Below are 55503 nucleotides of genomic sequence, written 5' to 3'. Positions count from 1 at the left end.
CTTTTCCGGATTCTTGGGAATCGATGGCCTCGCGCGGACCAGGCGCAGTGGCGCCGGTCTCTCTCGCATGGCGAGTCGGGGCGCAGGCATCCAGCACTGCCTGCCTCAGGGCCCCGGGTGAGGCATCCGCGGCGACCGTCACGCGCTCGAACCCATGAGCGTGTGCCAGTGTAGCCAAACGGTTGCTCGACACGATTAGCGGTTGGTTCAAGGTCCGCGTCGTTGCCGAGGTCACTACCGCCTCAAGCAGCGTATTGCTGGTCACCACCATTGCATCATACGCGCCCGCCGCCAGACGGCCAGCCTGTTGAGAGGACAAAGCCAACGGAAGGCGTCGATAAAGCGCCAGACGCGTCACCCGGGCACCGCGTGCCACCAGGGTGTCCTCCAGCAAGGCGCGCCCGCCTTCTCCGGCCGCCAGCAGCCAGCGCTGCCCCTGAAGCTGCTGCAGGGACGGCAGCGAGAGCAGGGCCTCGCTGGTCGTGCCGACCGGGGCATCCACCTCGACATGTGCGCCACGCGTGGCGTGTGGCGGCACTCTCACCCGAACGCCGAGGCGTGAGTGGAGTACCTCTGCCGTCGCGGAGCCCACCGCGTAGAAGGCAAGCCCCTCGGGCAATTGCGGCCACCAGTCTTCCAGCCAGTCCGCCAGGTAGCCGGCGGCCTGAGGCGAGATGACTACCACCCCTCGATAGAGGTCGATGTCGAGAATCGCCTGACGCCCGGCGGGCTCCAGCGGCAGCGGCTCGAGCGCCATCAGCTTCAGGCACTCCACGGCGCAGCCAACGTCTCTCAGCATCGCATCAAGCACGGCACCGCGCGAGCCCGGACGCGTCGTCAGCACTTCAAGAGACGACCGCGCACTCGATGCCGCGCGAGGCATCGCCCGGTCATCCACCTCCGCATGGCGGGCGCCATCAGTCACGCGCATCGCCATAGACCGCCGCCAGAATCTCGCCGGCCCCCTGCTGCAACAGATCTTCCGCCACGGCGATGCCCAGCGCTTCGGGCGTATCGGCCGGACCACGCGCCTCGGCACGCAGGATGACGCTGCCATCGGGATTGCCGACCAGTGCCCGCAACCACAGCTGCCTGCCACCCTCTTCCAGCACGGCATAGCCACCGATCGGTACCTGGCAGCCACCTTCCAGATGCGTATTCATGGCGCGCTCGGCCAGCACGCAACGACTGGAGTCTTCATGAGCCAGCGGCGCCAGCAGGGCGAGAATCTCCTCGTCCTGCAGGTTGCATTCGATGCCCAGCGCGCCTTGTCCACAGGCCGGCAGACAGGTCTCGGCGTCCATCTCGGCGGTGATGCGTGCATCCAGTTCGAGGCGCTGCAGGCCGGAGGTGGCGAGGATGATGGCGTCGAACTCACCGGCATCCAGCTTGCCGAGACGCGTCTGGACATTGCCGCGCAGGCTGAGCACCTCGAGATCCGGACGGGCGGCCTTGGCCTGCAGGCCACGACGCAGGCTGGAGGTGCCCAGGCGAGCCCCCTGGGGGAGCGCGTCAAAGTTGGCGTGGTCGTTGGAGACGAACGCATCGGTGGGCGCATGGCGCTCGAGAATCACGGCCAACCCCAGCGATTCCGGGAAATGCATCGGCACGTCCTTCATGGAGTGCACGGCGATGTCGGCGCGGCCATCCAGCATGGCTTCTTCCAGTTCCTTCACGAACAGGCCCTTGCCACCGATCTTGGCCAACGGCGTGTCGAGAATCTTGTCGCCCCGCGTGGACATCGGCACCAGCTCGACCGTCAAGCCGGGATGCAGGGCTTCCAGACGTGCCTTGACGTGTTCAGCCTGCCACAGGGCAAGCAGGCTCTTGCGGGTCGCGATACGCAGGGTCTCACGGCGGGACACGGCATTCTCCTTGGGACGCGCGACGCTGGCGCGACAGTCGAAACGTTCGTGACGGCCAACATTGGCCGCCACCGGATACCGTCATCATAAAGCCACTGATGGCCAAGGGGAAAATCCCCGGAAGCGTCACGATGACACGCCTCCCTGGCCGCAACGCATCTTGGTGCCCCCCCCCTCGCCCATCCGACGGAGTCTGGTACACTCCAAGGTCAACGATACCGGCTGCGCGACCGTGCACCGGACGCCGAACTCTGGACATGTCACCACAATTCGAGATCCCGATGAGCGAATCTACCAATCAGTCCTGGGGCGGCCGCTTCAGCGAGCCGACCGATGCCTTCGTGGCCCGCTTCACCGCGTCCGTCGATTTTGATCAGCGCATGGCGCAGCACGACATTCGTGGCTCCATCGCCCACGCCACCATGCTGGCCGGCGTCGGCGTGCTGAGCGAGGAAGAGCGCGACACCATCATCGAAGGACTGAAGGAGATCAGCGAAGAGATCGCTCGCGGCGAATTCGAGTGGTCCGTCGCGCTGGAAGATGTGCACATGAACATCGAGGCACGTCTGACCGCCAAGATCGGCAACACCGGCAAGAAGCTGCACACCGGTCGCTCACGCAATGATCAGGTGGCCACCGACATCCGCCTTTACCTGCGCGACGAGATCGACGTCATCGACGCCGAGCTGACGCGTCTGCGGGAAGGCATGCTGGGCCTGGCCGAGCAGGAAGCCGACACCATCATGCCGGGCTTCACTCACCTGCAGAGCGCTCAGCCGGTCACCTTCGGCCACCATCTGCTGGCGTGGCAGGAAATGGTCGCCCGTGACCAGGACCGCCTGCGTGACTGCCGTGCCCGCATGAACGTGCTGCCGCTGGGCGCCGCGGCGCTGGCCGGTACCACCTTCCCCATCGACCGCCACGTCACCACCGAGCTGCTCGGCTTCGATCGTCCGACCGAGAACAGCCTCGACTCCGTCAGCGACCGTGACTTCGCCATCGAATTCACCAGCTTCGCCAGCCTGCTGATGATGCACCTGTCACGCATGAGCGAAGAGCTGGTGCTGTGGACCAGCGCCCAGTTCGACTTCATCGATCTGCCGGATCGCTTCTGCACCGGTTCCTCCATCATGCCGCAGAAGAAGAACCCGGACGTGCCGGAACTGGTGCGTGGCAAGACCGGCCGTGTCTATGGCCACCTGATGAGCCTGCTGACCCTGATGAAGTCCCAGCCGCTGGCCTACAACAAGGACAATCAGGAAGACAAGGAGCCGCTGTTCGATACCATCGATACCGTACGCGGCAGCCTGCGCGCCTTCGCCGACATGATTCCGGCGATCCGCGCCAAGTCCGACAACATGTACGCCTCGGCCAGCAAGGGCTTCGCCACCGCGACTGATCTGGCGGATTACCTGGTGCGCAAGGGTGTCGCCTTCCGGGATGCCCACGAGATCGTCGGCAAGTCCGTCGCCTTCGGCATCGAGCAGAAGCGTGACCTGTCCGAGATGACGCTGGATGAACTCAAGCAGTTCTCCGACACCATCGAACAGGACGTCTTCGACGTGCTCACGCTGGAAGGTTCCGTCGCGGCGCGCAATCACATCGGGGGCACCGCGCCGAATCAGGTGCGTGCTGCCGTGCAGCGTGCACGTGAGGCGCTGACCAGCCGCGCCTGAAACCGTCAAGTCGGGGCCTGACCGTGTACTGCACCGTCAGGCCCTCACCGCTTCATCGTCAGCTGCCAGGAGGCCGCCCGATGCGTCATCTGATGAGCCAGTCCGCCCGTCACGCCCTTCGTACCCTTGCGGGCCTGCTGCTGGGTGCAGGCCTTCTGACCGGCTGCGGTCAGAAGGGCCCGCTGTATCTGCCGGCGGACGCCGATGCCGGCGGTCAACGTGCCGAGGCACCCGCCCCTGCACCGGCTGCCGCCGAGACAGAGCGCACCGCCGCTACCGAGACTTCCGGCAGCGACGCCTGAGCCCCCCTTACATCTCCGGCGGGTGATACCCGCCGGCGCGACATCTTGCAGGCCGGATCATGGATCACTTCGTATATCAGGATGGCGTGCTGCACGCCGAAGACGCCTCTCTCGCCACGCTGGCCGAGCAGTTCGGCACGCCTTGCTACGTCTACAGCCGTGCCACGCTGGAGCGCCACTTCAAGGCCTATCAGGATGCGCTGGGCGACCATCCGCATCTGATCTGTTACGCCGTGAAGGCCAACTCCAACCTGGCGGTGCTCAACGTGCTGGCACGTCTGGGTGCCGGCTTCGACATCGTCTCCGCCGGTGAGCTGGAGCGCGTCCTCAAGGCCGGCGGAGACCCCGCCAAGGTCGTGTTCTCCGGCGTCGCCAAGCAGGCCGCCGAGATGCAGCGCGCGCTGGAGCTGGGCATCAAGTGCTTCAACGTCGAATCGCTGCCCGAGCTTGAGCGCCTCAATGCCGTCGCCGGTCGCCTCGGGCGTATCGCACCGGTGTCGCTGCGCATCAACCCGGACGTCGATGCCGGCACCCACCCGTACATCTCCACCGGCCTCAAGGCCAACAAGTTCGGCATTCCGGTCGAGCAGGCGCTGGAGGTCTACGAGACCGCCGCCGCCATGGAGCACGTCAAGGTGGTAGGCGTCGATTGTCATATCGGCTCCCAGCTGACCGAGCTGGCGCCGTTCCTCGACTCCCTCGAGCGCCTGCTGGTGCTGCTGGACCGCCTGCGCGAGCGCGGCATCATCATCGAGCATCTGGATCTCGGCGGCGGCCTCGGCGTGCCCTACCAGAACGAGACGCCGCCGGAGCCCTTCGCCTACGCAAGCGCCCTGCTGGAACGCCTGGCGCGCTACGAGCATGGCAACGAGATGACACTGCTGTTCGAGCCGGGTCGCTCCATCGCCGCCAACGCCGGCGTCCTGCTGACGCGTGTCGAGTACCTCAAGCCCGGCGAAGAGAAGAACTTCGCCATCATCGATGCCGGCATGAATGACCTGATCCGTCCGTCGCTGTATCAGGCGTGGCAGAACATCGTACCCGTCGACACGCGCGAGTCACGTGCAAGCGCCAGCTACGACGTGGTCGGCCCGGTCTGCGAGACGGGCGACTTCCTGGGCAAGGACCGCGAACTGGCCATCGCCCCGGGCGACCTGCTTGCCGTTCGCTCCTCCGGCGCCTATGGCTTCGTGATGGCCTCCAGCTACAACAGCCGCTGTCGTCCCGCCGAAGTGATGGTGGATGGCGGCCAGATGCACCTGGTGCGTCGCCGCGAACATCTGGAAGAACTGTGGACCGGTGAGCAACTGCTGCCGGAAGGTGATGACTGATGCTGGTGCACTTCACCAAGATGCACGGTCTGGGCAATGACTTCATGGTCATTGACCTGATCTCCCAGCGTGGCCGCCTGCGCGATGCCGATATCCGACGGCTTTCGCATCGCAATTTCGGTATCGGCTTCGACCAGCTGCTGGTGGTCGAGCCACCCCGTGACCCGGACATGGACTTCCGCTATCGCATCTACAATGCCGATGGCAGCGAAGTCGAGAACTGCGGCAACGGGGCCCGCTGCTTTGCGCGCTTCGTGCTCAATCAGCGCCTGACCACCAAGCGCGAGATCCGCGTCGAGACCGCCGGTGGCCCGCTGACACTGGTAGTGGCCGATGACGGGCGAGTCCGCGTCGACATGGGCGCTCCGCGCTTCGCCCCCGCCGCGCTGCCCTTCGAGGCCGAGACGGATCTGCCGGTGCATGCGCTGGAGGTCGGCGGCGAGTCCCTGGAGATCGGTGTCGTCTCGATGGGCAACCCCCATGCGGTGCTGCTGGTCGACAGCGTCGACGAGGCACCGGTACGAGAGGTCGGTCCGCTGATCGAAGCGCATCCGCGCTTCCCCAGGCGCGTCAATGCCGGCTTCCTGGAAGTCGTCTCGCCCCACGAAGCGCGCCTGCGCGTCTTCGAGCGTGGCGTCGGCGAGACGCTGGCCTGTGGCACTGGTGCCTGTGCAGCCGTCGCTTCCGGCATTCGTCGTGGCCTGCTCGCCAGTCCTGTCGATGTCACGCTGCCTGGCGGCACCCTGAGCATCGAATGGGGCGGCGAAGGTCACCCTGTCTTCATGACCGGCCCCGCCGAGACCGTCTTCGAAGGCCGCATCATCCTGTAAGCCGCCGCTGACAGGGGACGCCTGCGCGAAGCGCCGGCGTCCCGTCGCCAACCCTCGCAAGGAGAGCCATATGGCCGAGCCATCCGCCTCACGTCGCCCGCGCACGCTGGACCCGGACCGGGTCGCCGAGTGGCTGGCCACGCATCCGGATTTCTTCGAGGGTCGGGAAGGGTTGCTCCAGCAGCTGCGCGTGCCACACCCCGAAGCACGCGGTGGCAGCGTCTCGCTGCTGGAGCGGCTGGTGCATGACCTGCGCGGACGTACCGAGCAGGCCGAGGCGCGTCTCGAGGAGCTGCTCAATACCGCCCGCGACAATGAAAGCCGCTATCAGCGACTGCGTCAGATCGTGCTGGATCTGATGGATGCCGAATCGGATGATGCCCTCGCGGAGACTCTGGCAACCCGTCTCAGCGAGCTGTTCGACATCGCCGCCGTCTGCCTGTGGCAGCGCGGCGCCGACCCCGCGACCCAGCCACCGCGTCAGGTGCTCGATGATGCGCGTGCCGAGCAATTCGAGCGCCTGCTCGAAGGCCGCGCCAGCCGTTGTCTGGCGATGCCACGCACGCGCTGGGAAGCCCTGCTGCCGGACCATGACTGGCCGCTGGGGGCGGAGTGCCACGATCTGGTCGAGGCCAGCCAGGCGGATGCCACGCGCGGCTCCGCCGTCATCGTGCGTCTGACCCGTGGCGAATGTCTGGGCTATCTGGTGGTCGCCAGTGCCGAGGCCGAGCAGTTCCGTGCCGGACTCGACACTCTCTTCCCCGAATATCTCGGCGATGTGCTGGCGCGCTGCCTCGGGCGTCATGCGACGAGTCACACCTCAGACTCCGCTGCCTCGCGTGATGATCAGGCCGCGCGATGAGCGCCTCTGACCTCCCGGATGACTCCCTCGACACTGCGAGGCGCCAGGCGCTGACCCGCCCTTGCCAGCAGTTTCTCGCCCATCTTGCCCAGGACAGCAGCGCGGCGACCGTGAGCGCCTATCAGCGCGATCTCGAGGCACTGATCCACTTCATGTTGCGCCCCTCACCGGCCGAGACCACGGTGGATGCCGACACCAGCGCCGCCGCTCGGCCTCCTGCAGAGTGGCAGGCCCTAGATGTGCCGACGCTACGCCGCTTTCTGGGCGCTGAGCGCAGTCGTGGGCTCGCCCCCCGTTCACTGGCCCGACGTCGCGCGGCGATCAGTCGTTTCTGTGGCTGGCTGGTCGATCACGGCATTCTGGCGCACAACCCGGCGGGCCTGGTACAGACACCGCGCCTGCCGGACCACCTCCCTCGCCCGGTGGACATCGACAGCCTGTCACGCTTTCTCGACTGCCCGCACGACGGCACGCCGCTGGCGATCCGCGATCAGGCCATGCTGGAGCTGCTCTACGGCTCGGGGCTGCGACTCTCGGAACTGGTCAGTCTCGACCTCGACATGCTGGAGACACGCCGCCTGCGCGTGCGCGGCAAGGGCAACAAGCCTCGCCAGCTGCCCATCGGCTCGCGAGCGCGTCAGGCGCTGGATGCCTGGCTGAAGGTGCGTGGCCAACTCGCGCCTGCTGACGAGACTGCCCTGTTCGTCGGCCAGCGAGGCCAGCGGCTGGGACAACGCGGCGTGCAGCTTCGTCTGGTGACGCAAGCGAAGACACGCGGCCTGCCGGAGCACCTGCACCCCCACCGACTCCGCCATTCCTTCGCCAGCCATCTGCTGGAATCCAGTGGCGATCTGCGCGCCGTGCAGGAGTTGCTGGGCCATGCCCATCTCTCCACGACCCAGGTGTATACCCGACTCGACTGGCAACAGCTGGCCAGCGCCTACGACCAGGCTCACCCGCGTGCACGTCGCCAGCGTGGGCCAGAAGAGGCAACGCCGGCTGACATTGACGCCGCCTCCCCTGCTGATGTTCTGCTCAAGGATGATCCCCTGTGATGCCCGCAACGACGCCTTCGCTGACCGCATTGACCTTCGATCTCGATGACACCCTGTGGGCCAATCGCCCGATCATGGAGCGCGCCGAGACGGAACACTACGCCTGGCTGGACGGTGAGATCGGTCATGCCACTGATTTTCCCCTCGAGGAATATACCCGTCGCCGCATGGCACTCGGGCTGGAACACCCCTTGCGGCGTGGTGACTTCACCTGGCTGCGCCGTGAAGCCATGCGCATCATGCTGCGCGATGCCGGCCATGGCGAAAAGGAGGCCCATCACTGGTCGCATGCGGCCGTCGAACGCTTCCTGGCATTGCGCCACGAATTGCAGCCCTTTCCGGAAGCCAGCGAGCTGCTCGACTCACTGGCCCGGCATTATCGCCTCGGCGCCATCACCAATGGCAATGTCGACCTGACACGCCTGGCGCTGGACCATCATTTCGAGTTCAGCATCGCCGCCGGCGAATGGCTGGCGCCCAAGCCGGATGCACGCCCCTTCCTCGCCGCCATGGCACGTCTGGGCAGCCGCCCCTCCACCACGCTGCATGTCGGCGACTCATGGAAGGAAGATGCCCTGCCGGCAGTACGTCTCGGCATGCAGGCGGCATGGATCGACGTGAAGGGGCGTGGCGCGCCGGAGCCGGTTCCCGCCGGAGTCCATGTCATCTCGCATGTCCGGGAGCTTCCGGAACTGTTGCGGCACCTGAATGCATCACGATGAAACGACAGCGCTTCTGACCTTCCAGACCTGACCGTCGGTTACCTGCTGTCACCTGGACTGACGTTCCAGAAAAGCGATACACAAATTAAAACTTGTACAACTTTATGGCGGAGACCATATTTGTTGTACAAGTTTCTCGTGCCTGACGACCCAGCCTTCCACGGGCCTGCCAGGGGCATCCGAGAACTCACGTTCGATGTCGTCGCGACTGGAGAGGACAGCATGAGCACTCAATCATCATCTCGGCGTGTCATCTGCCAGAGTTGGCAATATTCCCGCGCCATCAGTGACGACGCCGAGTCCCGCGACGCCACCGACATCATCGAGAGATTCCAGCAGGATCCCGGTCCGCTGGCCCTGCCGCATGCCAGTGCCTGGCAGGGAGTGTTGATCGGCACAGGACAGGTCGTGCTCTGCGCCATGCTGATCGTACTGGCGGTCTACAGTGCGCGAACCAGCATGGAAAACGCCACGCGAGGCGTGACCTCGGTACCGGCAGCGATCATCGACATGTCGGGCGGTGATCCACGGGCACGCAGCCTGAATGCCCCTGCCGACAGCTCCCAGGGTGGCCACCTGACACGTTTCGAGGTGCGGGCGAGCCAGGCTGCGATGCCGCAGGTCCCTCAGCGACTGCTGTCAGAAAACACCGCTCCCAGCCTGTTCATGTGAGCAGTGATGAACGGTGACAGGCGGTCGGCCACAGGTGACCGACCCCGCCAGGGCAGAGGTCTGGACGCCCCATAACTGGATGCCCCATAACTGGACGCCCCACAAAAGAGACGCCCCACAAAAGAGACGCCGGTCACCCAAGGGTGACCGGCGTCTCTTTTTGTGCAGCAGCACATGTCATGACACGGACGACTCAGTCGTCGAACGGGTCCTGGGGGGCTTCATCGGCCTCACCCTCCGTGACACCTTCCATCACCGCCGGGTCCGCCAGCCACTCATCGAGCTTGGCGTGCACCTGCTCGACTCCCGAATACTTGAGCGACGAGAACAGCTGCACGGTGACGAGGTCTTCCCACTCCTTGAGGGCGTGCCGTACCTTCTGGAGGCTCGCCGCCGCCGGTCCACGCTTCAGCTTGTCCGCCTTGGTCAGCAGGATATGCACCGGCATCTGTGCCTCATCGGCCCAGCCCAGCATCATCTGGTCGAATTCTGACAGCGGGTGACGCACATCCATCAGCAGCACCAGGCCGCGCAGCGACTGGCGGTTGCGCAAGTAGTTGGACAGATGGGACTGCCACTCACGCTTCACCTTGTCCGGCACCTTGGCATAGCCATAGCCGGGCAGGTCGACCAGATGGCGGCCCGTTTCACCGATGGTGAAATAGTTGATCAGCTGAGTGCGGCCAGGCGTCTTGGAGGTACGCGCCAACGCCTTCTGGGACGTCAGGGCATTGATGGCGCTCGACTTTCCGGCATTGGAGCGACCGGCAAAGGCCACCTCGGCACCGACATCCGTCGGGCACTGGGCCAGGGTGGCGGCGCTGATCAAGAAGCGTGCCTGACGATAGTGAAGCTTGGGGGACGGAGTGGCTGACTCGGCCATGAGAATCTGAATACCTGTTGATGGCGGACGTCTCGCCCGCGCGACATCACGTGAGAGCAGAAGAAACGGCCGGTGAAACGGAATAGAGCACCACTGGCGCTGTCAGCTCGACAGGCAGGCGGCAGGCACATTAACGCGCCCTGAAGGGGATTCGCTATACTGCCGAAATGACAAGCATCACGCTCATGATGCGCTAGTGTACCACCCAGCTCTCACGGGCTGCGAGGCGTCTGACGTACTTCTCCTCGGGTGATGCTTGCCACCAGCGCCGGGATGACTCCACTGCGGGATTTGCGCAAACAGGGACCAGTGACATGAACAAGCTGATGAGATCACCGCAGCACCGTGAAGGGCCGCAGAGCTCGAGCTGGGGCGTACTTGCCACGACGATTTTCGCCACCTTGAGCGCCCTGCTGGCGCTCAGCCTCTCGCCCCGCGCTGGCGCAGACGAGATCACCGCGGATGCCAGCGCCGGCCAGGCCAAGGCAGCCGTCTGTGCTGCCTGCCATGGCGCGCAGGGCGTGTCCCCAGCCTCCGCCTTCCCGCACCTCGCCGGACAGCAGGCCCATTATCTGCGCAAGCAGATCACGGATATCCGCGAGGGTCGTCGCGCGGTTCCCCAGATGGCAGGCCTCACCGACACCCTGAGCGATCAGGACATTGCCGATATCGCGGCTTATTATGCCGAGCAACCCGCCAATCGCGGCCAGGCAGAGCCCGACGCCGCGAAAGCAGGTGAGGTGCTGTACCGGGCCGGCTCGCTTGAGCGAGGTATCGCGGCCTGTACCGCCTGCCACGGCCCTCGCGGCGAGGGGATTGATTCAGCAGGCTATCCCGCGCTGGCTGGGCAATTCCCCGCCTACACCATCACCTCGCTGACGGCCTTTCGTGACGGCACGCGTGACAACGACCCCAATGACATCATGAGCAGCATCGCCGCACGCATGAGTGACAGCGACATGCAGCAGATCGCCGAGTATCTTCACGGCCTGCGCTGAGGCATCCAGTCAGGCAGATGTCACGTATGACATCTGCGATGGCGACCGGCTCCGGCACGGCGTGGCGTGCTCTGCACGGCAACGTGGTCGAACGGCGTTCATCCAGCGGTCAACCTTGTCACGCTAGGCTGGCCAGACAGTGATCCGCCGTGTCCCGCCCGGCAGTCTCGACAGCGGTGGTGGCTGACACGCATACTCGATGCATCACTAATGTTGCCGGGTCTCATGCCCGGGCATGCCTCAACCCGATGGAGATGTTCCATGAAGTGGAAACCCCTACTGACTCTGGTGGCGGGCCTTGGCCTGTCAGCAAGCGTGTTCGCCGCTGAAGCTGGCAAGGACTATCAGGTACTCGACGAACCGGTGAAGACCGATGCACCGGCCGGCAACGTCGAAGTGGTCGAGGCATTCTGGTATGGCTGCCCGCACTGCTACGCACTGGAATCCAGCCTCGAGCCGTGGGTCGATGAGCTGCCCGGTGACGTGACCTTCCATCGTCTGCCGGCCACCATGGGGCAGGACTGGGTCAAGCACGCCTATGCCTTCTATGCCGCCAAGGATCTGGGCATTCTCGATCAGACCCACAAGGCCTTCTTCGATGCCATCCACAAGGACCACCAGCGTCTCACCGACCCGGAAGACATCGCCGCCTTCTACAGCGACTACGGTGTCAGCGAAGAAGACGCCGAGAAGTCCCTGACCTCCTTCGGCGTGAAGAGCCAGGTCAATCAGGCACACGCACAGATGCGCGCCTACAAGATCATGGGTGTCCCCGCACTGATCGTCGACGGTCGCTATGTCGTCTCTCCGAGCACGGCTGGCTCGCTCAAGAACATGCTCAAGATCACCGATGAGCTGGTCGAGCAGGTGCGTGAAGAGAAGGCTGGCGACAAGGACGCCGCCTGATGGCAGAGGCCGCTGACGACTCCCCAGTGGCCGCCGACGCAGCGGATGATACCGGGCATGGATTGTCGGGTTCGCCGCTGCGTCTGCTGACCTTCAACATGCAGGTCGGTATCCATACCGCGGCGTGGCATCACTATGTCACCCGCGGTTGGCAACATTTGCTGCCACATCCCAAGCGCCACCGCCGCCTGGAACTGATAGCCGGGGCCATCACGCCTTACGACATCGTCGGGCTGCAGGAAGTCGACGGCGGCAGCTTCCGCTCCGGCAACGTCAATCAGGTGGACGCGCTGGCCGAGACGGCTCACTTCCCGCATCGCTATCAGCAGCTCAATCGCAACCTCGGCCGGCTGGCACAGCACAGCAACGGCCTGTTGTCGCGCCTGCCGATCAGCCATCTCGAAGAGCACAGCCTGCCCGGCACCCTGCCGGGGCGCGGCGCCATCCATGCTCGCTTCGGCGAGGGGGAGCATGCGCTGCATGTCTTCGTCACGCATCTGGCACTTGGCGCGCGAATCCAGCGCAAGCAGCTCGATTATCTCGGAGAGCTGATCGCACCGCTCAAGCACGTCATCGTGATGGGCGACCTGAACTGCACCCTGGCACAACTGCGCCAGCACAAGGGATTCTGCGAGGCGCTCGACTCGCGGCCCAGCAAGGCGATCAACAGCTATCCTGCCTGGCAGCCACGGCGGGGTCTGGACCATATTCTGGCCTCCTCCACCCTGCACATCGAGCACCCCAGCACCCTGTCCCACCTCTTCTCCGACCATCTGCCTCTTGCGGTGGAAGTGCACCTCCCCGTGGCCTGTCAGAAGGCGCTTGGTCTGGCCTGACACGCCCTCACCTCAATTCTCAGTCCTCTCACGGGTGCCTGGATATCACCCTCGATATCCGCCGGGACCCGCCTGTCCGTCACCTTGATTGCCACCTTCCCGTTCCCGTCCTGTATGGATTTTTCAATCCAAGTGACTGAATCGAAAGATATATCTCGCCTGTCAGACCAATGATCCATTTGTCACTGGCCAGCCACTCGCTACTCTTGGCCTGTCCGAGGGCGTGGATTAATCGTGAAAGCAACGCTGATGACTGCCGAGAGCCTGCATGGCCTCACTGGCATCTGCCATCCACCAGCGTGGAATAGCGTTGTCTGAAACGACGATTGCCGGATTGCCGACGTCTCATCAAAGCTACAACATGAGCAAAGCCTGAACTGATGTGACGATCGTCAGCGTGCACACGAGATCGCCCCGACTACGATGACGGCACACGCAACGCCAGACTCGGCAACAACAACGCCAACAAATATCACCTGCTACCCGCAGGCCAAGGGGATTCCATGTCTGCCACTGCCTCTACCCCCGGCTGGCTCACAGGGCTCGACCGCATGACCGAAGGGCTGGGACGCTGCGTGTCCTGGCTGGTCGTCATCATGATGCTGGTCGAATTCGCCATCGTGATGCTGCGCTACGCCTTCAACATCAACAGCATTCCGATGCAGGAATCCGTGATGTACATGCACGCGACCGTCTTCCTGCTCGCCGCCAGCTACACGCTCAAGCATGACAACCATGTCCGCGTGGATATCTTCTACCAGCGCATGTCCCATCGCGGGAAGTCGTGGATCGACCTCGGCGGCACCCTGTTCCTGCTGTTCCCGGTGATGATCTTCATCCTGCTCTCGAGCCTGGGTTATGTCGGCGACTCGTGGAGCATCAAGGAAGCCTCCCCCGAATCCGGTGGCCTGCCTGGCGTCTATCTGCTCAAGAGCCTGATCCCCGCGGTCGCCATCCTGATGATGCTGCAAGGTGTCGCTGAAGCAGGTCGCCACCTACTGTTCCTGTGCGGGCGGCTGCCGTCGCCGCATGCGAGCGATGACACCCCTGATCACGATGAGGAGCTGGTGTAATGCTCGAGATCATGCCGCTGCTGCTGTTCGTGTGTATCTGTGTCGTTCTCATGCTGGGCTATCCGGTGGCGCTGTCGCTTGCCGGTACCGCGCTGGCCTTCGCCGGGCTCGGCATGGGGCTGGACGCGCTGGGCATTACCCAGGGCGTATTCGATGCCAGCTTCCTGTCGGCGATGCCCAATCGCCTCTACGGCACCATGACCAATCAGACGTTGCTGGCCGTGCCATTGTTCGTGTTGATGGGCGTGCTGCTGGAAAAATCGAAGGTCGCCGAGACGCTGCTCGACGCCATGGCGCTGATGTTCGGCTCACTGCGTGGCGGCCTGGGCATCTCCGTGACCATCGTCGGCATGTTGCTGGCGGCCTCCACCGGTATCGTCGGCGCGACCGTCGTGACCATGGGCCTGCTGTCACTGCCCACCATGCTCAAGCGTGGCTATGACCCGTCGCTCGCCACTGGCGCCATCTGTGCCACCGGCACCCTGGGACAGATCATTCCGCCGTCCATCGCACTCGTTCTGCTGGGCGACGTGCTGTCTTCCGCCTATCAGCAGGCGCAATTGTCGATGGGCATCTGGAGCCCGAAGACCGTCTCGGTGGGCGACCTGTTCATCGGCGCCCTGGTGCCGGGCCTGATTCTGGTGGTCGCCTATATCGTCTACATCGCCATCATCGCCTGGCTCAAGCCCGAGAAGGCACCGGCCGTGGACCGTGACGCGCTGATGAAGGAGCTGGGCCACACCGGTGGCATCGGCTGGCTGCTCCTCAAGGGACTGGTGCCGCCGATCGTGCTGATCGTCTGCGTACTGGGCTCGATTCTCGGCGGACTGGCCACGCCGACAGAAGCCTCTGCCGTGGGTGCCTTCGGCGCGCTGATGCTGGCCGTCGCCAACCGCAAGCTGAGCTTCAAGACGCTGACGGAAGTCGTGCGCTCCACCACCAACGTCACCACGATGGTCTTCCTGATCCTGATCGGTGCGGCGCTGTTCTCGCTGGTGTTCCGTGGTTTCGGCGGCGAAGAGGTCGTCACCGAGATCTTCGAGAACATGCCCGGTGGCGTCATCGGTGCCACCCTGGTGGTGATGCTGGTGATCTTCCTGCTCGGCTTCATCCTCGACTTCATCGAGATCACCTTCGTGGTGGTGCCGATCGTCGGCCCGGTGCTGCTGGCCATGGGCCTCGACCCGATCTGGCTGGGCATCATGATCGCCATCAACCTGCAGACCTCCTTCCTGACACCGCCCTTCGGTTTCGCGCTGTTCTATCTGCGCGGCGTCGCGCCCAAGGAAGTCAGCACCAAGCAGATCTACAAGGGCGTCATTCCGTTCATCCTGATCCAGCTGTGCATGCTGGGGGCACTGGCCGCCTTCCCGGGCCTGGCCACCTGGCTGCCGGCCCAGTTCTAGGCCACGACTGACGAGACAGTACAAGAACAGAACACGGACAGAACAAATACAGAGTAGCAACTGAATTGGCGGGGCTCGCCCCGCCAGCTGATGGGAGAGCCGCCAGTCGGCTCATGCAGATGCACGGGAGCCGTTCGCGGCCCACCTCTTGCCCAGCGCCAGTCCCTGACCGGTGCACAACAACAATCGGGCACTTCAAGGAGCATGCCATGCAACTCAACAAACTCGCCTTCGGCATCGCCGTCGGCACCATGACCGCCATGGGCACCCTGCCGGCCATCGCCAATGCCGCGGATACCTACACCTGGAAGATGGTCACCTCGTGGCCGAAGAACTTCCCGGGCGTAGGCCAAGGTCCCGAGCGCCTCGCGCGTCTCGTCGATGAGATGTCTGATGGACGCCTCAAGATCAAGGTCTACGGCGCCGGACAGCTGGTGCCGGGCTTCGAGGTGCTCGATACCGTCTCTTCCGGTACGGCGCAGATCGGCCACTCGGCCTCCTACTACTGGAAAGGCAAGGCGCCGGAAGCCCAGTTCTTCGCCGCCGTCCCCTTCGGCATGACCGCACAGGAAATGAACGCCTGGCTGCATTACGGCGGGGGTCTGGAGCTCTGGAACGAGGTCTATGACAAGTTCGGTGTCGAAGTCATGGCCGGTGGTGCCTCGGGCGTGCAGATGGGCGGCTGGTTCAACAAGGAGATCAACTCGGTTGCCGATCTCGACGGCCTGAAGATGCGCATGCCGGGACTGGGTGGCGATGTCATGCAGCAGATGGGCGTGGCGACCGTCAGCATGCCGGGCGGCGAGATCTTCACCTCGCTGCAGTCCGGCGCCATCGATGCCACCGAATGGATCGGGCCGTACAACGACCTGGCCTTCGGTCTCTATCAGGCCGCCAAGTACTACTACTATCCGGGCTGGCACGAGCCGACCGTCACCTTCGAGGCCATCGTCAATGACGACGCCATGGCCGAGCTGCCCAAGGACCTGCAGGCCATCCTGCGTTCCGCGGTACGTGACGTGAACCAGGACATGCTCGACGAGTACACCGCGCGCAACAACGATGCCCTCGAGACACTGCTCAACGAGCACAAGGTCGAGCTGCGCCGCTACCCGCAGGACGTGCTCGACAAGGCACGTGAGCTGTCCGGCGAAGTGGTCAAGAAGCTTGGTGACTCCAATGAGCTGGCCGGCCGCATCTACGAGTCCTACACCACCTTCGAAGGCAAGGTCGAGAAGTGGCACGAAGTCTCCGAACAGGCCTTCCTGAACGCACGCAATCCGGAAGGCGTGGAGTAAGACTGCATTACCTGTGTCGCGCTCCCGCGAGGCGGCGCAGTCCTATCATCCAATGCTTGCAGCCGCCCCCTCGGGGGCGGCTTTTTTGGGTCTACGCGATCAGCTCTCGAGCAGGAAGGTCACCGGCCCGTCATTGAGCAGCGAGACCTGCATGTTGGCGCCGAAGCGCCCGGTCTCGATTCCCACCTCGAGTTCCCGCCCGCGCTCACGCGCCTTGTCGACCAGATAGGAGAACAGTCGCTCGCCCTCCGCCGGTGGCGCCGCCGAGGAGAAACTGGGGCGCATGCCGCTGCCGGTGTCCGCCGCCAGCGTGAACTGCGAGACCAACAGCAGACTGCCGCCCACCTGCTGGACGTTGAGGTTCATCTTGTCGTTCTCGTCACCGAAGACGCGGTAATGCAGCAGCTTGTGCAGCAGCTTGTCGGCACGCGCCTCATCATCGCCCTTCTCGACGCCCACCAGTACCAGCAGACCGCCCCCGATGGCGCCGACGCTCTCGTCCTCGACCACGACTTCCGCCCGTGTGACGCGCTGGATCAATGCTCGCATGCCGCTTGCTCCTTCAAGAGATGAATGATGATTCATGACATTTCGTGTTCGGGAGCATACCAGACGCGAACGCCCCGCAGACTGAGCCTGCGGGGCGCGACAAGTGTTACTTGAGGATGTGGGAGGAGCTGCTAGTTGGCGAGGCTGGGCAGGAACAGCGCGATCTGCGGGAACAGCATCAACAGCACCGTCGCCAGCAACAGCAGGGCAATGAAGGGCGGCGTGCCACGGATGACCTCCATATAAGGCTTCCGGAACACCGCCACCGCCGTGAAGATGTCACAGCCGAAGGGTGGCGTCGCCGAACCGATCGCCGCCTGCAGGGTGACGAGGGTACCGACCAGCACCGGGTCCAGTCCGGCGGCATCGACGGCCGGGGCAAATACCGGCGCCAGAATCAGGATCACCACGATGGGATCGACGAACATGCAACCAACAAAATAGGCCACCGCGATCACCGCCAGCAGCGCCAGGGCGTGTTCTGACAGGTACGGGATGTACCCGCCGAGAATGGCATCCGGAATCTTGGCGAACGAGATCATCCACGAGAAGCCGGCGCCCGCCGCCACCAGAATGAAGACCACCGCGGTGATCAGACCGGTGGAGAAGGCCACGCCGGGCAGGTCCTTGAGCGTGACGCCACGGTAGATGAGCATCTCGAGAATCAGCGCATAGATCACCGAGACCGTGGCGGCCTCCGTCGGCGAGAACATCCCCGAGTAGATGCCGCCGATGATGATCACCGGGAAGCCGGCGGGCAGACTGGCGCGCTTCAATGCCTTGAGGCGCGCAGGCCAGTCCGCCTTGGGCTGCGGCGCAATGCCCAGCTTCCACGACTTCCACATGCAGTAGAGCGAGAACAGCACCAGGATCATCAGCCCCGGACCGATACCGGCGATGAACAGATCCCCCACCGAGGTACCGGTCGCGACACCGTAGATGATCATGCCGATGGACGGCGGAATCAGCAGCGCGATGTCAGAGGCATTGATGATCAACGCGATGGTGAACTTGTCACTGTAACCGGCTTCCAGCAGCCGCGGGCGCAGCGGGCGCCCCATCGCGACCACTGTGGCCTGGGTGGAGCCGGACACCGCGCCGAACAGGGTACAGCCCAGCGCGGTGGTCACCGGCAGACCGCCACGCCAGTGGCCGACGAAACGCTCGACCACATCCAGCAGACGCTGGGCGGTGGAGCCCTTGAGCATGATATCGGCCGCCAGAATGAACATGGGGACCGCCGTCAGTACCACCGGCTGCAGGCCACCGATCATCTGCTGGATCACCAGCTCTGGCTTGAGAAAAGGGAAATCGCTGAACAACAAGAAGAAGGTGCCGACACTCAATGGCACCATCATGGGTACCCCAAGCAACAGCAGCCCCACCATCACGAGCAGAATCCACATCGCAGCTTCCGTCCCTGGGTCAATGTAGTGTGATCAATCACGAGCCCTGCAACACGCATCAGCCAAGGCATCTCTTGCCTTCACTCCCGCGCCACAGGCTCGCATCCGAAGTGGAAGAGACGTGCTAGAGCGCACCGCTGCCGTCGACTTCCTCGTTCTCGTCTATCTCCGCCGTACGCCACGACAGCCAGGCACCTTGTGCCAGCAGATTGCGCAGAATCGCCATCAGATACTGGAGGGCGCCCAGCGCCAGCCCCAGCGGGACCACGGCATAGAGTGCCGCCAGCGACCAGCGCAGCGACGGCGTGACACGCCCTGACCTGGCCAGGCTCTGCAGATAATCCACCGCCAGCCAGGCCAGGTAGGCCAGCAGCGCACAGGTGATGACCTGTCCGGCGATCAACAGCACCTTGCGCAACCACGGCGGCATGAAGTCCAGCAGTGCCGTCACGCGGATATGGCGTCCGGCGCGCGCGCCGTAGCTGATGCCGAGAAAGGTCAGCCACAGCTGCAGGATCTGCATCAGCTCTTCGGTGAACGGCAGGCTGTAGTTGAAGACGTTGCGCCCGATCACATTGGCGATACTGGCCGTCGCCATGCCCAGCACGCACAGCGCGATCAGCCAGCGCTCGACGTGTGCCAGGCCCTGATCACCGCGTTCGAATATCGCCGCCAGGCGGCGCAGCGGTGCAGGCAGATGTGCGAGGGGATCCTGAGCGCCTTGCGCCTCGGCCGGGGTGGGCCGGGTCTCATCAGCGGGGGGAGACTTGGAGGGGGGCGAATTCATGAAGCGGCTTCCTGTTGATGTGGCTTCCTGCCAGGCAGGCTTTCTGTCAGGCGACGCAAGCACAGCGATTTGCGCCACGCCGTCTGAATTTGCCAGTACGATCCATTGAAATTTTCCGAGACACCGCCGTGATTTTCACTTTGGTGAGTCATGATCTAGCTTTATTGACGGTACCCTTTATTAGCGACACTACGAACCAGCACGCGGACTGCCTCTACCGAGCCATCTGGCAGGGCATGCCACCGACCCGGAGCAGGAGTCATCGAGTACCAGAATCTCATGCGGACAGGCTCAGCCTATTCATAATAAATTCTAATCACACTATCCGATTTGGTAATTTTTTTATTATATTAAGAATGGCAATATTATCTAAATGATGCAAGTTGCACGCCGGGTTCGCCCCATACCACCCGGCGCTGATGGAAATCACACAAGGAGAACAAGATGACGATGCAATGGAACCCGTCACCCGAGCAGAATCGCGAGACGCCCAGAACTCCTGTTCACCTTTCTCGTCTTGCCGCGCTCCTCAAGGGAGGCGCCCTCACGGCCGGCCTCGGCATGGCGGCACTGGCCTCCGCGGGCGTACAGGCTGACACCTGGCGTTTCGCGCTGGAGGAAGTCTCCGGCAGCGTGCAGGATGCCTACGCTCAGGAATTCAAGAAACGCATCGAAGAGGCCTCCGGCGGTGACATCGATGTCGAGATCTACCCCTACGGCGCGCTGGGTACCTCCTCACAGCTCACCGAACTGGTGCAGAGCGACGCCATCCAGCTGACCTTTGCGTCACCGGGTCACCTGGCCTCGGTGATTCCTGAATCAGGCGTCTTCACGCTGCACTTCCTGTTCTCCGACGACAATGCCGTCAATGAAGAGGTGCTCGGCAACTCCAAGGCCATCGACATGCTGTCCGAGGCCTACACCGAGCAGAACCTTCAGCTGCTGGGCGTGATTCCGGAAGGCTGGATGGTCTGGACCGGCAATCGTGACATCGAGACGCCTGAGGACATGAAAGGCTTCAAGATTCGCACCATGACGTCACCGATTCTGGTGGAGAGCTATCGCGCCTATGGCGCCAACCCGACGCCGCTGCCGTATTCGGAGGTCTATTCCGGACTGCAGCTGGGGCAGATAGACGGCCAGGTGAACCCGGTGTTCGCCATTCAGGAAATGAGCTTCTATGAAGTTCAGGACTACATGATCCAGGCCAAGCAGGCGCAGTTCATCACCACGCTGGTGGCCTCCAGCGATTTCTATTCCGGTCTGGATGACGAGCAGCAGCAGATGCTCGACAAGGTCACCAACGAGATGCGCCCGTATATCTTCGAGAAGCAGGAGGAGTACAACGCGGACCGTCTCGAGAAGATCAAGCAGGACAGCGACATCAAGATCATCACGCTGAACGACGAGCAGCGTGAAGCCTTCCGTCCGGTCGGCGAGAAAGGCTGGGAGGTCTTCCGGGAGCAGGCCGGCGAGCGCGGCAGCAAGATCCTCGACACGCTGCAGGCCGACATCAAGGCGGCAGAAGCCAAGTAAGCCGCAGCATTGGCCAGCGAGTTGCCACGGGAGACCTTCCTGACGGCAACGATGGCCGTGTCAGATGACAAGACGCCCCTGCCGGGTAACCGGCAGGGGCGTCTTGATGAGGCAGGGCTCGCCATGGGCGCGAGTCGCCCGGAAGTTCAGAGGCTGACGGCTAACGCCCCAGCAGTTGTGAACGAAAGTCGTCGCGCGCGGGGGAGTCGCCAAGCCAGATCGCGAACACCCCGTTGGCCAATGCCAGCGAAGCGCTCTCGAAGAGCAAGGTATCGTTGAGCGCCAGCGTCAGCCGTCCCTTGCCACCCTCCTCTGCCTGCCATTCCAGCGCATAGCGATCTCCCGGCGACACGTCCCGATAGGCTGCATTGAAGCGCGACAGCTCCGCCTCGATCGCCGCGAAATTCGCTTCGGAAAGATTCTGGCGCACGCCCCTGGTGGTCGCCTTGGCGAAGTCAGCCGCCTCGATGGCATGGAAATACTCCAGCACCAGACGTCGCGAGACATCGCTGAGTGGTGCAGGCCGCGGCCGCCGGGCATCCTGATAATAGCCACCGACGTAGGCGTCCCATACCAGATAGGTAAACAGCCCGGTACCGATCAGCTCAAGCGGCTGGCCGCCTTGCGTCTCGGCCTGATCCGCGAAGGTCACTCCCTTTATCTCGGCGGCAAACGCCCAGGAGGGAAGCATGGCAAGCACTCCAGCCATCAGGCTGGTGCGCAACCACCGAGACGAGAAAGCCCTTGGCAAGGGCAGGCGAATCCGGGAGCGGGACATGGCATCGACTCTTCAAGGAAGTGACAGGGAGGCGTTCCTCTCACGCGCGAGGGGTCAGCTCAGGCTCTCGCGACGCACGGTCTCACCAGAGTGCGTGAAAGTGGTGCACGGGGCCACGCCCCTTGCCGACATTCAGCTGATCCGAGGCACGCAGCGCCCCCAGCAGCCATTCCCGCGATTCCTCCACGGCTCTCGTCAGTGACAGCCCCTGCGCCAGGCGCGCCGTGATCGCCGAGGACATCGAGCAGCCGGTGCCGTGCAGGTTGTCGGTCTCGATCCGTGGCGCGCACAGCCATTGCTCACCGGCATCACTGACCAGCAGGTCATCGCAGGCCTGGCCCTCCAGTGCGCCCCCCTTGATCAGAACAGCATTGGCACCGCGTGCGCGCAACTCACGCGCGACCTGAGGCATGTCCTCCCGCCCGATCAGACGACGCTCGCCCAGCAGCACCGCCGCTTCATGCAGGTTGGGCGTGATGATGTCCGCCAATGGCACCAGATGCTCTGCCACCGCCTGGATGGCCGCGTCATTGACCAGCGCATCGCCGCTCTTGGCCACCAGCACCGGGTCGAGCACGATCCAGCGCGGGCGACGCTGACGGAGCCTGTCCGCCAGCAGCTCCACGACAGCCGGGTCCGCGACCATGCCGATCTTGATGGCGATGATATCGAGATCATCCAGCACGGCATCCAGCTGTGCTCCGATGAAGGCGCACGACACCGGCTCGACGCTGCGCACGCCACAGGTATTCTGGGCGGTCAGTGCCGTGATCACGCTGGCTCCATACGCCCCCAGCGCGGAGAATGTCTTGAGATCCGCCTGAATGCCGGCCCCGCCCGATGGGTCTGAGCCGGCAATCGTCAGGACGCACGGAATATGCATGCACGAGACTCCCGGAAAATGACATGAATTTGCCAACAGCATACCCGAGCGGCGAGGGGAAGAAAGCCACCCAGCTGCCTCACCCTCGGCTCGGCCCCTGCGGATCAGGAAAATCGCGGCATGGATGACGTGGTCGCCCTGCTGTCGCTGGGCCTGATAGCACTGGCCAGCGCCACGCTGCTGCCGGGCGGGTCGGAAGCCGCATTGGCGGGGCTGTGGTGCGAGGGGGTCGCCCCATGGGCGCTATGGCTTGCCGCAACGCTTGGCAACACGCTGGGCAGCCTGATCAATGTCGCCCTGGGACGCGGTGCACGGCACCTGCGGACTCGTCGCTGGTTCCCGGTCTCGCGGCGAGCGCTGGCGCGCGGCACGCTGTGGTATCGCCGCATCGGTGCCTGGAGCCTGCTGCTCAGCTGGGCCCCCGTGATCGGTGACCCCTTGACGGTGCTCGCAGGCGTCTTCCGCCTGCCCTGGTGGAAGAGCGTGCTGTTGATCCTGGTCGCCAAGGGCGGCCGCTACGCCCTGCTGCTGGTGATCGCGGACCACTGGCTGACCCCCTGGTGTACGTGAATCACCCGTCAGGCCACGCGCACAGGCCGCCCATGCACGAGCCACAGGAGCCACAGGAGCGTGCTATGCTGACAGCTGCTATGCTGCACTGCACAATTCGTGTTCGCTTTCATTGCCACAAGCCGATCACCTGCCAATCAGGTAGCCGAGGCCGTGCAGGCCATCAGCGTGGCGCTACCGGAAAGGAGAAGGTTTCATGCGTGATACATCCTGCGACTTCTGCGCTGACGCGCTCAATATTCTGGTCCTGCAAGGCGGCGGTGCCCTTGGCGCCTACCAGATCGGCGTGTTCGAGGCACTGGCAGAGGCCGGCATCCAGCCCGATTGGGTCGTCGGGACCTCGGTCGGTGCCATCAATGGCGCACTGATCGCGGGCAATCCGGATGGCGAGCGCCTCAAGGCCCTCGAAGCGTTCTGGTATGGCATCGCGCAACCGGCCAACAGCCTCGGGCCGGCCTTCCACCCCTGGGAGCGCAGCGTCGCGCGCTCCTCCGCCATGCTGTGGGGCATCCCGGGCTTCTTCCGTCCGCGCCCCCTGTGGACAGTTCCCATCTGGCAGAGCTTCTTCGGCGAACCGCCCAGTCTCTACGACACCGAACCGCTGGGAGACACCCTCAATCGCCTGGTGGACTTCGAGCGCCTCGACGCCCGTCACCCGGAGAACGTGCGGCTATCGGTCGGGGCGGTCAATATCGGCAGCGGCGCATTGCGTTACTTCGATTCGTCACAAGAGGCGCTGGATCACCGCCACATACTGGCCAGTGGTGCCCTGCCGCCGGCATTCCCGCCGGTGTGGATCGACGGTCAGGCCTACTGGGATGGCGGCCTCTACTCCAACACGCCGATCAGCTGGGTGCTGTCGGAGCGCGCGCACAGCGAGACGATCGTCAACTGCTACGTCATCGACCTGTGGAGCGCCTACGGGAAGGTGCCGGAAACCTTGCAGGAAGCCCAGCTACGCGAAAAGGACATCCAGTACTCCAGCCGCGCCGGTGAGCATCTGCATCTGATGGAAGAGAATCAGGTACTGCGCATGGGCCTGGAGCACCTGGCCGACCTGCTGCCGGAAGACCTGCGCCAGTCTCAGGAAATACACGACATCCTGGCCATGACCCAGCAACCGTCCATCAATGTCGTGCGTCTGCTGGCGGCGGCCCGCCCCGACGAGACCTCACTCAAGGATATCGATTTCTCGCGTGCGACCATCGATTCACGTCGTCGCAGCGGCTATGGGGACATGCATGAGGTGCTGAACCGCTGCGAGCAGTTCGATCCCCTGCCGCGCAACATCGGGGTCATCGTCCGCAACTTCACCCGCAACTCGCGGGGTGAGCTGATCAGCCTGTCAGCCCCGGATGTCCCCCCGACGGAGAGCGAAGAGGAGGATGAGGGTCTGCCGAGCCAGGCCAGCGGCCGCTGAGGCAGCGGCCTCACTCATGTGCCAGCGCCGCGCCGAGCCGCAGGCACTCGTCACGCGTCAGCTCTCGCCAGTCCCCCATCGCGAGCCCGGCGACACTCAGCCCCGCCACCGACTCGCGGTGCAGCCACACCACGCGATTGCCCAGTGTGCGCCACAGTCGCTTGACGTGATGGTGGCGCCCTTCGTGCAGTGTCAGGCGCGCCTCGTCCGCGGCCAGAAACTCGAGCCGCGCGGGCAGCGTCGGCCGAGCGTCATTGGCGAGCAGGACGCCCTGCGCCAGCCGCGAGATCGCCTCGGCCTGCGCCGCCTCCGACAGCGGTTGCTCCAGCCCCATGCGGTAGCGCTTGGCGGGCCCATCCAGTCCGGCATCGCTGATGCGTGACGAGACATCACCGTCGTTGGTCAGCAGCAAGGCGCCGGTCGTGGCACGATCCAGTCGTCCGACGTGATGGATTTCCTCGAGCCAGCCGTCATCCTCTCCACGTGATCCAAGCGAATCACGCAGCACATCGATGACGGTGGGATGTTCCGGGTCATGACAGGCCGTCACGACCCCGGCAGGCTTGTTGAGCAGCACATGGCGTGGACGACGTGGCGCCTGCAGGCGTATCTCGCCTGGCGTCGCGTCATTGTCCGCCAGCGTATCGGCTGTCAGCGCGATGGCATCGAAGGGACCGACCTCGTGCAGCGGATCGCGGACCGTCTGGCCATTGATCCGCACACGCCCCGCCGCCAGCGCATGCAACGCCAGGCGGCGATTGAGCTGCGGCTGGCGCGTCAGCCAGCGATCCAGCCGCATGCCTCAGTCCGCCGCCTTGAGCTGGGCTTCCATCTCTTCCAGCGCTTCCTGGGCCTCGAACCATTCGGCTTCGGCGTCCTCGAGACGTCCCTTGATCTCGCCCTGACTGGCCAGCAGCCGGGTCAGTTCGCTCTTGCGGTCCGCCTCATAGAGCGTGGCATCGCCCAGCGCTTCCTCGACCTTGTCCAGCTCCCCCTGCGCCTTGCTCATCTTCTGCTCGGCCTTGTCGCTGAGCTTCTTGAGCGGGCGCAGCTTCTCGCGCAGCTCGGCGGCCTGACGACGCGCTTCCTTGCGGTCCGGCGTGCGCGTGCCGTCGCTGCCAGCCTCGGCATCCTTCTGGGCGCGCGCCTCACGCCGCTCGCCCTCGACCCGCGCCTTGAGCCAGGCACGATAGTCGTCGAGATCGCCATCGAAGGGCGTCACGCGGCCATCGGCGATGCACCAGAATTCATCCACGCAGGCGCGCAGCAGGTGGCGGTCGTGGGAGACCAGAATCACGGTGCCCTCGAAGGTCGCCAGCGCATCGGTGAGCGCCTCGCGCATGTCGAGATCCAGGTGGTTGGTCGGCTCATCCAGCAGCAGCAGATTGGGCTTCTGCCACGCGATCAGCGACAGCGCCAGGCGTGCCTTCTCGCCACCGGAGAACGATTCCACCGAAGCGTACACTTCATCCCCATGGAAGCCGAAGCTGCCGAGGAAGGTGCGGATCTCCAGATCCCCGGCCCCCGGCGAGAGACGCAGCACATGATTGAAGGGAGTCGAGGTCAGGTCGAGCCCATCGACCTGGTGCTGGGCGAAGTAGCCGATGGCCAGATGCTCGCCGGCGGTGCGCTGGCCTTCGACCAGAGCCAGTTCACCGGTGAGCGCCTTGATCAGGGTCGACTTGCCCGCGCCGTTGGGGCCGAGCAGGCCGATGCGCTGGCCCGGCAGCAGCGAGAAGCGCACCCCGGACAGCTGCGGCGGCTGACCGGGATAGCCGATCACCGCCCGGTCCAGTCCCAGCAGCGGATGGGAGATCTTGTCGGAGCAGGGAATCGTGAAGTGGAACGGCGAATCGGCCTTCACCGCTGCCGTCTCCTCCATGCGCTCCAGCATCTTCAGGCGACTCTGGGCCTGGCGTGCCTTGGTGGCCTTGGCCTTGAAGCGACGCACGAAGTCCTCGATCTCGGCGCGACGCGCCATGGTCTTCTCGTGCTCGGCCTGCTCACGCACTAGGCGCTCGGAACGCGTTCGCTCGAAGCGGCTGTAGTTGCCCTTGTAGACCACCAGCTTGCGACGATCGAAGTGGATGATGTGATCACACACCGCATCGAGGAAGTCACGGTCATGGGAGATCAGCAGCAGCGCACCGGGGTAGCGTGCCAGCCATTGTTCCAGCCACAGCAGCGCATCGAGATCCAGGTGGTTGGTCGGCTCATCCAGCAGCAGCAGGTCAGACGGCGTGAAGAGGGTGCGCGCCAGATTGGCCCGCATCCGCCAGCCCCCCGAGAAGGCCGCCAGCGGCTGACTGAGCTGGGCCTGGCGGAAACCGAGCCCGACCAGCAGCTGCTCGGCACGCGCACGCGCGGTGTAGCCATCGAGGGTGTCGAAGTGAGCGTGCAGCTCGGCCTGACGCTGATGCTCGCCGCTTTCTTCGGCGGCGGCCAGAGCCCGCTCCGTCTCGCGCAGCGCATGATCCCCGTCCATGACGTAGTCGACGATCGGACGCTCCAGCGCATCGATTTCCTGTGCCATGTGCGCGACCCGCACGCCACCGGCCAGCGAGACGCTGCCGCTGTCGGGGATCAGCTCACCGAGAATCAGCCCGAACAGGCTGGACTTGCCGGCCCCGTTGGGGCCGACGATGCCCGCCTTGTGACCGGCATGCAACGTCAGGTCCGCTTCGTCGATCAGCGGGGCTCCGCCGCGTTGCAGGGCGAGCTGGCGCAGTGCAATCATGACAACCTCGATCAGAAAATCCGGGGGCGTCGGCTCCCGCGCGCAGCATGCATGACCGCCGTGAACCACAGGCATGACCGCCGTGAACCACAGGCTTGACCGCCATGAACCACAGGCTTGACCGCCATGAACCACAGGCTTGACCGCCATGAACCACAGGAAAGCCGACTTGATGGGCGCACATTCTACCGGATTGTGGGACTACGCGCTGTCCCTCTACGCACAGCCTGCTCCTCAGGGCCTGCCCTACGACCAGGAAGATGGCGCAGGGCCGACTGACGTGATGAGTGCCTGTCTGCTGTTGCAGGACGAGGCCGGTCTCGATGTCTGCGAGCTTCTATGGATTCACTGGCTGGCCGCACGCGGTGTGGCGCTGGGTGCCTCGCCGTGCCTGCTGCTCGGTGAGGTGCGTGACTGGCAACGCGGGATGACCGTGACACTGCGCGAGCGTCGCCGACAGCTCAAGCAGCGCCTGACGGAGCCAACCGACACGCGAAGCGCGGCCACCACACGCCGGCTGGAAACGCTGTATCAGCAATTGAAGGCCTGTGAACTGTCGGCGGAGCAGGAAGCGCTGGCACGCCTGGAAGCCCTCAGCCCTCCGGCCCATGCTCCCACGCCACCGTTCATGTCATGCCATGACCCCCGACGCGCCTTCCTGCAGTCGCTGCGACAGCTTACCGGTCAGGTGGCGCTCGACGAGGGCGACGACAGCATCGCACGTGCCCTGCACCTGCTGGCCACGAGCCGCGCCGGGCGAAGCTCGTCTCAACCCTAATGGCAGATGCGGAACTTGTACGCGACTGTTAGAGTCCCAGTAGCACCGGAGCATCAGCATGGTCATGCCACGCTGCGTGCCGCATATGCGTTTCGGGCCCGTCTCAGGCCCATCCCATCCTGAAGGAGTTTTCATGAAACAGCTGGTTAGTGCCGTCGCGCTCGGCGCCCTCCTGGTTACCCCGTTCAGCTTTGCCGCCGACGACAGCCTCTCTGACGACCAGGCACAGCTCAGCTACGGCATCGGTGCGACACTGGGCAAGAGCCTGTCTCAGGACATCACTGATCTTGACCTGGATGCCTTCACGCAAGCCGTGCGTGACGTCTATGCCAAGGGCGACATGAAGATGAGCGATCAGGAAATTGCCGATGCGCTCTCGAAGTTCCAGCAGAAGAAGATGGAAGAGCAGCAGCAGATGGCCGAACAGCAGGCGGCCGACAACAAGGCGGCCGGTGACAAGTTCCTCGCCGAGAACGCCAAGCAGGATGGCGTGAAGACCCTGGATTCCGGCCTGCAGTACAAGGTGCTGAAATCCGGTGACGGCGAGAGCCCGGACGCGGAAGACACCGTCAAGGTGAACTATGAAGGCAAGCTGCTGGACGGCACCGTCTTCGACAGCTCCTACCAGCGTGGCGAGCCGGTCAGCTTCAAGGTCAACCAGGTCATCAAGGGCTGGCAGGAAGCGCTGCAGGAAATGAGCGTCGGGGATACCTGGATGCTCTACATCCCGGCCGACCTCGCCTACGGCAAGGCTGGCACTGGCGGCCCGATCGGCCCGAACGAGACGCTGACCTTCAAGGTCGAGCTGCTCGACGTGACCAAGGCAGATGCCGCGAAGTAATCCCTGACGCGCGAATGCGCGCCGTCAGCCAGAAAAAAGCCGCCCTCAGGGGCGGCTTTTTCATTGTACAGGAGGCATCCCGCGACGGGTCAGGCAGCGTGAAACGGGCCTCCAGGTGAGCGATCTGCCTGTGGATAATTCTGTGGGGAAGCTATTGACCACAGGTTGACAACCGGCCGTGATACATGGCAACTCAGCGGCCGTCAGGGGTGGCGGCAAAGTGAACACTGACTCCCGAAACCGGCAATGTACGCCTTAACTTGTTGATTTTGTTGAAATACAAAAGTCTACCTTCAAAAACAGCAGGTTGCTGAAAGATGGCGGAATGATTATCCACAATTCTCGTCACAGGCTCTTGCCAACTTGTGGACAATGTGTATTTCCCTCGTGTCCGAGACGCACATGACAGCACGACAAGGAGACGTCAGGGAGCGGTCTCGCTCAGCACGCGAGTCAGGCCGGCCCGAATGCCGGCCGCGCCTGGCGTGAAGGGAATGCGATCGTAGATGCGCCCCTGCGCGGAGACGAGATACAGCGCCGCACCATGATCCACGGTATAGCCCAGCGCGGAATCCGGGGCATCGACACGCCGATGACTGACCCCGTAGCGACGCGCGATCTCGGCCAGTTCGGTATCGCTGCCCGTGACCCCGATGAAACGCGGACCAAAGTGCCCGGCATAGGTGGCAAGACGTGCTGGCGTATCACGCTCAGGGTCCAGAGAGACAAGCACCGGTACCACGCGAGCGGCCGCCGACGCCGGCAACTCGGTCAGCACCTGGCGCAGGGCCGCCAGCGTCATCGGGCAGACATCCGGACATTGGGTATAGCCGAAATAGAGTGCCACCACCGGCGTGGCATCCGGTGGTGCGGCCTCCCCCATGCTGACCTCGGCGAGCCGGAAGTCGCCCCGTGCCGATGTCAACTGGATGGGCCCGCCAAGGCTCGCCCACGCCTGCATGCCGGACACCGGCGCCGACGGTCGGTGAAGGGCCTGCCATGTCACCCCCGCGCCCACCAGTGCCACGACACCCACCACGCCCAGCATCAGCCAGCGCAGGGTCTGCCTGTTCTCCTCCTGCATGCCTGGACTCCTTGTCAGTGGTGGCCTGCCGGTCAGACGCCTCACGCCTCGCCGCGCGCTAGCTGTCTCGCCGGACGCTTCTTTCGTCAGGGGAGAACAGCTGGTTGACCGAGCTTTCGAGCTGCTCCGCCGTGGAGGCAGGCGGATGGCTGTCAAAGTCGAACCAGCTGCCCAGGCGGCCACGTTCAGTGGTCACGATCACCTGTGCTCGCCATGCCATGGTGGCACTGCTGCAGAAACCGAGCTGTCCTTCCCCCGACCAGTGCTGACGTGCCTGCGTCGGCGCATCCCGGGTGGTCAGCAGACTGCGCTTGACCCCCATGTCCATGTGGCGACCGATGAAATCGACCTCCACGCCCTCGGGTGCCACATCTTCCGTGATCACCCGGATACCCAGCGGCGTCAGCGGACTGATGTCACCATCGAGTGCGAGCGTGATACGCCCGAAGCGCCCCAGCTCGGCACTGCAGGGCGCATGGCTGAGCTCGCAGGACTGGTTGGGGGCGAACCAGGTGACCTTGCCGTTGCTGCCGTCACGTACAAGGTAGTAGTCGATCAGGTAATAGAGCGATACGACGATGGTGAGCAGCGTCACCATGATCAGCAGGTTGAGCAAGGGCGGGCGGGCATTTTCTTCTTCGGCGCGATACATGGCGGTTCCGATGACAATCCGGCAGCACGCCGGAACAGGAGGAGACAGTCGCGTGGCAAACAGGTCGACAGGTTAAGACACATGAATGAATGCGCAGGTGAGCCACTCATGACAAGCTTATCAGGCCCCCCGGTGGGCGCAGCCGCCGAGACATCGTGTCACGTCGAGGCACGAGACGTTCTTGGCCACGACGCCCCATCCGCACCGTGAGCACGCCCAGGAGACAGAATGGCAAGTGTACAACAGGCGCTCGGTCCTCTCTTCCTGCTCATCGTCGCGGGCGCCTTGCTGGGCTGGAAGCGCTTCCCGGGCGAGGGGTTCTGGAGCGAGCTGGAACGCCTCATCTATTACGTGCTGTTCCCTGCCATGCTGATGTCCACCCTGGCACGCGCTGACATGGCCAGCGTCCCGGTCATCCCTCTGGCCTGCGTGATGCTGGGCTCGATGCTGCTGTTCGCTGCCGCGCTGTGGCTGGGGTGGCGTCATGCCCCCGACTGGCTGAGCCGCCAGCTGGGCGATGCCGCGTCCTTCACCTCACTCTTCCAGGGCAGCATCCGCTTCAACAGCTACGTCGGCGTGGCCGGCGCGGCAGCGCTGCATGGCAGTGCCGGTGCGACCGTCGCGGCGGTGGCGCTGGCCCTGATGGTGCCAGCGGCCAACCTACTGTGCGTATTGGCGTTCATCGGCGCCGGCACTCTGGGTGACGGCGGACTGCTGCGCTCACTCAAGGCGCTGACCCGCAACCCTCTGGTGCTGGCCTGTCTGGCGGGAACGGCGCTCAATCTCAGCGGCATCGGCCTGCCGGGCTGGAGCGGCGATGCGCTGACATTGCTGGGGCGCGCGGCGTTGCCACTGGGGTTGGTGGCGGTAGGCGTGGCGCTGCGACCACGAGTACTGATGAACAGTGGCAGCGTGGCATGGCTGGCGAGTCTTCTGAAGCTGCTGGCGATGCCGGCATTGGTGGTGGGGCTGTGCGCCGGCGTTGGCCTGACTGGCGTGGCACGCGATGTCGCCATCCTGTTTGCCGCGCTGCCCACGGCTACCTCAGCCTACATCCTGGCGCGCCAGCTGGGTGGCAATGCCGAACTGATGGCGGCGCTGATCACCGCGCAGACGCTGCTGGCGATGCTGACCCTGCCCCTGTGGCTGGCGACATGATGGAGGCTCCGTCGCGGCTCGCGACCTGAGGGCTCTCGGCATGAACCGCACACAAGAAAAAGGGCATCCCAAATGAGGATGCCCAAGACCGTGACTAGCTTGATGAGGAGAAACTCCGCAGCGGGGGCCTGACTCCGCCGCCGCGGATGGGCTTGCGCCCTGCGATGTCTGCCCGGACACCGCACACACAAGATAATCATTCTCATTTGCTTTTGCAAGCCAAATGCGAAGAATTTCTATTTACGCCGCGCCTTGTGCCTCCTCGCGCGTGAACACCCTCAGTTCCGCGTGCAGCTCGACCGCCAAGGCCGTCATGGCTTCGGCTCGTGCCAGACCATCACGCTCGGCACGATACAGATGCGGGGTCATGGTCAGCAGATCCCGGATCTGCTCATTGCTGGTCAATGAAAGCCCTGCATGCAGATGCTCGACCTCCCCCTCCACCACGAAACCTGCGGCTTCAGCGGCCATCACCCCGGCCTCGCCACGCGCGGGCTTCAGCTCCCGGTAGAGAATTCTGCGCAACGCCAGCAGGTGCTCGGCTCCCGCCTCTAGCAGCACCACATGGCCCCCGGGCTTGAGCACACGCGCGAACTCCTGCCAGACGGGGAAGCCGAAGGCGCAGATCACCACATCCACACAGGCGTCTTCCAACGGCAGTGCCGCGTTGGTGCCCACCAACCAGGCGGCATCGCGTGACTGCTTCGCTGCCGCCAGCACCGCGTGCTTGGAGATATCCAGTCCCGCCGCCGTCAGCGAGAGCTGCTGCTCATCGGCAGCGCCTGCCAGCTGACGCAGATAGAAGCCTTCCCCACAGCCGGCATCCAGCACGGCCAACGCACTTGCCTGCCCTGCCAGCGCCAGCACTCGTCGTGCCAGCGCCGAGGCGAGGGGCTGATAGCCACCGAGGGCGAACAGCCGCTGGCGAGCGCTGACCATCGCCTTGCTGTCGCCGGGGTCCAGACTGCGCTTGCGCTGCACCGGCAGCAGATTGACGTGCCCCTGACGCGCGATATCGAAGCGATGGCCATCGGCGCAGCACCAGCTCTGGCCATCTCGCATCAACCGCTGGGCATCCAGTGGACAGGTCAGGGTCGTCAGTGGCGTCATGGTCGGCCGGTCAGCCGGCTCAGGGGTGGGCGTCGTCATGGTCATCAGCTCTCGGGACGAGGTGGGAAGAGAAAGGCAAAAGCGGCGGGTCTCAGACGCAAGCGGCCACCCGAAGGCGGCCGCGATGCAGCATCGTGATGATGCCGCCACTGCGCACGAGGCGCGAATCAGTCCTGCTTGACGAAGATCAGATCCCACACGCCGTGACCGAGACGCTCACCGCGCTGCTCGAACTTGGTCAGCGGACGGAAATCCGGACGCGGCACATAGGGGGCGCTCTCGGCCGGAGCCGTGTTGACGAAGCCCGGTGCCTCGGCCATCTCTTCGGCCATGGCCTCGGCGTAGTTCTCCCAGTCGGTGGCCATGTGGAAGTGACCGCCCAGCTTGAGCACACGACGCACCAGCTCGACGAAGGCCGGCTGCACGATGCGACGCTTGTGGTGTTTCTTCTTCGGCCACGGGTCCGGGAAGAACAGCTGGAAGGTGTCGGCACACCCTGCCGGCACGCAGTCAGCCAGCACTTCCAATGCATCGTGACGATAGACGCGCAGATTGGTCAGACCCAGCTTGTCGACATCATCCAGCAGCTTGCCGACACCCGGGGCATGCACCTCGATCCCGATGAAGTCGGTGCCCGGATTGGCCTGAGCCTGCTCGCACAGCGACTTGCCCATGCCGAAGCCGACCTCGATCACCAGCGGCGCACGGCGACCGAACAGCGCCTCGAGGTCCAGCTCGCCCTGCTCGTGACGCAGACCAAGGCGCGGGAAGACCTCTTCGAGCCCGCGGGTCTGGGCCTGTGTCATGCGCCCACCGCGGATCACGTAGCTCTTGATGCCACGCTTGCGGGCGACGGCTTCATCCGCCACGGAAGGGATCGCTTGCGCGCTTTCGTTCTGTACGCTCTCGTTCTGCACGCTCTCGTTCTGCACACTCTCTTGCTGCGCATCGTCAGCAGGAGCAGAAGTGGACGTGTCGTCCTGCGGCTTGGAAGTCTCGTCAGTCATGGGGTCGTCTTGGTCTTTGCATGAGCGATGCGCGAGCATCGGATTCGAATGATTCAGGAGGTCAGCCGGTGATCAGGCCGGCACCCGGCGAGGAAGCGCGCGCCGTCAGGCGAGTCGGCATGCGTCCCGCCAGGAAGGCACCACGGCCGGAGATCACGGCCTGGCGCATGGCGTCCGCCATCAGCAGCGGTTGGCGAGCATGGGCGATGGCGCTGTTCATCAGCACGCCATCACAGCCGAGCTCCATCGCGAAGGCCGCCTCGGACGCCGTGCCCAGCCCGGCATCCACCAGCACCGGCACGTTGGCGCGCTCGATGATCAGCGACAGGGTATGCGGGTTGAGGATGCCGAGGCCGGAGCCGATCAGCGAGCCCAGCGGCATGATGGCGCAGCAGCCGATTCCCTCGAGCTGACGGGCGACGATGGGGTCGTCGGAGGTATACACCATCACGTCGAAGCCATCGGCGACCAGCTCCTCGGCGGCCTTGAGGGTCTCGACGATATTGGGATACAGCGTGTCCTGATCGCCCAGCACTTCCAGCTTGACCAGATTGTGGCCATCCAGCAGTTCACGCGCCAGCTTGCAGGTACGCACCGCGTCACGCGCGTTGTAGCAACCGGCGGTATTGGGCAGGAAGGTATAGCGACTGGGCGACAGCACGTCGAGCAGATTCGGCTCATCGGCATTCTGGCCCAGATTGGTGCGACGCACCGCGAAGGTGACCACTTCCGCGCCGGAGGTCTCGATGGCGGAACGGGTCTCATCCATGTCCTTGTACTTGCCGGTGCCGACCAGCAGGCGCGAGGAGAACTCGCGACCGGCGACGACCAGCGGACTGTCACCGGCGACCTGGGTGACGGGGGCGTTAAGCGTCTGGGCAGAACTGTCTGTCATGATGACCTCATCGAGCTGGACGTGAGCGAGCGTGAAGTGAAAGCTATCGACCCTGGCAGCGGGACGTTCAACCACCACCGATGGCGTGGACGATCTCGATGCGATCACCGGCCTCCAGAAGGGTGTCGGCGTGAGCGCTACGTGGCACGATGTCCTCGTTGCGCTCGACTGCCAGGCGGCGGCCCTGAAGTCCGAGACTCTCGACCAGAGCGGCGACTGTCATGGCATCCGCCACCACATGATCTTCACCGTTTAGCTGTATCTGCATGCTGTCCTCCCGCGAAAAGAGGCCGCCATTGTAGCGGCTTTACGTGGACAGGCGTAGGCACAACATCGTCGGTACGATATGCCCTCGCCACCTGCCCTCAAGGAATCTTCTCTCTATGCGTCACAACGACTCCCACTCCCGCCACTGGTGGCTGGCCATGGGCCTGGCCGGCATGTCCACCATCGCGCTGGGCGCCTTCGCCAGTCATGGCCTGCGCGGCACTCTGAGCGCGGACATGCTGCGCGTCTTCGAGACCGGCGTGCGCTATCAGATGTGGCACGTGCTGGCGGCGGTCGGCGTGCTGGCCTGGCGCTCGGTGCAGCCCCTGCGCGGGCAGATGCTGACGCTGGGGCTGTGGGCGGCCGGGATGCTGCTGTTTTCCGGTTCACTGTATGCGCTGGCCACCACGGCGCGCACCCAGCTGGGCATCATCACGCCCATCGGTGGCTTGCTGCTGATCGCAGGCTGGCTGAGCCTGGCCGTCACCGGCTGGCGTCAGCGCGGCAGCGAGGAAAAGGATGCCAACAAGCTGTAGCGGGGCGATCCCCCCCCACCACCTGCCGCTAGTCATCGCGATCCGGCAAGGCATAGGTTGCGGTCACGAGAGCGACCGGGTCCGTGTCGCCATGGCTGAACAGTTCGATCTCGCCCACGGCGAGACGCCGCCCGAGCTTGCGGAGGCGTGCGGTGGCCATCAGATCCCGGTCACCGCGGGCACGGCGCAGGAAATGGATGTTGAGATCACTGGTCACGGCCATCGGCTCCGGGCCGATCTCCCCCAGGATCGCGACATACAGACAGACATCGGCCAACGCCATCATCGCCGGACCGGAGACGCTGCCTCCGGGACGCAGATGCTCGTCCTCGATGGCCAGTCCCATGGTGGCCCAGCCATCCCCCACGGCTTCTATGGTGCCCAGGCGCTGGGGGAAGACATCATCGAGAAAGTCCTCGATGGCAGCAGCGTGCATGACGGGCATGACGTTCTCCTCGACAGGATGACTACGACAGATTGGTGGCACCGACACACACAGGCGTGGTGACCAGGGATCGCCACACCATCGCGTTTCAGGCGCTGCAGTGGCTGAGCGGGCGCTGATCGTACGGTTGCGCGCTACTGGGGGCAAGGCTAGCGTCAAATGCCGCCTCGGGAAATATGGCATCGCCAGAAAGCACGACGACGGCTCGAGAGCCGCCGTCGTGCATGTCCAAGATCCGCATCCGCAGTGCCACGCTCATGGCGCAGCGCTGACGCTGCCTCAGTGAGCCTGCTGCTTCTTCTCAAGGCGGCGCCGATGCAGTACCGGCTCGGTATAGCCACTCGGCTGCACTCGTCCCTGGAACACCAGCTCGCAGGCAGCCTGGAAGGCGATGGAGCCCTCGAGATCCGCCGTCATCGCCTGATAGCTGGGATCCGCAGCGTTCTGACGATCCACCACGCCCGCCATGCGCTCCAGCGTGTCCTGCACCTGGGCGTTGTCGACGATGCCATGATGCAGCCAGTTGGCGATGTGCTGGCTGGAGATGCGCAGCGTGGCGCGGTCTTCCATCAGGCCGACATCGTGAATGTCCGGCACCTTGGAGCAACCGGTGCCGTGATCGATCCAGCGCACCACATAGCCGAGAATCCCCTGGGCGTTGTTGTCCAGCTCGGCCTGGATCTCCTCGGCACTCCACTGGGGATCAAGCTCCAGCGGAATGGTCAGCAGGTCATCGAGACTGGCGCGCGGGCGACTGAGCAGGTCATGTTGCACGTCCTTCACCGAAACCTGGTGATAATGCAGCGCATGCAGCACGGCCGCGGTCGGTGACGGGACCCAGGCGGTATTGGCACCGGCGCGGGGATGGCCGATCTTCTGCTCCAGCATCGCCGCCATCAGGTCCGGCATCGCCCACATGCCCTTGCCGATCTGGGCGCGACCCCGCAGACCGCATTCCAGCCCGATATCCACGTTCCACTTCTCATAGGCCTGAATCCAGGCCGCCCCCTTCATGTCGCCCTTGCGCAGCATCGGACCAGCTTCCATCGAGGTGTGCATCTCGTCACCGGTGCGATCCAGGAAGCCGGTATTGATGAAGGCCACACGGGAGCTGGCCGCGGCGATGCAGGCCTTGAGGTTGACGGTGGTACGACGCTCCTCGTCCATGATGCCCATCTTGAGCGTGGCATTCGGCAGGCCCAGCAGCTGCTCGACACGCGAGAACAGCTCGTCAGCGAAGGCGACCTCGGACGGACCGTGCATCTTGGGCTTGACGATGTAGACGGAGCCGGTGCGCGAGTTGCAGATACCGCCACGGCTGTCCTTGTCACCCTTGAGGTCATGCAGCGCGATCAGACTGGTGAAGATGGCATCCATGATGCCTTCCGGCGCCTCGCTGCCATCTTCCAGCAGGATGGCCGGGTTGGTCATCAGATGGCCCACGTTGCGGATCAGCATCAGCGAGCGACCATGTAGCACGCGGGTGGTGCCATCGGCGCCGGTGTATTCACGGTCCGCATTCAGCCTGCGCGTCATCTGGCGACCCTTCTTCTCCAGCGTCTCGGTCAGATCGCCCTTCATCAGGCCCAGCCAGTTGCGATAGACGGCCACCTTGTCGTCGGCATCCACCGCGGCCACCGAGTCCTCGCAGTCCATGATGGTGGAGAGCGCAGCCTCCATGATCAGGTCACTGACGTTGGCGGGGTCGGTCTTGCCGATGGGGTGCTCGGCATCGATCACGAGCTCCGCGTGCAGCCCGTTGTGCGCGAAGATGATCGCGCTTGGCGCGCTTTCGTCGCCGCGATAGCCGAGGAAGCGTTCCGGCGACTTGAGGCTCAGGTCACGCCCGCCGACCCGCACCAGCAGGTGGCCGTCACGAATGGAGTACCCCTCGCTGTCATGGTGCGTACCGCCAGCCAGCGGCGCGATGGTATCCAGCACCTGGCGTGCGTAGGCCACCACCTTGGCACCCCGCACCGGGTTGTAGTCCTTGCCGCGCTCGGCGCCATCGTCATCACTGATCGCGTCGGTGCCGTAGAGGGCGTCATAGAGTGAGCCCCAGCGCGCATTGGCGGCGTTCAGGGCGTACCGGGCATTCATCACCGGCACGACCAGCTGCGGTCCTGCCTGTTGGCAGATCTCGCTGTCCACGTTGGCGGTGGTGGCCTCGACACTGGCCGGCTCGTCTTCCAGGTAGCCGATCTCCTTCAGGAAGGCCTTGTAGGCGGGCAGTTCGACCTTGCCGGGATGCTCACGGTGCCACTGGTCGATGCTGGCCTGCAGCTGTTCGCGCGTTTCCAGCAGCTCGCGATTGCGTGGCGCCAGATCGTGCAGCAACGCATCGACGCCGGACCAGAAGTCGGCCGAGGCGATACCGGAACCGGGCAACGCTTCCTCCTCGATGAAGCGGTGCAGTCCGGCATCAATGGCCAGACGTTCAAGTTGAATGCGATCGGTCATGCGTGTGCTCTCCCTGGAAACGAATATCAACTGACGAACCGTACGTGGAATGAATCATCTGCCGGGCGGTTGTGGATCACTTCACCATACCCGATGCCGTGGCTGGCGGAAGCGGGGCTTTGACCAATGAACAAGAGGCTGAAACCGGATTACCGTGTTCTGGAAATGGCATGACGAATGCTGGCAGTTCGCGACACGCAGCCCTTGTATGAAGAAACACTGTTTTTTCCTATGGCTCACGACAGCTCCAGCCGCTAGCATGGCAGCATTATGGAGATCACCATGCCCGACTTCAGCGCACTGCTCGATTATGGCCCTTTCATTCGTCTGCCTGAGTGTCTGCCCGGTCAGACGACCAGCCCGCTGGCCTGTTACCTGAGCCACTATGGCCTGGATGAACTGCGCAGCGCACATGTCACCGTACATGCCGGACACCTCGATGCTGGCGATTTTCGTCTGTGGGCACAGCTGTGGACTCCCCCGAGACCGCGCGGCACCATCTTCGTGGTGCATGGATATTTCGATCACCTCGCGCTGTATCGACACCTGCTGGCCCACCTGCTGAAACAGGGCTGGCAGGTCGCGCTGTGGGACCTGCCGGGGCATGGCCTGTCCTCCGGCGAGCCGGCTTCCATCGATGACTTCGGTGACTATGTCGGCTGCCTGCAGGCGTTTCAGGAGTATCTGGAAGTCCACGACCTGGCGCCGCATCCCTGGTTCGGGATCGGTCAGAGCACCGGCGGCTCCGTGCTGGCCACCGACGCCCTGATGCGTGGCAGTGACTCGCGCTGGCAGGGAATCGCGCTGCTCGCCCCGCTGGTCCGCCCCTGGGGGTGGCCGCAGTCCCGCTGGCTGCATAGCATGGCGCGCCCCTTCATCGACTCCATTCCGCGCAAGTACCGCGCGAATACCAATGACGCGGCGTTCTACGAGTTCCTGAGCACCAACGACCCGCTTCAGGCGGATCGACTCGCCGTGAAGTGGGTCTCGGCCATGCGCGCCTGGATTCCACGCCTGCAGGCCCTCCCGCCCTGCTCGCTACCCACCCTGATACTGCAGGGCGAACAGGACACCACGGTGGACTGGCAGTGGAATCTCGACGTGCTGGCCAGCAAGTTCCCCAACGCGCGGATTCATCGCCACCCCGAGGCGCAGCATCATCTGGTCAATGAGGCCGAGCCGATTCGCACGGCCTTGTTCGCCGAGCTGGATGCCTTCCTCGATGCGCTGTCGCCGCGCCCGGAACTTGAGGCCCCTGATGGCAGGGGAGGCGCCCCGGCATGTCACGAATGAGTCGCGGGCTGCGAACACTGGCGAGCCTGATGTTGATCACCGGTCTGACCGGCTGCATGGGACTGGATCAGGTGCCACGCGCGGAGCGCGACCCCATCTATGGCCTGGGCCAGAGTGCTGCCCGCCTGCTGGATGAGCAGAGCTGGACCCCGCCACTGGGCGAGCAGGTCCTGCTGCTGGCACCTCCTGAAGTGGATGCCAGTCTCGAGGTGCAGCCCGGCGCACTCAATGAAGCGCTGACACGTGCCCTGCTGGCGCTCAAGGATGGCCCGCAGGTGCTCAACTGGAGCAACGATCGCCCCGGCATCGACAGTCTGCAATGGCGCCTCGTGGCACGCCTGGATACCAGCGGTGGCCCCCTGAGGCTCTCCGACCGCACCCTGCAGCCCTACCAGCTGACACTGGAGCTGGTGCGCCGTCTCAGCGCGGAGCGCCAGCAGACCCGGACATTCACGCTCAGCGGCGCCTTCGATCAGGCGGCGCTTGACGCCCTTGCCAGTGCGCGACCTGCCTCCTGAGCGCCCACTGTCTCCTCGACTCACTCTCTGACGCCGCATGGCCACCTCCTGCCTCCCGGCGTCATCCGTTACCGCCTCTGGAGCCAAGATGACTACCGCCACTCCCCGCCGTTTCCTGGCCCACCTTTATCAGGAGGGACCGCACAACCCGTTCCCCGGCATCAAGGCGCTGGAACGCAGACTGGGGCATGCGCTGCCGCATCAGTACGGCTCCAATGAAGGGCTCGACATGCCCCACGCGGTACTCGGCGGCGAGCTGGGCCATGCCCTGGCAGACCTGAGCCGCAGCTACGCGGACGCCGATGCCTGGCAACTGCGCCATCAACTGGCCGAGCGCCTGGGCGTCGCCTACGAGACGCTGCTGGTCGACGCCGGCGCCGACAGCCTGCTGGCGCTGGTGATGCGCGCCACCATCTGTGCGGGAGAGCGCGTGATCACCAGTGCCGGCACCTACCCCACACTGGCGTACTTTGCGCGCGGTCTCGGTGCTGAGGTCATTGAAGTGCCATATACCGAAGCCCATGCCTCTGACGATGCCCCCCACTCCGCCCAGCTGGCACCGGATCTCGCCGCACTCGCCGCGGCGGCAAGTCAGCATGCGGCCCGTGTCGTCTATCTCGCCAACCCGGACAATCCCAGTGGACACCTGCACTCGGATGAGGATGTCCGAGCACTGCGTGATGCGCTCCCAGCGGACTGCAGCCTGCTGCTGGACGAGGCCTATCACGACTTCCGCCCCGATGCGGCGCAGGCCGACAATGCCCCGATGGCCCGCACCTTCCGGCTGCGCACCTTCTCCAAGGCTTATGGACTGGCGGGCCTGCGTCTCGGCTTCATGATCGCCGAGCGTGAGGATCTCGCCCTTCTGACCAAGGTTCGGATCCACTATGCCGTCAGCGCGCCGGCACTGGCAGCCGGCGAGCTGCTGCTGGAGCATCCCGAAGAAGCCGCGACTCACGTCGCCGCGGTCATCCAGTCTCGTGATCAGCTTGCCGAGCACCTGCGCTCGCTGGGGGCTGACGTCCTCCCCAGTGCCACCAACTTCCTCTGCGTGCGCCTCAAGAGCGCCGAGCGGGCCGCTCAGGTTCAGCAGCAACTGATGGCGCAGGGCGTGCTGATCACCCGCTCCCCTCACCCGGCGCTCGGCCATATCCTGCGCATCTCGACCCTGGAGGACAGCCTGGTGCCGGGTCGACTGGCGCGTCTCGAGCAGGCCATCGTCGAAGAGAATCGCGCATGAGTGCCGGCCGATGAGCCTGACCAGCATCGTGCTCCGCAGCGTCACCAGCCTTGCCTTGCTGGGGGCGAGCCTGTGGCTGATGCCTGCCCTGTGGTTCCGCCTGCCGGGACCGGAGGGGCTTCGCACGACACTGGCCGTCCTCGCGGGTGCGCTGAGCCTCATCTGTGTCATTGCGCTGTGGTGGCCGCAACTCCATGCGATTCGCTGGCGACTGGCGGGCAGCTACCTGATGCTGTTGGTCGCCAGCCTCGGCTGGTGGAACAGCATCACCCCGCGTGCGGACCGCGACTGGGCGCCGGAGGTCGAACATCTGGTCGAGGGGAGCCTCAGCCAAGATGACATCCTGCACCTCGAACAGGTGCGCAACTTCGAGTGGCGCACGCCTGAGGATTACACGCCGCGCTGGGAGAGTCGGGACTATCCTCTGGATCAACTGACCTCGGTGGATCTGTTGACCAGTCACTGGATGGGGCCGCAGATCGCTCATACGCTGGTCAGCTTCGGTTTCGCCGATGGACGCCATCTGGCCTTCTCGGTGGAAATCCGCAAGGAGCGTGACGAGGCCTTCTCGACACTGGGCGGGATGTTCAAGGAGTACGAACTGGCGGTGATCGCCGCTGACGAGCGCGACATCATCCGCGTGCGCAGCAACGTGCGCGGGGAGCAGGTGCATCTCTATCGGGTGCAGATGCCGCGCGAACTGATCCGCGAATTGCTGCTGGCCTACGTCGACGAAGCCGAGACATTGCGCACTCAGCCACGCTTCTACAACACCGCCACCAGCAACTGCACCACCCTCGTCTACGCGATGATGACGCGCCTCACCGACGGCCTGCCGCTGGACTATCGGCTGCTGCTCTCCGGCTATCTGCCGAAATATGTCGCGGACCAGGATGCCCTCAGTGACGCCGCGCCCTTCGCCGAGCTCAAGGCCAGAAGTCTGATCAACCCTGCCGCCATCGCCGCCGACGAGCACCCGGACGGCGACTTCTCGCGCCTGATCCGTGAGGGCATTCCCGGCGCGGACAGCCCGTCCTTCTGAACGGGCGACGCGGCCCGACAGGCAGTGCTCAGGCGCTGCGCTGTTCCGCTCCCGGGCGGGCCGGATCTCTCCCCATCATTCGGTCCAGCTGACGATAGCCGATGGCTTCCATCAGCTGGGGCCGCTGCACGCCATCCTGCGCAATGAGATCGCTCAACGTCAGCGCGACACGCAATACCCGGTGGTAGGCACGCGCCGAGAGATTGAGACGCGACAGCACGCCGGCCAGCCACTGACGCTCGCCGTCCTCCAGCTGGCAGGCGGCTTCCAGGGCATGGGTGTCGAGATGGGCATTGAGCCCGCCGCGGGCCAATTGGCGAGCGCGAGCCGCCAGCACTCGTTCGCGCACTGCGTCCGAGGCCTCACCAGGTGTCGCGGACGTCAGCTCCTCGGCAGGCAGTCCCGGTACCTCGACCTGCAGATCGATACGGTCCAGCAGCGGGCCAGATAGGCGCGCCTGATAGCGCTGGATCTGGGCCGGCGTGCAACTGCAGTTGCGACGGCTGTCACCAAGATAGCCGCACGGGCAGGGGTTCATCGCCGCCACCAGCTGGAAACGTGCCGGAAAGCGCCGCTGATGGCTGGCACGCGAGATGAGGATGCGACCGCTCTCCAGCGGCTCACGCATCACTTCCAGCACACCACGATCAAATTCCGCCAGCTCGTCCAGAAACAGCACGCCATGATGGGCCAGCGACACCTCTCCCGGACGCGGTCTGGAGCCACCCCCGACCAGCGCGACACCACTGGCGGTATGATGCGGCGCCCGGAAGGGCCGCTGACCCCAGCGCTCCATGATCGGCATCCCGCAGACCGAGCGTACCGCCGCGACTTCCAGGGCCTCGGCTTCTCCCAGCGGCGGCAGAATGCCGGAGAGGCGACTGGCCAGCATCGTCTTGCCCGTACCCGGCGGCCCCGCGAACAGCAGGTTGTGGCCTCCCGCAGCGGCAATCTCCAGCGCACGCCGCGCCTGATGCTGGCCACGCACCTCGCTCAGGTCCGGCTCCGGGAGTCGCGCCTGAGGAGTGACGGAGCAGACATGCGGCGTGATCCTCTCACGCCCGAGAAGGTGCGCCACCAACTCCAGCAGATGGCCCACGGACAGCACATCCAGCTGTTCCGCCAGCGCGGCCTCATCGGCATTGCCACGCGGCACCACCAGGGTGCGCCCGGCCTTGCGACAGCAGAGCGCAGCAGGCAGCACGCCAGTGACGGAGCGAATGCTGCCATCGAGTGCCAACTCGCCCAGACACTCGATCTGCGCCACGGCCTCTTCCGGCACCTGACCGGATGCCACCAGGATGCCCAGTGCGATCGGCAGATCAAAGCGCCCCCCCTCCTTGGGCAGGTCAGCCGGGGCCAGATTGAGGGTGATTCGGCGCGCTGGAAACTCGAAGCCTGCATTGAGCAATGCGCTGCGCACTCGCTCACGACTTTCCTTCACCGCCGCTTCCGGCAAGCCAACGATGGAGAGCCCCGGCAGCCCGTTGGAGAGGTGTACCTCTACCTGCACCTCCGGAGCTTCAAGACCAAGAGATGCGCGCGTGCGCAACATTGCCAATGACATGAGTCTTCCCTGCGTGATGCCGCCTCTCTGCTGCACGGCGCAATCGGAGCAGGCACCCGCCTGCCATGAGCGCGAGGGCACGATACCGGTGCCATCCGGAGCAGGCACCCGCCTGCCATGAGCGCGAGGGCACGATACCGGTGCCATCTCCTCCAGCATGGCAAATCTCATACCTGCCAGCGTGCACACGACTCAACGCTTGGCGATGCGGCACTCCTCAAATGTCACTCGCGCTGCCGGACACGGCATGTCCTCACTGCACCGCAACGGTATTATCAGCGATTCCAGCCACCCGTTTCATAATTTTCATTACGCCACCAACCCCTATAATTACTGGATCCGTAAGGAAAATACCGACTGTGGATAACATTACATAAACCCCTCGACAGGGAATTTCCCAGCGCTCAAATATCCATCATCTGGCAACGCAAAACCCTATCGATATGGACGCCGAGCCGCACCACCTCATCGAAGCGTGACGCATTACACTCTGAATCAACACCTGAGGGCGACATCAGCCCTCCTCCAGCACCCGGCCAGACCGGCGAAACAGGCGGCAGAGAGGCAATATCGTCACCCGGAACGGGCGAGGCACCCGCACGATGAACCAACGGCAGCGTTTCCCGACGACATCGCGGCATGAACTTCATGAAGAGTTTCACGGAGAAGTTCATGAAGAAGTGAATGGAGAAACGCTCTGGCATGACTCAGGAGGCTGGGCTCAAGAGAAGAGGCGCGGGGGAAGGGAGTGCCTTTCCCGAGAGTCACGCAGGCCCCACCCAATGCCAGCCTCCTTCGATGCGCCGGACTGGCTGCCGTGTCTGTTCAGCTCGAGACATTCATGCGGACTGAACGTTGAAAATAGCCCATCAACCGGCTTTTTCCATGAAATAACGCGCGTTCTAGCAGATATTTCACGAAGTTGGCGACATGGAACACTTGGCTGATCACAAGCCCTCGGGCCTGCACCAGAAGAGTGCTGATGGAACATGCAAGGCGGTACTCCAGGCGCTACAGGAGTGCCTCAAGAGGGGGACTGCTGGTATATTTGATCGGTTGTCTCGGCCCTGCTGATACAACCGCCAAGCTGTCTCAAGGAGGCCACCCAAGGGTGGCAGAGAATCGTCCAACCCACGGAAAGGGCCAGCCATTCAGGACGACTTCGGCTTGTTTCAGGAGTAACACCCCATGCAAGACATGCTTGCCTCGCTGGCACCCATGGCGGACATCATCGGCATGCTCGGCACCTCTCTGGTGGTCGGTGCCTTCTTTCTGCTGCAGATTGGCAGACTCGATGCACGTAGCCTGACCTACAACCTCATGAATCTGAGCGGGGCGATCCTCTTGTTGATCAGCCTGTGCATCAACTTCAATCTCGCCAGCTTCGTGATCGAGGTGTTCTGGATCGTGGCATCTCTGGTGGGCCTGGTTCGCTGGTTGATGGGGTCTCGTCCACAGACGGTCTGACCTGCCCGGCACCCGCCTCATGCGACGGACACAAAAAAACCGCCACACCTCGACGGGTGTGGCGGTTTTTTTGGCAGCATGCCATTCAGGCGTCGCGTTGACGCTCGATCTCCTCGGCGTGGCTGGCGGCTTCCCGCTTTGCCAGCGCGGCCTCTCCCTCATCGTCCACCGCCACGGCAGGCTCGGTGGTCGACGCAGCACCCGCCACCAGTCCCTGCTTCTCCAGCAGCGCCTCAAGTGCGATGACCTGCTTCTCCAGCGACTCCACACGCCCGCGAGTCCGCGTCAGCACATCCATCATGATGTCGAAGTCCTCGCGCGACACCAGTTCCATGCGATCAAAGGCGCTGCGCATCACGCCCTGTACGGACTTCTGCAGCTCTTCCGGGCCGTGCGAGGCGTCCTGGAGGCGCTCACCGATCTGCTGGGCCATACGCCCGATGACGTCGTTCTTGAACATGCTCCACCTCAGCCATTGCAAGCCGACGGGCCCATCATGGGACTGTCGGTCAGAGAAAAGGATCTCCCCGAAACGTGGGGGACATCATGTCATGTTGCAAGGATACGCAACCCGCTGGCCTGACGCATGTCTCGACCCCGAATCTCTCACAACCGACGGCAGGCACCGGCCCTTGTGCACCATATTAGCGCTATCTCCTACCTCGAAAGCCGCAATTCAGGCACCAAAGCGGTGCATCGCCATGGCGTTCTCCTTGCCGTCATTTTTGGCCTTGCTGCGGAGCTGCTTTTTCCCTCAGCACAACTAGATGAATTTAAAGATTTTTTAACCTCATGGCATACCTCGTGCGATGCACTTGTCAGGAACAGGCCACCAGCAGTGTCTGATTGGCCGCACTCAACATGACAGATCATTGCGGTAGCAAACGGGGGCAGCACATGAAACTGATCACCGCCATCATCAAACCCTTCAAGCTGGACGACGTGCGTGAAGCGCTGGCCGACAACGGCGTGCAAGGCATCACGGTCACGGAAGTGAAGGGCTTCGGGCGACAGAAGGGCCACACCGAGCTGTATCGCGGCGCCGAGTATGTCGTCGACTTCCTTCCCAAGGTCAAGATTGAAGTGGCTGTTGATGACAGCAGTGTGGAAACGGTGCTGGACGCCATCACCCAGGCAGCCAACAGCGGCAAGATCGGCGACGGCAAGCTGTTCGTCACCCCGCTGGATGACGTGATCCGTATCCGTACCGGTGAACGCGGCGCCGATGCTGTCTGAGCCCCGCGCACAATAATAAAGGAGAATCCCGCATGAACGAGATCATCGAGGTCAAGTACGCACTTGATACCTTCTATTTCCTGGTCTGTGGCGCCCTGGTGCTGTGGATGGCTGCCGGCTTTGCCATGCTGGAAGCTGGCCTGGTACGCGCCAAGAACACTACCGAGATCCTGACCAAGAACGTGGCGCTGTTCGCCATCGCCTGCACCATGTACATGGTGGTCGGTTACCACATCATGTACTCAAGCGCCGAAGGCGGCTTCCTGCCGAGCCTGGGCTTCTTGATCGGCGCCGAGAATACCGCTGAGGAAGCGCTCGCTTCCGGTGGCGACATCTACTACAGCGCGCGTTCCGACTTCTTCTTCCAGGTGGTGTTCGTGGCGACCGCCATGTCCATCGTCTCCGGTGCAGTCGCCGAGCGCATGAAGCTGTGGGCCTTCCTGGCCTTCGCCGTGGTCATGACGGGCGTCATCTACCCGGTCCAGGGTTACTGGACCTGGGGTGGCGGCTTCCTGAGCGAAGCGGGCTTCAGTGACTTCGCCGGCTCCGGCATCGTGCACATGGCAGGCGCTTCCGCCGCACTGGCTGGCGTGCTGCTGCTGGGGGCTCGCAAGGGCAAGTACGGCAAGAACGGTGAGATCAACGCCATCCCGGGCTCCAATCTGCCGCTGGCGACCCTGGGCACCTTCATCCTGTGGCTGGGATGGCTGGGCTTCAACGGCGGCTCCGAGCTGGTGCTGTCCAACATCGATGAAGCCAACGCGGTCGCTCAGGTCTTCGTCAACACCAACGCCGCTGCCTGCGGGGGTGTCATCGCCGCCCTGATCCTCGCCCGCCTGTGGTTCCGCAAGGCTGACCTGACCATGGCCCTCAACGGCGCCCTGGCTGGCCTGGTCGCCATCACCGCTGGTCCGCTGGCACCGAGTGTCGGTGCTGCCACCCTGATCGGCGCCGTCGGTGGCCTGCTGGTGGTGTTCTCCATCGTCGGCCTCGACAAGCTCAAGCTCGACGACCCGGTCGGTGCCATCTCCGTCCACGGTGTGGTCGGTCTCTGGGGTCTGATGGCAGTGCCGCTGACCAATGACGATGCCACCTTCTCCGCACAGCTGCTGGGCGCCGTGTCCATCTTCGCCTGGGTATTCATCGCAAGCTTCGTGGTCTGGCTGGTCATCAAGACCATCATGGGACTGCGCGTCAGCGAAGAGGAAGAGTACGAAGGCGTCGATCTGGCGGAATGTGGCATGGAGGCGTATCCGGAATTCACCTCCAGCCGCAAGTAATCAAGGATCGAGACTCACGCGACACCCAAAGACTCCCGCCACCTGGCGGGAGTCTTTTTTCCTGACCGGATAAGCGGTGTATGCTTGAGCAATAGGGGCTGGCGTGGCGAGCAGCAACGCCACCCGCACCATCACCCAAGGAGAGAGACGATGAAACTGGTCACTGCCATCATCAAGCCATTCAAGCTCGACGACGTACGCGAATCCCTGTCCGAGATTGGCGTCCAGGGTATCACCGTGACCGAGGTCAAGGGTTTTGGCCGCCAGAAGGGCCACACGGAGCTGTATCGGGGTGCCGAGTATGTGGTCGACTTCCTTCCCAAGGTGAAGCTCGAGGTCGCCGTGGATGACGCCATGATCGATTCCGTGATCGAGGCGATCACCAATGTCGCCAACACCGGCAAGATCGGCGACGGCAAGATTTTCGTCTCGCCGCTGGAGCAGGTCATTCGCATCCGTACCGGCGAGACCGGCAAGGACGCCGTCTAAGCCCCTGGTGCAAGCCCTGGCGATGACGTGCTGCCCCGACGGGTGACATGAGCACACAAAAAACCGCAGGCCATTGGCCTGCGGTTTTTTCGTTTCAGCACGTGCCGTTCATGCGTGATGCTCGTGGTTCATGCTCAGGGCATCACTTCTCGACACGCTCACTTCTCAACAAAGGCACGCTCGATCACATAGTCACCCGGCACACCCATCTTCGGCGAGATGGCGAAGCCACGGGCATCCAGCATGGCGCTGATGTCGTCGAGCATCGCCGGCGAGCCGCAGATCATCGCGCGGTCACGCTTCGGGTCCAGCGGCGGCAGGCCGATGTCCTCGAACAGCTTGCCATTCTCGACCAGATCCGTGATGCGGCCCTGGTTGCGGAACTCCTCGCGCGTCACGGTCGGGTAGTAGATCAGCTTCTCGGCGATCTCTTCCCCAAGGTACTCGTGCTTGGGCAGCTCTTCCGCGATCATGTCGGCATAGGCCAGCTCGGAGACATGGCGCACGCCGTGCATCAGGATGATCTTGTCATAGCGCTCATAGGTCTCCGGGTCCTGAATCACGCTCAGGAAGGGCGCCAGGCCAGTTCCGGTGGAGAACAGGTAAAGATTCTCGCCCGGCAGCAGATCGTCCAGCACCAGGGTTCCGGTGGGCTTGCGCGAGACCATGATCTGGTCACCCGGCTTGAGGTGCTGAAGGCGTGAGGTCAGCGGGCCGTCCTGCACCTTGATGGAGAAGAACTCCAGATGCTCTTCGTAGTTCGGGCTGGCGATCGAGTAGGCGCGCATCAGCGGCTTGCCTTCGACTTCCAGGCCGATCATCACGAACTGGCCATTCTTGAAGCGCAGGCTGTCTTCCCGCTGGGTGCGGAAGCTGAACAGCGAGTCGTTCCAATGATGGACGTCGATGACTTCGGTAGTGGTCAGACTGCTCACCTGGTGGCCTCCCGGGGTCGCGCCCCTTGAAATCAAGCATTCTATTATGGAATAAGCAAATAACAGCTTATGACCCAATAAACTATGCAGCGATTGTAGTCACTGTTGGGTTATGCGTTAAATGGTTTATCTGGATATAGGTTATCCAGACTATCAATATTGATTGCGAATGAATCGCATTACAAGCCCGGCAATGGCCTGCTTCACATTGCAGCGCGAACCGGGTGTTGCGCTGGCCAGCGAGCTCCTCTCGACACTGCCTGCATGCACAAGGAGGCGGAATGCGTTACAGCCTGCGACAACTGGCGGTCTTCGTTGCCGTGGCACGCCACGACAACGTCTCGCTGGCAGCCGAAAGCCTCGCGATGTCACAGTCCGCCGCCAGCACGGCCTTGGCCGAACTGGAGCGCCAGTTCGACTGTCGCCTGTTCGACCGGCATGGCAAACGCCTGCGCCTCAATGGCCTTGGCCGCGAACTGCTTCCCAAGGCCATCGCCTTGCTGGATCAGGCGGAAGAACTCGAGCAGCTGCTCGGCCAGCAGGATGCCACCGGTTCACTGGAAATCGGCGCCACCCTGACCATCGGCAACTACCTGGCTCCCCAGATCGTCGGCAGCTTCCTCGAGCATCATCCGGCCAGCCGTGTGGAGCTGCATGTCCTCAACACCCACCAGCTGATCGAGAAGCTGGCGCATTTCGAGCTCGATATCGGGCTGGTGGAAGGCGAGGTGGAGCACCCATTGCTGGAAGCCACGCACTGGGTAAGTGATCGCCTGAGCATCTTCTGCGCTCCCTCGCATCCTCTGGCCCGAGGAGAGGTGACGCTCGCACGTCTGCTGGAGGCGCGCTGGATCATGCGTGAACGGGGCTCTGGCACCCGCAGCACCTTCGAACAGGCACTGCGCCCACACCTCGAGAGTCCCTCGGACAGCGTGGCCCAGCGACTCGACATCATGATGGAACTGGAGCACACCGAGGGGATAAAGCGCGCGGTGGAGGCCGGCCTGGGAATCGGCTGCGTTTCACGACTGGCGCTACGAGACGCCTTCCGGCGCGGTAGCCTGGTCGAGCTGCCCACCCCATGGCTGGAGCTGACTCGCGCCTATCGATTCGTCCATCATCGCGACCGCTTCATTACCCAGGCCATGCGCGAGTTCGTGACGAGCTGCCGCACCCTGAGTGGCTCCGCCTCACGCAGCGACGAGATCGAGATGCATCAGGTACCGTGACCATCAAGCAGAATGGCTGCAGGTACGCAAGCACTCACTTACCCTCCATATTGCATGACGCCAACGCACAAGCACCGCCAGCGAGTCCGCTGACGGTGCTTTCAGATTCAGCAGGCCGTGTAACGCCCTGCCGTCATGTCACCGACTTCAGTGATTCAGGCCAGTGAAGCGCTGCTTGATGTCGTCGGCACTCTCATGGGAGAGATCCTTGTCGACGGTCTCGCTGACCAGCTTGGCCACCGGCTTGTCGAGCTTGTCACGCAGCGCACCGAGGAACTTGGGTGCGGCAGCGATGATCAGCTGATCAAACTTGCCGTCGTTGGCCGCCTGCTTGAGATATTGCGCCACTTCCTTGGCGAAGAAGTCCTGATGCTTGTCCGAGGTCGCGCCATCATCGCCAGTCTGATGCAGGCTGCCATGACCGCCGCTGGATTCCCCCTTGCCACCGGTTCTCAAGTCACCGGTATGCTGGCGGCTTTCAGGATGTACGAGGCTTTCCACTTCGGTGACCTTGCCGGCGGCACGGGCAAAGATACGTGCACGTGCGGCGTCGGCAGCAACGATGTAAGTAACCATTTACACACTCCCTGTCTCTCGTGAGGCGTCGTTGATGAAGAATGACGATCATCGCTTCGCTTTCAATTGACTACATGCTGGCACCCTTGCGCACATTCAACCCTTGCCGCTCATTTCCCGCACACCGCCCCCAGCCCGCTCTCCTTGTAGATCGACAAGACCGCCGATAACCAGAAACGCCAGGACCGCCCCGAAGGGCGGTCCTGGCGTCTGGTGCCTGTCACTCGCGACTGACAGGCCCGCGTGCTGACGGCCTTACCAGGCTTGCCAATCCAGCTCCTCCGATGCGACGGGTCTGGCAGCGCGGGGGCTGGAGTCCTGTGCGGAGAGGTTGCCTGCGCTGCGCGGCGCCATTGCCGGCGGCTGCGCAGGGCCATCCAGACGGAAGCGGCCCACCATCTCGGCCAGACGCGCCGACTGCTCGGAAAGCGCATCCGCGGCCGCGGCGGATTCCTCGACCAGCGCCGCATTCTGCTGCGTCACCTGGTCCAGCTCGGCCACGGCACTGGAGACCTGTCCGACACCGTGATTCTGCTCCTGGGTGGCATGGCTGATCTCACCGATCACCTCACTGACACGCATGACGCTGGCGACGATCTCGTTCATGGTGCTGCCGGCCACCCTGACCTGTTCGGCACCATTGCGCGTGCGCTCATTGGCGGAGCTGATCAGCGTGGCGATTTCCCGCGATGCCTCGGAAGAGCGCTGGGCGAGGGTACGCACCTCACCGGCCACCACCGCGAAGCCACGCCCCTGCTCGCCGGCGCGGGCTGCCTCGACGGAGGCATTCAATGCCAGCAGGTTGGTCTGGAAGGCGATGGAATCCATGACACTGACGATCTCGGTGATCTTGCGCGAGTCGTCGTCGATGCCCTGCATGGTGGTAACGACCTCTCCGATCACCTCGCCACCGCGACGCGCGACCTCACTGGCCGACTTGGCCAGCCCGTCAGCTTCATGTGCGGAGTCCGCGGACTGGGCGACGGTACCGGAGATCTGCTCCATCGAGGCCGAGGTTTCCTGCAGATTGGCCGCCGCCTGCTCGGTACGTGATGACAGATCCTGGCTGCCCTGGCTGATCTCGGCGGCGGCGGTCTGCACCGCACCACTGGCGAGACGAATCTCGCTGAGCACGCCATTGAGAGTCGAGACGAAGCGATTGAAGGCATTGCCGATCTCGGCGACTTCATCACGCCCGCTGACCTGAATGCGTCGCGTGAGATCGCCCTCGCCCGCGGCGATATCCACCAGCGCATCACGCACCAGCGCCAGGCCGCGCAGACTGCGGTTGGCGATCCACGACATCACGGCAGCGGCTCCCAGCAACACCAGCAGCGTCATGGCCAGCGTGGTCCACAGCTGGGCATAAAGCGGTGCATCCGAGTCCGCCACATCCAGGGCCAGCGCCAGACGCCAACCGGTGTCTCCCAGCCCTGCCGAATCCAGCTCGGCACTGAACATGCGGTAATCACGCTGCTGGATATCGACCACCAGTGCCGACTGGCCAGCGGCCACCAGGCGATTGCTGCTGGCCAGGGTCTCGGGCGTCAGGGCCGCTGCGAGTGTACTCATCGGCTTGAGCACCAAGGCATCATCCGGGTGGGCGATCAGCGTGCCGGTATCGTCGATCAGAAAGGCGAAGCTGTTGGGCGTCGGCGAGAGCTCGGCGACCGTCCGGGTGATGAACGCCAGCGGCAGATCACCACTGACCACGGCGACCAGCCGTGAGCCGCGATAGATCGGCGCCGCCACGCTGATCTCCAGCTCGCCACTGGTGGCTCCGACATAGGGCGCCGTGATGACGGGCTTGCCGGCCGCCACCGCCGCCTGATACCAGCCACGTTGGCGCGGGTCATACCCTGCCCGCCCCGGGCGACCATCGAAGTAACGGAAACGACCATCCGGGAAGCCGACATAGGTCTTGCTGAAGTCGCCCTGCTTCATCGCCTGGGTCAAGGCGGCATCGGGGAAGCTCTCGAGGCTACTGGCCGCAATGCCGCTCACCGCATTGATATGCACGCTGAACCACTGACTCAGCTGGGCGGCATTCGATCTCAGCACCTGTTGCTGGTAGTCGCTCTCATCGGCATGCGTATTGCGGAACGTGGTCCAGGCATTCAGGCTGCTGACGACCACCAGCGCCACCAGCACTATCGCCACACAGGCTAACGTGATGCGCGCACGTAACGAGGCAAACATCGCCACTCCTTGGTTCGAATCCATCGGGAAGGGGACCGGGGGCACCAGCGCAGAGCGCGTCGGTCTGCCCTCGGTGGCAAGGCATGCAGGCATGCGGTGTACCGGCGTCATCATCGGTACGTGCCGCCCTCTGTATCGGCATGCCCGGCCTTTCCTTTACCCCGCCAGCCGCACGCGACGCTCCTTCAGAACCGCCAGTACCGACACGGCCGTCGCGACTCCCGGACATGACGTCGATGGCGAAGTGCGTGCTAACATCCGCCCAACGCGGGGTGCCGCCTGCCCTTCTGCCACCGCTCCCCTCATCCTGTGGTCTTTTCTCGGAGAAGTTTCGATGCGCAATCTGCTCCTGATGCGCCGCCCGCTGCCCCGGCGCGTGCTGGTCACCGCTCACCTGATGCTGCAGCTGGGATTGCTGGCGGCTGCCAGCGGCTGGACGCTGCAGCACCTGACGCCCATCGGGCCTGACAATTCGCTGGTCGCGCAGTGGCCGGTACTGGCGCAGGGTGTCGGCGGTTTCCTGCTGGCCTTCGTGATGACGCGCCTGCTGTTCGAGTTGCTGATGGCGCCGCATCACCTGCTGAGCATCCGCGGGGCCAATCACGCGCTGGATGCCGCGGGGCTGGTGACGCGCTCCATCTCGCGCCGCCCGGCGGTGCATGACAATGACGACAGCTGGGTCGGCAAGCCGCGCAGTGTCACCTGGCCCCGCGAAGGCGAAGACGCCCCCGCTGCCACAGCGGCGATGGCGCCATCTGCCGATACACCTGCCGCTGCATCGCCCAAGGCCGTTGCCAAGCCGCAGGAACCAAGCCTGGGCAGCGATGAAGAGCTGCCAGACACCCGCAGCAGCGAAGTACGCCGCACCGAGCCCAGCCTCTGATTGATCTCCTTATTCACAGAGACCCAGCAAGAGTGAGTACCCACTGACTGCCTTGCGACTCACACACGAAAACGCCCCGCGTGATGGAAATCACGCGGGGCGTTGTCTTTTTCGGCTTACATCATCCGATCAGTTCGTGGCCTCAATGTCCCAGAATCTGGCTGAGGAACAGCTGAGTCCGCTCGGATTGCGGGTTGTTGAAGAACGGCTCCGGCGCGTTCTCCTCGATGATCTGGCCCTGATCCATGAAGATGACGCGGTCGGCGACGGTCTTGGCGAAGCCCATCTCGTGAGTCACGCACAGCATGGTCATGCCTTCATTGGCCAGTTCGACCATGACATCCAGCACTTCCTTGATCATCTCCGGGTCCAGCGCCGAGGTCGGCTCATCGAACAGCATCACCTCGGGGCTCAGACACAGCGAGCGCGCGATCGCGACACGCTGCTGCTGGCCGCCGGACAGCTGACCGGGGAACTTGTGGGCCTGATCGGCGATGCGCACGCGCTCCAGGTACTTCATGGCTTCCGCTTCCGCCTCGCGGCGCGGCCGCTTCTGCACCCAGATCGGCGCCAGACAGCAGTTCTCGAGCACCGTCAGATGCGGGAACAGGTTGAAGTGCTGGAACACCATGCCGACGTTGCGACGGATCGCCTCGATCTGCTTGATGTCCTGGGTCAGCGGCATGCCGTTGACCACGATATCGCCTTCCTGATGCTCCTCGAGATGATTGATGCAGCGGATCATCGTTGACTTGCCGGAACCAGACGGGCCACAGATGACGATACGTTCGCCCTTGCGCACGCTCAGGTTGATGTCACGCAGCACGTGGAAGTCGCCGTACCACTTGTTGAGGCCCTTGAGCTCGATCATCGGGCGCTCATCGGCGCCGGTGTTGCCCTGCGAGGCGGATGTTGTCGTTGTCATGATGAAGATT

At 63.9% G+C, this 55503-nt stretch carries 56 protein-coding genes (1 of these 56 cut by a window edge); 31 read left to right on the top strand and 25 right to left on the bottom strand.

Annotation, left to right across the window (positions count from 1 at the left end):
- Both HXS66_RS11015 and hemC read right to left on the bottom strand, forming a co-directional pair.
- Nucleotides 1-925 carry the 5' portion of a uroporphyrinogen-III synthase gene (locus HXS66_RS11015; RefSeq protein WP_308478286.1) on the bottom strand. 11 nt of this gene lie to the left of the window's left edge, so the window shows 925 of its 936 coding nt (coding positions 1-925); the start codon lies at nt 923-925; its stop codon lies beyond the left edge, outside the window.
- Nucleotides 918-1865 carry a hydroxymethylbilane synthase gene (gene hemC / locus HXS66_RS11010; RefSeq protein ID WP_255303209.1) on the bottom strand — a complete coding sequence of 316 codons (948 nt, stop codon included), beginning with the start codon at nt 1863-1865 and terminating at the stop codon, nt 918-920. The genes HXS66_RS11015 and hemC overlap by 8 nt, the downstream gene beginning before the upstream one ends.
- A gap of 281 nt (nt 1866-2146) precedes the next feature.
- Here hemC and argH point away from each other — a divergent pair, with 281 nt between their 5' ends.
- The 8 genes from argH to HXS66_RS10970 all read left to right on the top strand — a co-directional run bounded on the left by argH (nt 2147) and on the right by HXS66_RS10970 (nt 9315).
- On the top strand, nt 2147-3541 hold the full coding sequence (gene argH, locus HXS66_RS11005; protein WP_077379988.1) for an argininosuccinate lyase: 1395 nt from the start codon (nt 2147-2149) through the stop codon (nt 3539-3541).
- An 80-nt stretch (nt 3542-3621) separates the two neighbouring features.
- Nucleotides 3622-3843 (top strand): lipoprotein, encoded by a 222-nt coding sequence (locus tag HXS66_RS11000; RefSeq protein WP_077379540.1) that lies wholly within the window; start codon nt 3622-3624, stop codon nt 3841-3843.
- Between the two features lie 59 nt (nt 3844-3902).
- Nucleotides 3903-5174, top strand: coding sequence for a diaminopimelate decarboxylase (gene lysA, locus HXS66_RS10995; RefSeq protein ID WP_176503549.1), 1272 nt, complete (start codon nt 3903-3905; stop codon nt 5172-5174).
- On the top strand, nt 5174-6004 hold the full coding sequence (gene dapF, locus HXS66_RS10990; RefSeq protein WP_077379544.1) for a diaminopimelate epimerase: 831 nt from the start codon (nt 5174-5176) through the stop codon (nt 6002-6004). The genes lysA and dapF overlap by 1 nt, the downstream gene beginning before the upstream one ends.
- Nucleotides 6005-6074: 70 nt before the next feature.
- On the top strand, nt 6075-6866 hold the full coding sequence (locus tag HXS66_RS10985; RefSeq protein WP_176503548.1) for a DUF484 family protein: 792 nt from the start codon (nt 6075-6077) through the stop codon (nt 6864-6866).
- On the top strand, nt 6863-7921 hold the full coding sequence (locus HXS66_RS10980; RefSeq protein WP_176503547.1) for a tyrosine recombinase XerC: 1059 nt from the start codon (nt 6863-6865) through the stop codon (nt 7919-7921). The genes HXS66_RS10985 and HXS66_RS10980 overlap by 4 nt, the downstream gene beginning before the upstream one ends.
- Complete coding sequence (locus HXS66_RS10975) at nt 7921-8643, top strand: HAD family hydrolase (RefSeq protein WP_077379550.1); 723 nt, start codon at nt 7921-7923, stop codon at nt 8641-8643. Before HXS66_RS10980 ends, HXS66_RS10975 begins: the two co-directional genes overlap by 1 nt.
- 222 nt (nt 8644-8865) lie before the next feature.
- Nucleotides 8866-9315 carry a hypothetical protein gene (locus tag HXS66_RS10970; RefSeq protein WP_077379552.1) on the top strand — a complete coding sequence of 150 codons (450 nt, stop codon included), beginning with the start codon at nt 8866-8868 and terminating at the stop codon, nt 9313-9315.
- Between the two features lie 193 nt (nt 9316-9508).
- On the opposite strand, the gene yihA is transcribed toward HXS66_RS10970, so the two are convergent.
- Entirely contained in the window at nt 9509-10198 is a 690-nt protein-coding gene (yihA, locus tag HXS66_RS10965) for a ribosome biogenesis GTP-binding protein YihA/YsxC (protein ID WP_077379554.1), read from the bottom strand.
- 314 nt (nt 10199-10512) lie between these two features.
- Here yihA and HXS66_RS10960 point away from each other — a divergent pair, with 314 nt between their 5' ends.
- The 6 genes from HXS66_RS10960 to HXS66_RS10935 all read left to right on the top strand — a co-directional run bounded on the left by HXS66_RS10960 (nt 10513) and on the right by HXS66_RS10935 (nt 16715).
- On the top strand, nt 10513-11196 hold the full coding sequence (locus HXS66_RS10960) for a cytochrome c (RefSeq protein WP_255303208.1): 684 nt from the start codon (nt 10513-10515) through the stop codon (nt 11194-11196).
- 261 nt (nt 11197-11457) lie between these two features.
- On the top strand, nt 11458-12102 hold the full coding sequence (locus tag HXS66_RS10955; RefSeq protein ID WP_084209502.1) for a thiol:disulfide interchange protein DsbA/DsbL: 645 nt from the start codon (nt 11458-11460) through the stop codon (nt 12100-12102).
- Complete coding sequence (locus HXS66_RS10950) at nt 12102-12938, top strand: endonuclease/exonuclease/phosphatase family protein (protein ID WP_176493796.1); 837 nt, start codon at nt 12102-12104, stop codon at nt 12936-12938. Before HXS66_RS10955 ends, HXS66_RS10950 begins: the two co-directional genes overlap by 1 nt.
- 503 nt (nt 12939-13441) lie before the next feature.
- Complete coding sequence (locus tag HXS66_RS10945) at nt 13442-14011, top strand: TRAP transporter small permease subunit (protein ID WP_084209503.1); 570 nt, start codon at nt 13442-13444, stop codon at nt 14009-14011.
- Nucleotides 14011-15417, top strand: a complete 1407-nt coding sequence (locus HXS66_RS10940; protein ID WP_077379560.1) for a TRAP transporter large permease subunit — start codon at nt 14011-14013, stop codon at nt 15415-15417. The genes HXS66_RS10945 and HXS66_RS10940 overlap by 1 nt, the downstream gene beginning before the upstream one ends.
- 251 nt (nt 15418-15668) lie before the next feature.
- Nucleotides 15669-16715, top strand: coding sequence for a TRAP transporter substrate-binding protein (locus HXS66_RS10935; RefSeq protein ID WP_255303213.1), 1047 nt, complete (start codon nt 15669-15671; stop codon nt 16713-16715).
- A 99-nt stretch (nt 16716-16814) separates the two neighbouring features.
- On the opposite strand, the gene dtd is transcribed toward HXS66_RS10935, so the two are convergent.
- From dtd to HXS66_RS10920, 3 genes are all read right to left on the bottom strand, one after another.
- A complete protein-coding gene (dtd, locus tag HXS66_RS10930; protein ID WP_176503545.1) occupies nt 16815-17264 on the bottom strand; it encodes a D-aminoacyl-tRNA deacylase in 450 nt (149 codons plus the stop codon).
- A 131-nt stretch (nt 17265-17395) separates the two neighbouring features.
- Nucleotides 17396-18670 carry a TRAP transporter large permease gene (locus tag HXS66_RS10925; protein WP_176503544.1) on the bottom strand — a complete coding sequence of 425 codons (1275 nt, stop codon included), beginning with the start codon at nt 18668-18670 and terminating at the stop codon, nt 17396-17398.
- Nucleotides 18671-18794: 124 nt separating this feature from the next.
- A complete protein-coding gene (locus HXS66_RS10920; protein ID WP_077379568.1) occupies nt 18795-19457 on the bottom strand; it encodes a TRAP transporter small permease in 663 nt (220 codons plus the stop codon).
- 444 nt (nt 19458-19901) lie between these two features.
- On the opposite strand from HXS66_RS10920, the gene dctP reads away from it, so the two are divergent.
- Entirely contained in the window at nt 19902-20993 is a 1092-nt protein-coding gene (gene dctP / locus HXS66_RS10915) for a TRAP transporter substrate-binding protein DctP (RefSeq protein ID WP_217493015.1), read from the top strand.
- A 160-nt stretch (nt 20994-21153) separates the two neighbouring features.
- Here dctP and HXS66_RS10910 read toward each other — a convergent pair whose 3' ends face one another.
- Nucleotides 21154-21684: a chalcone isomerase family protein gene (locus HXS66_RS10910; RefSeq protein WP_254696393.1), complete on the bottom strand. Its 531-nt coding sequence runs from the start codon at nt 21682-21684 to the stop codon at nt 21154-21156.
- Nucleotides 21685-21853: 169 nt separating this feature from the next.
- Nucleotides 21854-22654: a bifunctional hydroxymethylpyrimidine kinase/phosphomethylpyrimidine kinase gene (gene thiD, locus HXS66_RS10905; RefSeq protein WP_077379570.1), complete on the bottom strand. Its 801-nt coding sequence runs from the start codon at nt 22652-22654 to the stop codon at nt 21854-21856.
- A 120-nt stretch (nt 22655-22774) separates the two neighbouring features.
- Here thiD and HXS66_RS10900 point away from each other — a divergent pair, with 120 nt between their 5' ends.
- Both HXS66_RS10900 and HXS66_RS10895 read left to right on the top strand, forming a co-directional pair.
- Nucleotides 22775-23224 carry a YqaA family protein gene (locus HXS66_RS10900; RefSeq protein ID WP_373996127.1) on the top strand — a complete coding sequence of 150 codons (450 nt, stop codon included), beginning with the start codon at nt 22775-22777 and terminating at the stop codon, nt 23222-23224.
- Between the two features lie 196 nt (nt 23225-23420).
- Complete coding sequence (locus HXS66_RS10895; protein WP_176503543.1) at nt 23421-24644, top strand: patatin-like phospholipase family protein; 1224 nt, start codon at nt 23421-23423, stop codon at nt 24642-24644.
- A 10-nt stretch (nt 24645-24654) separates the two neighbouring features.
- Here the strand turns inward: HXS66_RS10895 and HXS66_RS10890 are convergent, their stop codons facing one another.
- Together HXS66_RS10890 and HXS66_RS10885 are read right to left on the bottom strand one after the other, a co-directional pair.
- A complete protein-coding gene (locus HXS66_RS10890; protein ID WP_176503542.1) occupies nt 24655-25443 on the bottom strand; it encodes a pseudouridine synthase in 789 nt (262 codons plus the stop codon).
- 3 nt (nt 25444-25446) lie between these two features.
- A complete protein-coding gene (locus HXS66_RS10885; protein ID WP_077379575.1) occupies nt 25447-27381 on the bottom strand; it encodes an ABC-F family ATP-binding cassette domain-containing protein in 1935 nt (644 codons plus the stop codon).
- Nucleotides 27382-27553: 172 nt separating this feature from the next.
- Between HXS66_RS10885 and HXS66_RS10880 the strand changes: the two genes are divergently transcribed.
- Together HXS66_RS10880 and HXS66_RS10875 are read left to right on the top strand one after the other, a co-directional pair.
- Entirely contained in the window at nt 27554-28159 is a 606-nt protein-coding gene (locus HXS66_RS10880; protein WP_176503541.1) for a TIGR02444 family protein, read from the top strand.
- 133 nt (nt 28160-28292) lie between these two features.
- On the top strand, nt 28293-29000 hold the full coding sequence (locus HXS66_RS10875) for an FKBP-type peptidyl-prolyl cis-trans isomerase (RefSeq protein ID WP_077379579.1): 708 nt from the start codon (nt 28293-28295) through the stop codon (nt 28998-29000).
- A gap of 424 nt (nt 29001-29424) precedes the next feature.
- On the opposite strand, the gene HXS66_RS10870 is transcribed toward HXS66_RS10875, so the two are convergent.
- Both HXS66_RS10870 and HXS66_RS10865 read right to left on the bottom strand, forming a co-directional pair.
- A complete protein-coding gene (locus HXS66_RS10870; protein WP_176493802.1) occupies nt 29425-30084 on the bottom strand; it encodes an SCO family protein in 660 nt (219 codons plus the stop codon).
- A gap of 58 nt (nt 30085-30142) precedes the next feature.
- Complete coding sequence (locus HXS66_RS10865) at nt 30143-30736, bottom strand: hypothetical protein (RefSeq protein WP_077379583.1); 594 nt, start codon at nt 30734-30736, stop codon at nt 30143-30145.
- 228 nt (nt 30737-30964) lie between these two features.
- Here HXS66_RS10865 and HXS66_RS10860 point away from each other — a divergent pair, with 228 nt between their 5' ends.
- Nucleotides 30965-31894 (top strand): AEC family transporter, encoded by a 930-nt coding sequence (locus tag HXS66_RS10860; protein ID WP_077379585.1) that lies wholly within the window; start codon nt 30965-30967, stop codon nt 31892-31894.
- Between the two features lie 240 nt (nt 31895-32134).
- Here the strand turns inward: HXS66_RS10860 and HXS66_RS10855 are convergent, their stop codons facing one another.
- The 4 genes from HXS66_RS10855 to thiS form a co-directional block, all read right to left on the bottom strand.
- Entirely contained in the window at nt 32135-33043 is a 909-nt protein-coding gene (locus HXS66_RS10855; protein ID WP_255303207.1) for a putative RNA methyltransferase, read from the bottom strand.
- Nucleotides 33044-33171: 128 nt separating this feature from the next.
- Nucleotides 33172-34011, bottom strand: coding sequence for a tRNA (guanosine(46)-N7)-methyltransferase TrmB (gene trmB / locus HXS66_RS10850; RefSeq protein WP_176503540.1), 840 nt, complete (start codon nt 34009-34011; stop codon nt 33172-33174).
- Nucleotides 34012-34072: 61 nt separating this feature from the next.
- Nucleotides 34073-34906 (bottom strand): thiazole synthase, encoded by an 834-nt coding sequence (locus tag HXS66_RS10845; RefSeq protein ID WP_176503539.1) that lies wholly within the window; start codon nt 34904-34906, stop codon nt 34073-34075.
- Nucleotides 34907-34973: 67 nt separating this feature from the next.
- A complete protein-coding gene (thiS, locus tag HXS66_RS10840) occupies nt 34974-35174 on the bottom strand; it encodes a sulfur carrier protein ThiS (protein WP_176503538.1) in 201 nt (66 codons plus the stop codon).
- 115 nt (nt 35175-35289) lie between these two features.
- On the opposite strand from thiS, the gene HXS66_RS10835 reads away from it, so the two are divergent.
- Nucleotides 35290-35709, top strand: a complete 420-nt coding sequence (locus HXS66_RS10835; RefSeq protein WP_084209510.1) for a DUF423 domain-containing protein — start codon at nt 35290-35292, stop codon at nt 35707-35709.
- A 28-nt stretch (nt 35710-35737) separates the two neighbouring features.
- Here HXS66_RS10835 and HXS66_RS10830 read toward each other — a convergent pair whose 3' ends face one another.
- On the bottom strand, nt 35738-36154 hold the full coding sequence (locus HXS66_RS10830; RefSeq protein WP_077379595.1) for a PaaI family thioesterase: 417 nt from the start codon (nt 36152-36154) through the stop codon (nt 35738-35740).
- A 279-nt stretch (nt 36155-36433) separates the two neighbouring features.
- Complete coding sequence (locus tag HXS66_RS10825; protein WP_176503537.1) at nt 36434-38614, bottom strand: malate synthase G; 2181 nt, start codon at nt 38612-38614, stop codon at nt 36434-36436.
- A gap of 282 nt (nt 38615-38896) precedes the next feature.
- Here HXS66_RS10825 and HXS66_RS10820 point away from each other — a divergent pair, with 282 nt between their 5' ends.
- The 4 genes from HXS66_RS10820 to HXS66_RS10805 all read left to right on the top strand — a co-directional run bounded on the left by HXS66_RS10820 (nt 38897) and on the right by HXS66_RS10805 (nt 42707).
- A complete protein-coding gene (locus HXS66_RS10820) occupies nt 38897-39907 on the top strand; it encodes an alpha/beta hydrolase (RefSeq protein ID WP_176503536.1) in 1011 nt (336 codons plus the stop codon).
- Nucleotides 39895-40425, top strand: a complete 531-nt coding sequence (locus HXS66_RS10815) for a hypothetical protein (RefSeq protein ID WP_176503535.1) — start codon at nt 39895-39897, stop codon at nt 40423-40425. The genes HXS66_RS10820 and HXS66_RS10815 overlap by 13 nt, the downstream gene beginning before the upstream one ends.
- An 88-nt stretch (nt 40426-40513) precedes the next feature.
- Nucleotides 40514-41665 (top strand): histidinol-phosphate transaminase, encoded by a 1152-nt coding sequence (locus HXS66_RS10810; protein WP_176503534.1) that lies wholly within the window; start codon nt 40514-40516, stop codon nt 41663-41665.
- A 10-nt stretch (nt 41666-41675) separates the two neighbouring features.
- On the top strand, nt 41676-42707 hold the full coding sequence (locus tag HXS66_RS10805; protein ID WP_176503533.1) for a DUF4105 domain-containing protein: 1032 nt from the start codon (nt 41676-41678) through the stop codon (nt 42705-42707).
- A 28-nt stretch (nt 42708-42735) separates the two neighbouring features.
- Here the strand turns inward: HXS66_RS10805 and HXS66_RS10800 are convergent, their stop codons facing one another.
- Nucleotides 42736-44274: a YifB family Mg chelatase-like AAA ATPase gene (locus HXS66_RS10800; RefSeq protein ID WP_077379610.1), complete on the bottom strand. Its 1539-nt coding sequence runs from the start codon at nt 44272-44274 to the stop codon at nt 42736-42738.
- 404 nt (nt 44275-44678) lie between these two features.
- The gene (locus HXS66_RS10795; protein ID WP_176503532.1) at nt 44679-44936 is read right to left on the bottom strand and encodes a hypothetical protein; all 258 of its coding nucleotides are present in this window, start codon (nt 44934-44936) and stop codon (nt 44679-44681) included.
- Nucleotides 44937-45462: 526 nt separating this feature from the next.
- Here HXS66_RS10795 and HXS66_RS10790 point away from each other — a divergent pair.
- The gene (locus tag HXS66_RS10790; protein ID WP_205632716.1) at nt 45463-45741 is read left to right on the top strand and encodes a hypothetical protein; all 279 of its coding nucleotides are present in this window, start codon (nt 45463-45465) and stop codon (nt 45739-45741) included.
- 85 nt (nt 45742-45826) lie between these two features.
- On the opposite strand, the gene HXS66_RS10785 is transcribed toward HXS66_RS10790, so the two are convergent.
- Nucleotides 45827-46201 (bottom strand): accessory factor UbiK family protein, encoded by a 375-nt coding sequence (locus tag HXS66_RS10785; protein ID WP_077379616.1) that lies wholly within the window; start codon nt 46199-46201, stop codon nt 45827-45829.
- 437 nt (nt 46202-46638) lie between these two features.
- Here HXS66_RS10785 and HXS66_RS10780 point away from each other — a divergent pair, with 437 nt between their 5' ends.
- The 3 genes from HXS66_RS10780 (at nt 46639) to glnK (ending at nt 48746) form a co-directional block, all read left to right on the top strand.
- Nucleotides 46639-46977 carry a P-II family nitrogen regulator gene (locus HXS66_RS10780; RefSeq protein WP_065392452.1) on the top strand — a complete coding sequence of 113 codons (339 nt, stop codon included), beginning with the start codon at nt 46639-46641 and terminating at the stop codon, nt 46975-46977.
- 32 nt (nt 46978-47009) lie between these two features.
- The gene (locus tag HXS66_RS10775) at nt 47010-48257 is read left to right on the top strand and encodes an ammonium transporter (protein ID WP_077379618.1); all 1248 of its coding nucleotides are present in this window, start codon (nt 47010-47012) and stop codon (nt 48255-48257) included.
- Nucleotides 48258-48407: 150 nt separating this feature from the next.
- Complete coding sequence (gene glnK / locus HXS66_RS10770; protein WP_024951507.1) at nt 48408-48746, top strand: P-II family nitrogen regulator; 339 nt, start codon at nt 48408-48410, stop codon at nt 48744-48746.
- A gap of 158 nt (nt 48747-48904) precedes the next feature.
- Here the strand turns inward: glnK and HXS66_RS10765 are convergent, their stop codons facing one another.
- Nucleotides 48905-49681, bottom strand: a complete 777-nt coding sequence (locus tag HXS66_RS10765; protein WP_077379620.1) for a ferredoxin--NADP reductase — start codon at nt 49679-49681, stop codon at nt 48905-48907.
- A 281-nt stretch (nt 49682-49962) separates the two neighbouring features.
- Here HXS66_RS10765 and HXS66_RS10760 point away from each other — a divergent pair, with 281 nt between their 5' ends.
- On the top strand, nt 49963-50910 hold the full coding sequence (locus HXS66_RS10760) for a LysR family transcriptional regulator (protein ID WP_077379622.1): 948 nt from the start codon (nt 49963-49965) through the stop codon (nt 50908-50910).
- Between the two features lie 147 nt (nt 50911-51057).
- Here the strand turns inward: HXS66_RS10760 and HXS66_RS10755 are convergent, their stop codons facing one another.
- Together HXS66_RS10755 and HXS66_RS17455 are read right to left on the bottom strand one after the other, a co-directional pair.
- A complete protein-coding gene (locus HXS66_RS10755) occupies nt 51058-51486 on the bottom strand; it encodes a host attachment protein (protein WP_176503531.1) in 429 nt (142 codons plus the stop codon).
- Between the two features lie 255 nt (nt 51487-51741).
- Nucleotides 51742-53685: a methyl-accepting chemotaxis protein gene (locus HXS66_RS17455; RefSeq protein WP_255303206.1), complete on the bottom strand. Its 1944-nt coding sequence runs from the start codon at nt 53683-53685 to the stop codon at nt 51742-51744.
- A gap of 334 nt (nt 53686-54019) precedes the next feature.
- Between HXS66_RS17455 and HXS66_RS10745 the strand changes: the two genes are divergently transcribed.
- Nucleotides 54020-54568 (top strand): hypothetical protein, encoded by a 549-nt coding sequence (locus HXS66_RS10745; RefSeq protein WP_176503530.1) that lies wholly within the window; start codon nt 54020-54022, stop codon nt 54566-54568.
- Between the two features lie 142 nt (nt 54569-54710).
- Here the strand turns inward: HXS66_RS10745 and HXS66_RS10740 are convergent, their stop codons facing one another.
- Entirely contained in the window at nt 54711-55439 is a 729-nt protein-coding gene (locus tag HXS66_RS10740) for an amino acid ABC transporter ATP-binding protein (RefSeq protein ID WP_043331784.1), read from the bottom strand.
- Nucleotides 55440-55503 lie beyond the last annotated feature (64 nt).

It is taken from the genome of Cobetia sp. 5-11-6-3 (genome assembly GCF_013374055.1).
In the GTDB taxonomy this organism is placed as follows: domain Bacteria; phylum Pseudomonadota; class Gammaproteobacteria; order Pseudomonadales; family Halomonadaceae; genus Cobetia; species Cobetia marina.
The sequence above is the reverse complement of the archived record's forward strand: the minus strand, read 5'-3'. Positions and strand labels throughout refer to the sequence as shown.

Excerpts from the sequence above, each read along its gene's own strand:
- HXS66_RS10895 (WP_176503543.1), top strand. The coding sequence starts at position 23,421 with ATGCGTGATACATCCTGCGACTTCTGCGCTGACGCGCTCAATATTCTG.
- HXS66_RS10805 (WP_176503533.1), top strand. The coding sequence starts at position 41,676 with ATGAGCCTGACCAGCATCGTGCTCCGCAGCGTCACCAGCCTTGCCTTG.
- HXS66_RS10960 (WP_255303208.1), top strand. The coding sequence starts at position 10,513 with ATGAACAAGCTGATGAGATCACCGCAGCACCGTGAAGGGCCGCAGAGC.
- HXS66_RS17455 (WP_255303206.1), bottom strand. The coding sequence starts at position 53,685 with ATGTTTGCCTCGTTACGTGCGCGCATCACGTTAGCCTGTGTGGCGATA.
- thiS (WP_176503538.1), bottom strand. The coding sequence starts at position 35,174 with ATGCAGATACAGCTAAACGGTGAAGATCATGTGGTGGCGGATGCCATG.
- HXS66_RS10800 (WP_077379610.1), bottom strand. The coding sequence starts at position 44,274 with ATGTCATTGGCAATGTTGCGCACGCGCGCATCTCTTGGTCTTGAAGCT.
- HXS66_RS10740 (WP_043331784.1), bottom strand. The coding sequence starts at position 55,439 with ATGATCGAGCTCAAGGGCCTCAACAAGTGGTACGGCGACTTCCACGTG.
- HXS66_RS10775 (WP_077379618.1), top strand. The coding sequence starts at position 47,010 with ATGAACGAGATCATCGAGGTCAAGTACGCACTTGATACCTTCTATTTC.
- HXS66_RS10920 (WP_077379568.1), bottom strand. The coding sequence starts at position 19,457 with ATGAATTCGCCCCCCTCCAAGTCTCCCCCCGCTGATGAGACCCGGCCC.
- HXS66_RS10815 (WP_176503535.1), top strand. The coding sequence starts at position 39,895 with ATGTCACGAATGAGTCGCGGGCTGCGAACACTGGCGAGCCTGATGTTG.
- argH (WP_077379988.1), top strand. The coding sequence starts at position 2,147 with ATGAGCGAATCTACCAATCAGTCCTGGGGCGGCCGCTTCAGCGAGCCG.
- HXS66_RS10780 (WP_065392452.1), top strand. The coding sequence starts at position 46,639 with ATGAAACTGATCACCGCCATCATCAAACCCTTCAAGCTGGACGACGTG.
- HXS66_RS10975 (WP_077379550.1), top strand. The coding sequence starts at position 7,921 with ATGCCCGCAACGACGCCTTCGCTGACCGCATTGACCTTCGATCTCGAT.
- HXS66_RS10875 (WP_077379579.1), top strand. The coding sequence starts at position 28,293 with ATGAAACAGCTGGTTAGTGCCGTCGCGCTCGGCGCCCTCCTGGTTACC.
- HXS66_RS10910 (WP_254696393.1), bottom strand. The coding sequence starts at position 21,684 with ATGCTTCCCTCCTGGGCGTTTGCCGCCGAGATAAAGGGAGTGACCTTC.
- HXS66_RS10845 (WP_176503539.1), bottom strand. The coding sequence starts at position 34,906 with ATGACAGACAGTTCTGCCCAGACGCTTAACGCCCCCGTCACCCAGGTC.
- HXS66_RS10940 (WP_077379560.1), top strand. The coding sequence starts at position 14,011 with ATGCTCGAGATCATGCCGCTGCTGCTGTTCGTGTGTATCTGTGTCGTT.
- HXS66_RS10900 (WP_373996127.1), top strand. The coding sequence starts at position 22,775 with ATGGATGACGTGGTCGCCCTGCTGTCGCTGGGCCTGATAGCACTGGCC.
- HXS66_RS10785 (WP_077379616.1), bottom strand. The coding sequence starts at position 46,201 with ATGTTCAAGAACGACGTCATCGGGCGTATGGCCCAGCAGATCGGTGAG.
- lysA (WP_176503549.1), top strand. The coding sequence starts at position 3,903 with ATGGATCACTTCGTATATCAGGATGGCGTGCTGCACGCCGAAGACGCC.
- HXS66_RS10925 (WP_176503544.1), bottom strand. The coding sequence starts at position 18,670 with ATGTGGATTCTGCTCGTGATGGTGGGGCTGCTGTTGCTTGGGGTACCC.
- HXS66_RS10950 (WP_176493796.1), top strand. The coding sequence starts at position 12,102 with ATGGCAGAGGCCGCTGACGACTCCCCAGTGGCCGCCGACGCAGCGGAT.
- HXS66_RS10760 (WP_077379622.1), top strand. The coding sequence starts at position 49,963 with ATGCGTTACAGCCTGCGACAACTGGCGGTCTTCGTTGCCGTGGCACGC.
- glnK (WP_024951507.1), top strand. The coding sequence starts at position 48,408 with ATGAAACTGGTCACTGCCATCATCAAGCCATTCAAGCTCGACGACGTA.
- HXS66_RS10790 (WP_205632716.1), top strand. The coding sequence starts at position 45,463 with ATGCAAGACATGCTTGCCTCGCTGGCACCCATGGCGGACATCATCGGC.
- HXS66_RS11000 (WP_077379540.1), top strand. The coding sequence starts at position 3,622 with ATGCGTCATCTGATGAGCCAGTCCGCCCGTCACGCCCTTCGTACCCTT.
- thiD (WP_077379570.1), bottom strand. The coding sequence starts at position 22,654 with ATGCATATTCCGTGCGTCCTGACGATTGCCGGCTCAGACCCATCGGGC.
- dapF (WP_077379544.1), top strand. The coding sequence starts at position 5,174 with ATGCTGGTGCACTTCACCAAGATGCACGGTCTGGGCAATGACTTCATG.
- dctP (WP_217493015.1), top strand. The coding sequence starts at position 19,902 with ATGACGATGCAATGGAACCCGTCACCCGAGCAGAATCGCGAGACGCCC.
- HXS66_RS10935 (WP_255303213.1), top strand. The coding sequence starts at position 15,669 with ATGACCGCCATGGGCACCCTGCCGGCCATCGCCAATGCCGCGGATACC.
- HXS66_RS10985 (WP_176503548.1), top strand. The coding sequence starts at position 6,075 with ATGGCCGAGCCATCCGCCTCACGTCGCCCGCGCACGCTGGACCCGGAC.
- trmB (WP_176503540.1), bottom strand. The coding sequence starts at position 34,011 with ATGACTGACGAGACTTCCAAGCCGCAGGACGACACGTCCACTTCTGCT.
- HXS66_RS10810 (WP_176503534.1), top strand. The coding sequence starts at position 40,514 with ATGACTACCGCCACTCCCCGCCGTTTCCTGGCCCACCTTTATCAGGAG.
- HXS66_RS10980 (WP_176503547.1), top strand. The coding sequence starts at position 6,863 with ATGAGCGCCTCTGACCTCCCGGATGACTCCCTCGACACTGCGAGGCGC.
- HXS66_RS10890 (WP_176503542.1), bottom strand. The coding sequence starts at position 25,443 with ATGCGGCTGGATCGCTGGCTGACGCGCCAGCCGCAGCTCAATCGCCGC.
- HXS66_RS10945 (WP_084209503.1), top strand. The coding sequence starts at position 13,442 with ATGTCTGCCACTGCCTCTACCCCCGGCTGGCTCACAGGGCTCGACCGC.
- HXS66_RS10825 (WP_176503537.1), bottom strand. The coding sequence starts at position 38,614 with ATGACCGATCGCATTCAACTTGAACGTCTGGCCATTGATGCCGGACTG.
- HXS66_RS10830 (WP_077379595.1), bottom strand. The coding sequence starts at position 36,154 with ATGCCCGTCATGCACGCTGCTGCCATCGAGGACTTTCTCGATGATGTC.
- HXS66_RS10835 (WP_084209510.1), top strand. The coding sequence starts at position 35,290 with ATGCGTCACAACGACTCCCACTCCCGCCACTGGTGGCTGGCCATGGGC.
- HXS66_RS10870 (WP_176493802.1), bottom strand. The coding sequence starts at position 30,084 with ATGCAGGAGGAGAACAGGCAGACCCTGCGCTGGCTGATGCTGGGCGTG.
- HXS66_RS10855 (WP_255303207.1), bottom strand. The coding sequence starts at position 33,043 with ATGACGACGCCCACCCCTGAGCCGGCTGACCGGCCGACCATGACGCCA.
- HXS66_RS10865 (WP_077379583.1), bottom strand. The coding sequence starts at position 30,736 with ATGTATCGCGCCGAAGAAGAAAATGCCCGCCCGCCCTTGCTCAACCTG.
- HXS66_RS10885 (WP_077379575.1), bottom strand. The coding sequence starts at position 27,381 with ATGATTGCACTGCGCCAGCTCGCCCTGCAACGCGGCGGAGCCCCGCTG.
- HXS66_RS10880 (WP_176503541.1), top strand. The coding sequence starts at position 27,554 with ATGGGCGCACATTCTACCGGATTGTGGGACTACGCGCTGTCCCTCTAC.
- HXS66_RS10970 (WP_077379552.1), top strand. The coding sequence starts at position 8,866 with ATGAGCACTCAATCATCATCTCGGCGTGTCATCTGCCAGAGTTGGCAA.
- HXS66_RS10755 (WP_176503531.1), bottom strand. The coding sequence starts at position 51,486 with ATGGTTACTTACATCGTTGCTGCCGACGCCGCACGTGCACGTATCTTT.
- HXS66_RS10820 (WP_176503536.1), top strand. The coding sequence starts at position 38,897 with ATGCCCGACTTCAGCGCACTGCTCGATTATGGCCCTTTCATTCGTCTG.
- yihA (WP_077379554.1), bottom strand. The coding sequence starts at position 10,198 with ATGGCCGAGTCAGCCACTCCGTCCCCCAAGCTTCACTATCGTCAGGCA.
- HXS66_RS10955 (WP_084209502.1), top strand. The coding sequence starts at position 11,458 with ATGAAGTGGAAACCCCTACTGACTCTGGTGGCGGGCCTTGGCCTGTCA.
- HXS66_RS10745 (WP_176503530.1), top strand. The coding sequence starts at position 54,020 with ATGCGCAATCTGCTCCTGATGCGCCGCCCGCTGCCCCGGCGCGTGCTG.
- dtd (WP_176503545.1), bottom strand. The coding sequence starts at position 17,264 with ATGCGAGCATTGATCCAGCGCGTCACACGGGCGGAAGTCGTGGTCGAG.
- HXS66_RS10860 (WP_077379585.1), top strand. The coding sequence starts at position 30,965 with ATGGCAAGTGTACAACAGGCGCTCGGTCCTCTCTTCCTGCTCATCGTC.